Origin of the sequence: Arthrobacter sp. SAFR-044 (assembly GCF_051965175.1) — a bacterium.
Lineage (GTDB): Bacteria > Actinomycetota > Actinomycetes > Actinomycetales > Micrococcaceae > Arthrobacter.
In genome coordinates this window covers 450,128-506,211 of sequence record NZ_JBQCMK010000002.1, presented here as the reverse complement: position 1 = coordinate 506,211, position 56,084 = coordinate 450,128, and the positions used below count along the sequence as shown (strand labels likewise).

General features: G+C 66.9%; 53 protein-coding genes (1 of these 53 cut by a window edge). 32 read left to right on the top strand and 21 right to left on the bottom strand.

All coding sequences use genetic code 11. The annotated features are described in order from the left end of the window. The first annotated feature begins 699 nt into the window (after window positions 1-699). On the top strand, window positions 700-1,434 hold the full coding sequence (locus ACTHQS_RS05100; RefSeq protein ID WP_440166639.1) for a glycoside hydrolase family 16 protein: 735 nt from the start codon (window positions 700-702) through the stop codon (window positions 1,432-1,434). Window positions 1,435-1,476: 42 nt separating this feature from the next. Here ACTHQS_RS05100 and ACTHQS_RS05095 read toward each other — a convergent pair whose 3' ends face one another. Then, window positions 1,477-2,727 carry an RNA polymerase sigma factor gene (locus ACTHQS_RS05095; RefSeq protein ID WP_440166637.1) on the bottom strand — a complete coding sequence of 417 codons (1,251 nt, stop codon included), beginning with the start codon at window positions 2,725-2,727 and terminating at the stop codon, window positions 1,477-1,479. Next, entirely contained in the window at window positions 2,727-3,062 is a 336-nt protein-coding gene (locus ACTHQS_RS05090; RefSeq protein WP_440166635.1) for a YciI family protein, read from the bottom strand. Before ACTHQS_RS05090 ends, ACTHQS_RS05095 begins: the two co-directional genes overlap by 1 nt. A 195-nt stretch (window positions 3,063-3,257) precedes the next feature. Between ACTHQS_RS05090 and ACTHQS_RS05085 the strand changes: the two genes are divergently transcribed. Next, window positions 3,258-4,709, top strand: a complete 1,452-nt coding sequence (locus ACTHQS_RS05085; protein WP_440166633.1) for an FAD-dependent monooxygenase — start codon at window positions 3,258-3,260, stop codon at window positions 4,707-4,709. A gap of 330 nt (window positions 4,710-5,039) precedes the next feature. On the opposite strand, the gene ACTHQS_RS05080 is transcribed toward ACTHQS_RS05085, so the two are convergent. Then, window positions 5,040-5,777 carry a GAF and ANTAR domain-containing protein gene (locus ACTHQS_RS05080; RefSeq protein WP_440166632.1) on the bottom strand — a complete coding sequence of 246 codons (738 nt, stop codon included), beginning with the start codon at window positions 5,775-5,777 and terminating at the stop codon, window positions 5,040-5,042. A gap of 143 nt (window positions 5,778-5,920) precedes the next feature. Here ACTHQS_RS05080 and ACTHQS_RS05075 point away from each other — a divergent pair, with 143 nt between their 5' ends. Then, window positions 5,921-7,099: an acyltransferase family protein gene (locus ACTHQS_RS05075; protein ID WP_440166630.1), complete on the top strand. Its 1,179-nt coding sequence runs from the start codon at window positions 5,921-5,923 to the stop codon at window positions 7,097-7,099. A gap of 32 nt (window positions 7,100-7,131) precedes the next feature. Here ACTHQS_RS05075 and ACTHQS_RS05070 read toward each other — a convergent pair whose 3' ends face one another. The 3 genes from ACTHQS_RS05070 to ACTHQS_RS05060 form a co-directional block, all read right to left on the bottom strand. Further along, on the bottom strand, window positions 7,132-7,869 hold the full coding sequence (locus ACTHQS_RS05070; RefSeq protein ID WP_440166628.1) for a cation transporter: 738 nt from the start codon (window positions 7,867-7,869) through the stop codon (window positions 7,132-7,134). Further along, window positions 7,866-8,192, bottom strand: a complete 327-nt coding sequence (locus ACTHQS_RS05065) for an ArsR/SmtB family transcription factor (RefSeq protein WP_440166626.1) — start codon at window positions 8,190-8,192, stop codon at window positions 7,866-7,868. The genes ACTHQS_RS05070 and ACTHQS_RS05065 overlap by 4 nt, the downstream gene beginning before the upstream one ends. Before the next feature lie 116 nt (window positions 8,193-8,308). Then, window positions 8,309-9,847 carry an LCP family protein gene (locus tag ACTHQS_RS05060; RefSeq protein WP_440166624.1) on the bottom strand — a complete coding sequence of 513 codons (1,539 nt, stop codon included), beginning with the start codon at window positions 9,845-9,847 and terminating at the stop codon, window positions 8,309-8,311. Between the two features lie 201 nt (window positions 9,848-10,048). Between ACTHQS_RS05060 and ftsW the strand changes: the two genes are divergently transcribed. Both ftsW and ACTHQS_RS05050 read left to right on the top strand, forming a co-directional pair. Continuing rightward, complete coding sequence (gene ftsW, locus ACTHQS_RS05055) at window positions 10,049-11,344, top strand: putative lipid II flippase FtsW (protein WP_440166622.1); 1,296 nt, start codon at window positions 10,049-10,051, stop codon at window positions 11,342-11,344. Then, window positions 11,328-12,560, top strand: a complete 1,233-nt coding sequence (locus ACTHQS_RS05050) for an MFS transporter (RefSeq protein ID WP_440166620.1) — start codon at window positions 11,328-11,330, stop codon at window positions 12,558-12,560. The genes ftsW and ACTHQS_RS05050 overlap by 17 nt, the downstream gene beginning before the upstream one ends. 14 nt (window positions 12,561-12,574) lie before the next feature. On the opposite strand, the gene ACTHQS_RS05045 is transcribed toward ACTHQS_RS05050, so the two are convergent. Further along, the gene (locus ACTHQS_RS05045) at window positions 12,575-12,721 is read right to left on the bottom strand and encodes a hypothetical protein (protein WP_175316166.1); all 147 of its coding nucleotides are present in this window, start codon (window positions 12,719-12,721) and stop codon (window positions 12,575-12,577) included. 345 nt (window positions 12,722-13,066) lie between these two features. Further along, window positions 13,067-13,759 carry an ANTAR domain-containing protein gene (locus ACTHQS_RS05040; protein ID WP_440166618.1) on the bottom strand — a complete coding sequence of 231 codons (693 nt, stop codon included), beginning with the start codon at window positions 13,757-13,759 and terminating at the stop codon, window positions 13,067-13,069. 283 nt (window positions 13,760-14,042) lie between these two features. Here ACTHQS_RS05040 and ACTHQS_RS05035 point away from each other — a divergent pair, with 283 nt between their 5' ends. Beyond that, on the top strand, window positions 14,043-14,561 hold the full coding sequence (locus tag ACTHQS_RS05035; protein WP_440166616.1) for a MarR family winged helix-turn-helix transcriptional regulator: 519 nt from the start codon (window positions 14,043-14,045) through the stop codon (window positions 14,559-14,561). Between the two features lie 61 nt (window positions 14,562-14,622). After that, window positions 14,623-15,117, top strand: a complete 495-nt coding sequence (locus ACTHQS_RS05030; protein WP_440166614.1) for a hypothetical protein — start codon at window positions 14,623-14,625, stop codon at window positions 15,115-15,117. A gap of 160 nt (window positions 15,118-15,277) precedes the next feature. On the opposite strand, the gene ACTHQS_RS05025 is transcribed toward ACTHQS_RS05030, so the two are convergent. Beyond that, entirely contained in the window at window positions 15,278-15,601 is a 324-nt protein-coding gene (locus ACTHQS_RS05025) for a hypothetical protein (RefSeq protein WP_440166612.1), read from the bottom strand. 307 nt (window positions 15,602-15,908) lie between these two features. Between ACTHQS_RS05025 and trxB the strand changes: the two genes are divergently transcribed. After that, the gene (gene trxB, locus ACTHQS_RS05020; protein WP_440166610.1) at window positions 15,909-16,886 is read left to right on the top strand and encodes a thioredoxin-disulfide reductase; all 978 of its coding nucleotides are present in this window, start codon (window positions 15,909-15,911) and stop codon (window positions 16,884-16,886) included. A gap of 95 nt (window positions 16,887-16,981) precedes the next feature. Here the strand turns inward: trxB and ACTHQS_RS05015 are convergent, their stop codons facing one another. Continuing rightward, on the bottom strand, window positions 16,982-17,323 hold the full coding sequence (locus tag ACTHQS_RS05015) for a hypothetical protein (RefSeq protein WP_440166606.1): 342 nt from the start codon (window positions 17,321-17,323) through the stop codon (window positions 16,982-16,984). 196 nt (window positions 17,324-17,519) lie between these two features. Between ACTHQS_RS05015 and ACTHQS_RS05010 the strand changes: the two genes are divergently transcribed. Together ACTHQS_RS05010 and ACTHQS_RS05005 are read left to right on the top strand one after the other, a co-directional pair. After that, window positions 17,520-18,134: a PAS and ANTAR domain-containing protein gene (locus tag ACTHQS_RS05010; protein WP_440166604.1), complete on the top strand. Its 615-nt coding sequence runs from the start codon at window positions 17,520-17,522 to the stop codon at window positions 18,132-18,134. A 275-nt stretch (window positions 18,135-18,409) separates the two neighbouring features. Beyond that, complete coding sequence (locus ACTHQS_RS05005; protein ID WP_440166603.1) at window positions 18,410-18,841, top strand: hypothetical protein; 432 nt, start codon at window positions 18,410-18,412, stop codon at window positions 18,839-18,841. A 24-nt stretch (window positions 18,842-18,865) separates the two neighbouring features. On the opposite strand, the gene ACTHQS_RS05000 is transcribed toward ACTHQS_RS05005, so the two are convergent. Then, a complete protein-coding gene (locus ACTHQS_RS05000; RefSeq protein WP_440166601.1) occupies window positions 18,866-19,567 on the bottom strand; it encodes a GAF and ANTAR domain-containing protein in 702 nt (233 codons plus the stop codon). A gap of 161 nt (window positions 19,568-19,728) precedes the next feature. Between ACTHQS_RS05000 and ACTHQS_RS04995 the strand changes: the two genes are divergently transcribed. Further along, window positions 19,729-20,946, top strand: coding sequence for an MFS transporter (locus ACTHQS_RS04995; protein ID WP_440166599.1), 1,218 nt, complete (start codon window positions 19,729-19,731; stop codon window positions 20,944-20,946). A 57-nt stretch (window positions 20,947-21,003) separates the two neighbouring features. Beyond that, window positions 21,004-21,705, top strand: a complete 702-nt coding sequence (locus ACTHQS_RS04990) for an esterase/lipase family protein (RefSeq protein ID WP_440166597.1) — start codon at window positions 21,004-21,006, stop codon at window positions 21,703-21,705. Here ACTHQS_RS04990 and ACTHQS_RS04985 read toward each other — a convergent pair. Continuing rightward, window positions 21,674-22,807, bottom strand: a complete 1,134-nt coding sequence (locus ACTHQS_RS04985; RefSeq protein WP_440166595.1) for a flavin-containing monooxygenase — start codon at window positions 22,805-22,807, stop codon at window positions 21,674-21,676. The two genes, ACTHQS_RS04990 and ACTHQS_RS04985, sit on opposite strands and share 32 nt — an antisense overlap. A 111-nt stretch (window positions 22,808-22,918) precedes the next feature. Between ACTHQS_RS04985 and ACTHQS_RS04980 the strand changes: the two genes are divergently transcribed. Continuing rightward, window positions 22,919-23,578 (top strand): TetR/AcrR family transcriptional regulator, encoded by a 660-nt coding sequence (locus tag ACTHQS_RS04980; RefSeq protein WP_440166593.1) that lies wholly within the window; start codon window positions 22,919-22,921, stop codon window positions 23,576-23,578. A 56-nt stretch (window positions 23,579-23,634) separates the two neighbouring features. Here the strand turns inward: ACTHQS_RS04980 and ACTHQS_RS04975 are convergent, their stop codons facing one another. Continuing rightward, window positions 23,635-24,006: a cytoplasmic protein gene (locus tag ACTHQS_RS04975; protein WP_440166591.1), complete on the bottom strand. Its 372-nt coding sequence runs from the start codon at window positions 24,004-24,006 to the stop codon at window positions 23,635-23,637. Window positions 24,007-24,080: 74 nt separating this feature from the next. On the opposite strand from ACTHQS_RS04975, the gene ACTHQS_RS04970 reads away from it, so the two are divergent. The 3 genes from ACTHQS_RS04970 to ACTHQS_RS04960 all read left to right on the top strand — a co-directional run bounded on the left by ACTHQS_RS04970 (window position 24,081) and on the right by ACTHQS_RS04960 (window position 25,953). Next, on the top strand, window positions 24,081-24,686 hold the full coding sequence (locus ACTHQS_RS04970; RefSeq protein WP_440166589.1) for a TetR/AcrR family transcriptional regulator: 606 nt from the start codon (window positions 24,081-24,083) through the stop codon (window positions 24,684-24,686). 254 nt (window positions 24,687-24,940) lie between these two features. Beyond that, the gene (locus tag ACTHQS_RS04965; protein ID WP_440166587.1) at window positions 24,941-25,318 is read left to right on the top strand and encodes a VOC family protein; all 378 of its coding nucleotides are present in this window, start codon (window positions 24,941-24,943) and stop codon (window positions 25,316-25,318) included. Between the two features lie 329 nt (window positions 25,319-25,647). Further along, window positions 25,648-25,953 (top strand): hypothetical protein, encoded by a 306-nt coding sequence (locus ACTHQS_RS04960; protein ID WP_440166585.1) that lies wholly within the window; start codon window positions 25,648-25,650, stop codon window positions 25,951-25,953. A 4-nt stretch (window positions 25,954-25,957) separates the two neighbouring features. Here the strand turns inward: ACTHQS_RS04960 and ACTHQS_RS04955 are convergent, their stop codons facing one another. Next, the gene (locus ACTHQS_RS04955) at window positions 25,958-26,863 is read right to left on the bottom strand and encodes a phosphatase PAP2 family protein (protein WP_440166583.1); all 906 of its coding nucleotides are present in this window, start codon (window positions 26,861-26,863) and stop codon (window positions 25,958-25,960) included. 36 nt (window positions 26,864-26,899) lie between these two features. After that, entirely contained in the window at window positions 26,900-28,084 is a 1,185-nt protein-coding gene (locus ACTHQS_RS04950; RefSeq protein WP_440166582.1) for an MFS transporter, read from the bottom strand. Window positions 28,085-28,137: 53 nt separating this feature from the next. Here ACTHQS_RS04950 and ACTHQS_RS04945 point away from each other — a divergent pair, with 53 nt between their 5' ends. The 12 genes from ACTHQS_RS04945 to ACTHQS_RS04890 all read left to right on the top strand — a co-directional run bounded on the left by ACTHQS_RS04945 (window position 28,138) and on the right by ACTHQS_RS04890 (window position 43,637). Next, on the top strand, window positions 28,138-29,127 hold the full coding sequence (locus ACTHQS_RS04945) for an ATP-binding cassette domain-containing protein (RefSeq protein ID WP_440166581.1): 990 nt from the start codon (window positions 28,138-28,140) through the stop codon (window positions 29,125-29,127). A gap of 1 nt (window position 29,128) precedes the next feature. Next, entirely contained in the window at window positions 29,129-30,751 is a 1,623-nt protein-coding gene (locus ACTHQS_RS04940) for an ABC transporter permease (protein ID WP_440166578.1), read from the top strand. Next, window positions 30,748-31,260 carry a GbsR/MarR family transcriptional regulator gene (locus tag ACTHQS_RS04935; RefSeq protein ID WP_440166576.1) on the top strand — a complete coding sequence of 171 codons (513 nt, stop codon included), beginning with the start codon at window positions 30,748-30,750 and terminating at the stop codon, window positions 31,258-31,260. Before ACTHQS_RS04940 ends, ACTHQS_RS04935 begins: the two co-directional genes overlap by 4 nt. Beyond that, window positions 31,257-32,273, top strand: coding sequence for a magnesium/cobalt transporter CorA (gene corA / locus ACTHQS_RS04930; RefSeq protein ID WP_440166574.1), 1,017 nt, complete (start codon window positions 31,257-31,259; stop codon window positions 32,271-32,273). The genes ACTHQS_RS04935 and corA overlap by 4 nt, the downstream gene beginning before the upstream one ends. 112 nt (window positions 32,274-32,385) lie before the next feature. Beyond that, on the top strand, window positions 32,386-33,738 hold the full coding sequence (locus tag ACTHQS_RS04925; RefSeq protein WP_440166573.1) for an Nramp family divalent metal transporter: 1,353 nt from the start codon (window positions 32,386-32,388) through the stop codon (window positions 33,736-33,738). Window positions 33,739-33,830: 92 nt separating this feature from the next. Continuing rightward, the gene (locus ACTHQS_RS04920; RefSeq protein ID WP_440166571.1) at window positions 33,831-35,291 is read left to right on the top strand and encodes an aminotransferase class I/II-fold pyridoxal phosphate-dependent enzyme; all 1,461 of its coding nucleotides are present in this window, start codon (window positions 33,831-33,833) and stop codon (window positions 35,289-35,291) included. Window positions 35,292-35,327: 36 nt separating this feature from the next. Then, complete coding sequence (locus ACTHQS_RS04915; RefSeq protein WP_440166569.1) at window positions 35,328-36,368, top strand: o-succinylbenzoate synthase; 1,041 nt, start codon at window positions 35,328-35,330, stop codon at window positions 36,366-36,368. Between the two features lie 173 nt (window positions 36,369-36,541). Then, window positions 36,542-38,608 (top strand): PhoX family protein, encoded by a 2,067-nt coding sequence (locus tag ACTHQS_RS04910; protein ID WP_440166567.1) that lies wholly within the window; start codon window positions 36,542-36,544, stop codon window positions 38,606-38,608. Window positions 38,609-38,879: 271 nt separating this feature from the next. Next, window positions 38,880-40,301 (top strand): extracellular solute-binding protein, encoded by a 1,422-nt coding sequence (locus tag ACTHQS_RS04905; RefSeq protein ID WP_440166566.1) that lies wholly within the window; start codon window positions 38,880-38,882, stop codon window positions 40,299-40,301. After that, window positions 40,298-41,299 (top strand): carbohydrate ABC transporter permease, encoded by a 1,002-nt coding sequence (locus tag ACTHQS_RS04900; protein ID WP_440166565.1) that lies wholly within the window; start codon window positions 40,298-40,300, stop codon window positions 41,297-41,299. The genes ACTHQS_RS04905 and ACTHQS_RS04900 overlap by 4 nt, the downstream gene beginning before the upstream one ends. 8 nt (window positions 41,300-41,307) lie before the next feature. Beyond that, window positions 41,308-42,210, top strand: coding sequence for a carbohydrate ABC transporter permease (locus ACTHQS_RS04895; RefSeq protein ID WP_324642781.1), 903 nt, complete (start codon window positions 41,308-41,310; stop codon window positions 42,208-42,210). A 32-nt stretch (window positions 42,211-42,242) separates the two neighbouring features. Further along, complete coding sequence (locus ACTHQS_RS04890) at window positions 42,243-43,637, top strand: glycoside hydrolase family 32 protein (RefSeq protein ID WP_440166564.1); 1,395 nt, start codon at window positions 42,243-42,245, stop codon at window positions 43,635-43,637. Window positions 43,638-43,679: 42 nt separating this feature from the next. On the opposite strand, the gene ACTHQS_RS04885 is transcribed toward ACTHQS_RS04890, so the two are convergent. After that, window positions 43,680-44,768, bottom strand: coding sequence for a LacI family DNA-binding transcriptional regulator (locus ACTHQS_RS04885; RefSeq protein WP_440166562.1), 1,089 nt, complete (start codon window positions 44,766-44,768; stop codon window positions 43,680-43,682). A gap of 355 nt (window positions 44,769-45,123) precedes the next feature. On the opposite strand from ACTHQS_RS04885, the gene menD reads away from it, so the two are divergent. Further along, window positions 45,124-46,851 carry a 2-succinyl-5-enolpyruvyl-6-hydroxy-3-cyclohexene-1-carboxylic-acid synthase gene (gene menD, locus ACTHQS_RS04880; protein ID WP_440166676.1) on the top strand — a complete coding sequence of 576 codons (1,728 nt, stop codon included), beginning with the start codon at window positions 45,124-45,126 and terminating at the stop codon, window positions 46,849-46,851. Between the two features lie 99 nt (window positions 46,852-46,950). Here the strand turns inward: menD and ACTHQS_RS04875 are convergent, their stop codons facing one another. From ACTHQS_RS04875 to ACTHQS_RS04860, 4 genes are all read right to left on the bottom strand, one after another. Beyond that, window positions 46,951-47,727, bottom strand: coding sequence for an amino acid ABC transporter ATP-binding protein (locus tag ACTHQS_RS04875; protein WP_440166560.1), 777 nt, complete (start codon window positions 47,725-47,727; stop codon window positions 46,951-46,953). After that, the gene (locus ACTHQS_RS04870; protein ID WP_440166558.1) at window positions 47,724-48,683 is read right to left on the bottom strand and encodes an amino acid ABC transporter permease; all 960 of its coding nucleotides are present in this window, start codon (window positions 48,681-48,683) and stop codon (window positions 47,724-47,726) included. Before ACTHQS_RS04870 ends, ACTHQS_RS04875 begins: the two co-directional genes overlap by 4 nt. A gap of 35 nt (window positions 48,684-48,718) precedes the next feature. Continuing rightward, complete coding sequence (locus ACTHQS_RS04865) at window positions 48,719-49,672, bottom strand: ABC transporter substrate-binding protein (protein WP_440166556.1); 954 nt, start codon at window positions 49,670-49,672, stop codon at window positions 48,719-48,721. Window positions 49,673-49,860: 188 nt separating this feature from the next. Further along, window positions 49,861-51,261, bottom strand: coding sequence for an isochorismate synthase (locus tag ACTHQS_RS04860; protein ID WP_440166554.1), 1,401 nt, complete (start codon window positions 51,259-51,261; stop codon window positions 49,861-49,863). 112 nt (window positions 51,262-51,373) lie between these two features. On the opposite strand from ACTHQS_RS04860, the gene ACTHQS_RS04855 reads away from it, so the two are divergent. From ACTHQS_RS04855 to ACTHQS_RS04845, 3 genes are read left to right on the top strand one after another with little or no spacing between them, the layout of a single operon-like run. Beyond that, window positions 51,374-52,159 carry a demethylmenaquinone methyltransferase gene (locus ACTHQS_RS04855; protein ID WP_440166552.1) on the top strand — a complete coding sequence of 262 codons (786 nt, stop codon included), beginning with the start codon at window positions 51,374-51,376 and terminating at the stop codon, window positions 52,157-52,159. Window positions 52,160-52,162: 3 nt separating this feature from the next. Then, on the top strand, window positions 52,163-53,557 hold the full coding sequence (locus ACTHQS_RS04850; protein ID WP_440166550.1) for a geranylgeranyl reductase family protein: 1,395 nt from the start codon (window positions 52,163-52,165) through the stop codon (window positions 53,555-53,557). Beyond that, the gene (locus ACTHQS_RS04845) at window positions 53,554-54,654 is read left to right on the top strand and encodes a polyprenyl synthetase family protein (protein ID WP_440166548.1); all 1,101 of its coding nucleotides are present in this window, start codon (window positions 53,554-53,556) and stop codon (window positions 54,652-54,654) included. Before ACTHQS_RS04850 ends, ACTHQS_RS04845 begins: the two co-directional genes overlap by 4 nt. A 1,063-nt stretch (window positions 54,655-55,717) precedes the next feature. Here the strand turns inward: ACTHQS_RS04845 and ACTHQS_RS04840 are convergent. After that, window positions 55,718-56,084, bottom strand: partial view of a hypothetical protein gene (locus ACTHQS_RS04840; protein ID WP_440166545.1) — the 3' portion only. Its footprint extends 65 nt past the window's final position; only the last 367 of its 432 coding nucleotides appear in the window; the start codon falls outside the window, past its right edge — the gene reads right to left on this strand; it ends in the stop codon at window positions 55,718-55,720.

Sequence of the window (56,084 nt, the reverse complement as noted above, 5' to 3'; positions counted from 1 at the left end):
GGGATTGCGCATCACCGCTGACCGATACCAGAAGACAATTGACCACTACGTTGAAGGCCCCTCCTAGGAGGGGCCTTCCCTTCGCCCGGCAATCCAGAGGCAGCGCCCTGCCAATCCGGCTCCGGGGCAGGCGCCAATTGTAGCGACGCATGCGGGCTCATGAGGCAGTTGAGGCAAAGACAGGTACCCCGGGAAGCCGCCCCGAGGGATGACCAGGAAACCTGAGTACCCCATACTCATGACCTTTCGGACCAGCCGTCCGTAGGATGGACCGGACCAGAGGGACGGAGATGCTGCGCCAGGTCCGCCCCACACCGCGGGATTCAGGGGGAGAACAGCTATGCAAGCACCCGTTGCGGCTTCCGTTGCCTCTTGGTGGGCCAGCGGTAAAAACCACTAACTCTGTTTGGACGGAGGCACGCCTTGCAGACATTTGCGCACCTTGCCCGCGGTATTGTGCTGGTGCTGGTCCTGGCTCTGACGGCTGCCGCCTGCGGCGACCTCAGAGCTCCTGCAGGTTCAGAGCCCAGATCAGGTGCTGATCCGGGAAGCCAGATAACCGACACTGCAGAGCCGGCGACGGATGATCCAACTCGGGCGCAGGAGCCCTCTGCAGCCCCTGAGGTGTCGCAGGAAATAAACCCCTCCGCAGCTTCCGGTCCTTCCCGAGCCGCAGACCCCACGGCAGCCTCCGAGGCCATGCCGACCGCCGACCTGCCTGGCTGGAGGCACGTCTTCGCGGAGGATTTCACCGAGGGAAATGTCCCCCTGGGCGGGTTTCCCGGCCCCGTCTACAGCTCCAGATGGAGCGAGAACTACGCCGATGGGACGCCGGACACAGCGGCGCAACAGCAACCCAAGGGCGCCCGGACTTCCGGGTACTACCCCTCGAAGGTCCTGAGTGTCCATGACGGCGTCTTGGACATGTATCTGCACTCCGAAAACGGAGTAGCCATGGGTGCGGCGCCGTCGCCCAAACTCGACGGCGCCAGTCAGCGGCCCTACAACAGCCTGGTGTACGGCCGGTACTCGGTGCGATTCAAGGCCGATGCATTGGCGGGCTTCAAACTGGCGTGGCTGCTGTGGCCCGACAGCAAGCAGTGGCCGCAGGACGGGGAGATCGATTTTCCGGAGGGGGACCTGTCAAAAGTAATATACGCTGCCGTGCATGGCGTGGAGGCGGGTGAACACCGTAGTGACGTCTTCCGTCCTGCCCAGCCCTACGGGGACTGGCACATCGCCACCACCGAGTGGCGTGCCGATGGCATCGAATTCTTCCTCGACGGAAAATCGCTGGGCATCTCTACACGGTTCATACCGAACAAGCCGATGCACTATATCTTGCAGACCGAGTCCTGCTCACCAACATGTCCGCTGCCTGAAACCAACGGTCATGTCCTGCTGGACTGGGTAGCCATATGGGCAAGGACCTAGCGCCTTCCACACACGCTTTCCCGTTGACCCGGCACTATCTGGTCATCCAGGTTTCCCGTCCAGCCGGCTTTGAAGGAAACGGCGTTCTGCTTGGTTGTCGGTGAGGATCAAAGCTTCCCCGAACGCAACCCGGGCCTCCTCCAGGCGGCCCAGCCTGACCAAAAAGTCGCCCCGGGCGGCCGCAAGGTACGGGTAGCGCGCCAGTTGCGGTTCGATTCCGAGTGCATCCAGGTCTGCCAGCCCTTCCGCGTACCCGACGGCAAACCCGAGGGCGATGCCTCGGTTGAGCCGGACCACGGGGGAGGGCCACCGTTGCATCAGCAGGTTGTAAAGGCCCAGGATCTCGTGCCAGTCGGTAGCGGACCATGAAGGGCTCTCGTCGTGTACCGCTGCGATGGCTGCCATGAGAGCAAAGCGGCCGGGCGGCGCTGCAGCCAGTGACTCCGGCAGGAGCGCCACTCCTTCCCCGATGGCATCCCGGTCCCATTTCGACCGGTCCTGGTCCTCCAGCAGGATGAGGTCCTGGTGCCCGTCCAGCCGGGCCCCGGTCCGCGCCTCGGTGAGCAGGACCAAAGCCAGGAGCCCGGCGACATCGGGATCCCTGGGGAGCAGGACGCGGAGCATCCGTGCCAGTTCCACCCCGCGTTCGGCGAGGTCCCGGCGCATCAGGTCGGCGCCCGACGGGGCCGTGTGCCCTGTGGTGTACACCAGGTAGACAACCGCAAGCACCCCGTCCACACGCTCATGCAACCCGGATGCATCGGGTACGCGGTACGGGATGTTCGCTGCAGCAATCTTCTTTTTCGCGCGGGTGATGCGTGCCGCCATGGTGGCCTCTGGAACCAGGAACGCGCTCGCCACTTCCGACGTGGACAGCCCGCAGAGGAGCCGCAGCGTCAGGGCCACCTGGGCTTCAAGTGCAAGGGCGGGATGGCAGCAGGTGAAGATGAGCCGCAGCCGGTCATCCGGAATGTCGTGGGACTCGGGGTCCGCGTCGCCACTGCCCGGATCCCGTTCCACCAGCTTGGGCAGCGACCGTCGGGCCGTGGCCGCCCGGCGGCGCATGTCCAGGGCCTTCCGCCGGGCGGCAACTGTCAGCCATGCGCCCACATTGCTGGGAATCCCGGTCCTGTCCCAGCTGGACAACGCGCTGGCGTACGCGTCCTGGACGGCTTCCTCTGCGGTATCGATGTCGCCGGAAACAGCTACGGTGGCCGCCAGTACGAAGGCCCACTCGCGCCGGTGCGCTTCCGCGACGGCGGCAGCAACCTGGGGGCTGGCGGCGTGTGGCATCAGCTGACCACTCGGACCGGCCACACTTCAACCCCGACGCCGGTGGGAACTTCCTTGCCGATCTCCAGCGCCTCGTCGAGGTCGGCCGCGTCGATGAGATAGTAGCCGCCCAGGGTTTCCTTCGACTCGATGAACGGGCCATCAGTGACCAGGAACCCGCCGGCCCCGTCGCGCCTGATTGACGTGGCCGTCGAAGCCGGGTGCAGGGCGGCGCCGCTAAGCAGTGAGGCGCCGCGCCGCTGCATGAACTCCTGGTAGCTGGCACTGATCGATTCGCCTTCGGCCTGCCTGGCCACCGCTTCGTCCTGGTAGATCAGGATCAGGTACTTGGACATGTCGTGCTCCTTTTCGCTTGCCGTCAGAGGCTCTTGTTTGGAGCCCCTACCCAAACGACGCGGATGCATAGCGAAAATCGACAACTGCGGCAGGATCCCTTCCATTTCCAAGGTACCTCGCGCCGGGGGCCTTGCCGCAAGGCCCCCGAGGTGCCCCATACTGGCGGTCGGCAAACGACGCGAACGGGGACCGAAATGCATGACCTAGCAGTAGTGGGGAGCGGGCCCACGGGGCTGATGCTGGCGGGGGAGCTCCGGCTCGCGGGGGTTGATGCCCTTGTCCTGGAACGGCGCCCGTCCCAGGAGCTGGCCGGCTCGCGCGGCGGCGGCATTCATTCACGCACCATCGAGCTGCTGGACCAACGCGGCATCGCGGACCGGTTCCTCGCCGCGGGCAAGACCGTCCAGACCGCCACCTTCGGCGGCACCCAGCTGGACCTGGGCGGCCTGCCCACGCGCCACCCCTACACGCTGGCGCTGTTCCAGAACCACATCGAGCGGCTGCTGCTTGAGTGGGTTGAGGAGTTGGGGGTGGAAATCAGGCGTGGCGTGGAGGTCACCGGAGTGTCAGCGGACGACGGCGGCGTGGACGTCCGGCTTGCCGCCGGCGGACCGGTGCGGGCCGGCTACGTCGTGGGCGCCGACGGTGGCCGAAGCATGGTGCGGCGGTCGGCAGGCATTCCGATGGCAGGTCCGGACGCGACGCGGAGCAGCCTGATCGCGGAGGTGAAGGTGGCGGGGGAGCCCGTCCAGCAGGGGAAGGTGGACGCGCGTGGCATCCACGGGCTTTACCCGATGGGCGACGGAACGGTCCGGGTGGTGGTGACCGAGGCCTCCCTTGGCCCGGCCACCGAGCCCACCCTGGCAGACCTGCGGCAGGCGCTGACGGAGGTCTTCGGCACCGACTTCGGTGTGCACAGCCCCACCTGGCTGTCGCGCTTCACCGACGCCACCCGGCAGGCGGAGGCGTACCGGAAGGGAAGGGTGCTGCTGGCCGGGGACGCCGCCCATGTCCACTCACCGACGGGCGGGCTCGGCATCGGCCTGGGGCTGCAGGACGCCGTGAACCTCGGCTGGAAACTGGGGCAGGTGGTGCGGGGCGTCTCCGGCGAGGACCTGCTGGACACGTATCACGCGGAGCGGCACCCGGCGGGGGAGCGGGCGCTCAAATACACCATGGCGCAGTCCCTCTTCCAGAAGGCCGATCCGCGGCAGGAAGCGTTGCGCGACCTGCTTGGCGAGGTGCTCCGCGTTGATGGTGCAGGGGCACCCGTCGCGGCGCTCATCACCGGGCTCGACGTCGCTTACGACCTGGGTCCCGGCCACCCGCTTCTGGGTCGCCGGATGCCGGACCTGAACATCGGCACGGCGGATGGCCCGGCCCGGACATACCAGTTGCTGCACAGTGCGCGTCCGGTGCTGCTGGAATTTAGCGGCCCGGCGCTGGAGCCTGGCGCGTGGTCCGGCTGCATACAGCACCTCAGGGCAACGTACGACGGCGCGTGGCAGCTTCCCGTGCTGGGTGCGGTTGCTGCGCCCACGGCAGTCCTGGTCCGGCCGGACGGCTACGTGGCCTGGGTGGGCGAGGGGTCAGCGGACGGGCTCGCCGAGGCCCTCGGCATGTGGTTCGGCAAGCGGGACCGGTGAAGAAGTGACGAGCCACGGCGGCGTCACGGATGCATTACTTGGGAGAAATTGAGCGAAAAATGCGGGACCGCCCCCTATTGCCACGGGGCCGGCCTCTGTTAAGCTGAGGTCCTGGTCAGGCAGGCGGCCATTCTGTTGCCGCCAAGGAACCAGCTTTATCGCCACCCCGCCACTTCGGCCGGGCTAAATGGCCAACCACTCCTGGGCGCGCAACAGTCCGCAAAGCTGACGCGGGTGTTGCCCAGGGAAATCCTATTTTCGGGGGTGGGCCACATCCGCGTCGTTTCACTCCGGGAGCCACCAGCGTCGCTGGCTTCCGGAGCCCGGGCTTTAGTCGTCGAAGTGCGCGTTGGCATCCTGGGATGCCGAAAAGCGGGACACAAGCGCTTCGGCCAGCTCGTTGAGCTTTTGATTACGGGTATTGGAAGCGCTGCGGAGAATTTCAAACGCCCTGTCCTTGCTGCACTTGTTCTCCGCCATGATGATCCCGCAGGCCAGGTCAATCGCCGTTCTGGTGTCCATCGCGGCCTTCATGTTCTCGGCTCGCTGGTCGGCTGATGCGATCCGGACGGCGAGCCGCAGCGCCTTGCCTGCCATGTCGGCGAACCGCATCCCCTCGGCCACTCCCTGCTCGGTGAAAACTCCACTGACGGGAGCGAAGAAATCAAGGACCGCGCCGGCGTCGTCTTCCAAATTCATTGGGATGCCCATGGAGGTGGCGATACCTGCAGCTGCAAGGGCGCTGCGGTACTCAGGCCAACGCGGGTCGGAGGACACATCACCAAGTAGGACGGGAACGCCGTTTTCCAGGGCCTCGATGCAGGGCCCGTCGCCCAGGTCCTGTTCGATGCGGTCAATTACCACCGCCCTGCCGCTGCTGCCACCGATGGTGATGGTGCGTTTTCGCCGGTGCAGCGTCACTGCGCACTCGATGGGTACGCCCGTGGCGCCCGTCATGGCTGCGGCTGCCAGCCCCGTGAGCCCGTCCAGCACGGATTTGATGTCCTCCATTCCTGCGACGAGATCCACGAGCCCTTCGAGGTCATCTGCCATGTCCTGGTCAATCATGTGTTCAATTTATGAGCGTCGGGTGCCGGCCACAAGGGGCTTTCTTCAGACCTGGTTTCAGCGGGCTCCAAGCTCCCGCCCAGCGCAGTTATGGAAACGTTATATATGCTTGTTGAGTGGTTTTTCGGTCAAGCAGCGGAATTTTGTCAGCAACGGACGCCCCGGCGGCCCCCGGAACCGGGCTCATCGTTGGGCGCAAGCATGCCTTGGACGGGCTCCGGACCGTCGCCGTGGCGGGCGTGTTTTTCTTCCACACCGCCACCGGATCGATGCCCGGGGGCTCCATCGGCGTGGATGTCTTCTTCGCGCTGAGCGGCTTCGTGATCACGCTGCTGATCATGAAGGAGCGGATGGCCACCGGCCGTCTCCACCTGGGCATCTTCTACGCCAAGCGACTGGCGCGGCTGTGGCCGGCGCTGCTGGCACTGTGCGCGGTGATCGTCGGCGTCGGACTCCTTTTCCCTGCCTCCGGTTGGGGCGGCCAGGCCGGTTTCGTCCTTCCCGCCGCCGCCTACGTGATGAACCTGGCGCATTTTGGCATGTTCGGCGACTCCATTGCCGGCGAAACCCTGGGCCCCACCTGGACGCTGGCCGTGGAGGAACAGTTCTACCTGGTGTGGCCGCTGCTCCTGCTGGTGATGCTCCGGTTCTGGAAGGTCCGCACCACAGCCCTGGCCACCGTGGCCCTGGCCGGCGTTTTCGTGCTGAACCGGTTCCTGCTGGTCATTGACGGCCAGCCCTTGGACCGCATCTACAACGGACCGGACACCCGGGCCGACGAACTGTTGATCGGCTGCGCGCTGGCCCTGCTGTTCACTGGGGTGCGGCAGGGTTCCCGGCTGCACAACGCCATGGCATCGGTGGCCCGCTGGGGTGCCCCGCTTGCCGGCCTGGCCCTGGTGGCCGCGCTGTTCCTGCTGAAGGAGCCCGATACCCCCGGCCTTTGGTTCAACACGTTCTGGACCGTGGGCCCCACGGCGCTCGCGCTGCTCTCGGCCGTTCTGATTGGCTCGCTGGTCCTGCAGCCTGCCGGCTTCCTGTCGCGCATCCTCAGCCACCCCTGGCTGGCGCGACCGGGCCGCGACCTGTCCTACGCCATGTACCTCTGGCACCTGCCGGTCTACCTGCTGCTGATCCCCCTCATCCCGGCGCTGCCGCTCCGCATCGCCCTGACCGCAGCCCTCACCCTGCTGCTGGCGTACGCCTCCTTCCGCTTTGTTGAGCGGCCGCTCCGTCTCTGGGCGAACCGGAAGCTGGAGCCCGCCGTCGTGCCTGCCACGCCCAACCCCGCCAAGGCGCCCGCGGCGGCATCAGCCGGTTAGGCCGCACGCGTCCTCTGCTGGCTGCCCGGAAGTCAGCCCTTCCTGACGGTGGGCAGGCCCAGCGGCTGCGGGCCGGCTGAAGACGCAGGACTGGAGCAGCCGGGGCAGCAGCCTGCCTGTTCTTCCTCCGCTTCCGCCCGGTGCGGAACAGCGCAGCAGGCGTCCCCGCGCCAGGCGTTGATGCCTTCGCGGACCGCGATTCCGGCGATGACCAGAGCTGCGCCGGCGTCGGCCCACCACCAGCCCAGGGCGCCGTTCAGGACCAGGCCAAGCAGTAGCACCGCGGAGAGGTACGTGCACAGCAGCGTCTGCTTGGAGTCCGCTACGGCCGTCCTGGACCCGAGTTCCCGCCCGGCACGGCGCTGCGCCCAGGACAGGACGGGCATGATGACCAGGCTCAATGCCGCAATCACGATGCCCGGCACCGAGTGTTGCGCTTCCCCGGCCCCGGCCAGGGAGCGGAGCGAATCCACGGCCACGAAGGCGGCCAGGGCGAAGAAGGAAACGGCGATGATCCGCAGCGTCAGATGTTCGCGCCGCTCCGGGTCCGTGGCGGAGAACTGCCATGACACCGCCAGGGCGGAAGCCACTTCGATCACCGAATCCAGGCCGAAGCCGATCAGTGCGGATGAATCAGCCGCGCCGCCGGCCCACAGCGCCACGATGGCCTCAATGACGTTGTAGGTGATGGTGGTTGCTGCGAAGAGCCTGATCCGCCGGCTCAGTACCCGCCGGCGGTCCATGGCGGGTGCGTTCATTGCAGCGCTCATGCCAAGCACTCCCCGTCGGGCGCGCAGCAGGCCGGATCAACCGCCAGGACGACGTTCAGCAGGTCCTTGATGGCGTGTCCGATCCGCTGGTCCGCCAGTTCATACCGGCTCCGCCGTCCGTCGGGCACCGCAACCACCAGGCCGCAGCCGCGCAGGCAGGCCAGGTGGTTGGACATGCTTTGCCGGGACACCTCCAGGCTGTCCGCCAGGTCTGACGGATACGACGGCGACTCCGCAAGCGCCAGCAGCACCCGGGAGCGGGTGGGGTCCGAGACCGCATAGCCGAAGCGGGCCAGCACGGGGGCATGGGTAAGCGTCTGCATCCACCCAAAGTACAGCTGCGGCTGTACTCACGCAAAAGCGCCGCGAGATGGCATTTAAGCGCAGTTCCGGCGCCGGCGACTGCGGTTAAGTGCCATCTCGCGGGGAGGGGAGGGGGCTAGTAACCGGTGGGGTTGGCTGACTGGCAGGTCTGGTCGTTGCCGGTCTGCGCCACCACGCTGCCGGAGGAGTCGGCGGACGACGGCGGTGCAGCGGGTTTGGTGCCGGTGGCAAAGTCCGTGCCGGCGTACAGTTGCACGCCCTGGATGTTCGCCACCTGCTGGACACTGGTGGGCGGCAGCCCGAACAGCGCGGCCACATCCGCGGCGACGTCCTCAAACCCGGCGGAGTAGTACACCATGGTCTGGCTTTGCGCCTGGGCCTGCAGCTTGGTCACCTTGGTGAAGCCGGCATCCGAAAGCAGCCCGGCAATCGCGGTGCTCCGGCCCGCCACGCCGGTGCCGTTGGCGACGGAGACCGGCTGCAGCGACTTGTCGTAGGCCGGCGCCGCAGGGCTTGCAGGCGTTTCCGTGGGTGCTGCGGGGGCAGGCTGGCTAAGGTCCGGGCTGTTGCGCAGGGCCGCAAAGAAATTGGAGGCCGCCGGCTCATCCAGGGCCAGCCGGTTGGGATCCTCTGGGGACGGCACGGTGGGCGTGGTGATGAAGTTAATGCTGGCTGGGTCGATGTTCTTCAGCCGGTTGGCGATAGTGAGCAGCGACGGGATGGAGGACAGCCCCGAATCAACCGTCAGGTTCTTGGTGATGGTGTCCGCGATGGTCAGGGTCTTCTGCGGGTTCCCCAGCGTGCCCTCGGACTTGAGCTTCCGGCTGAGCGAGGCCAGGAAACCCTGCTGGGCCTGGATGCGGCCCAGGTCCCCGCCGTTGGCGAAGGCGTGCCGGGTCCGCAGGAACGCCAGCGCTTGGTCGCCTTGGACCTGCGACGTGCCGGCGGGCAGGGTCAGATGCGAATCGGGATCGTTGACGGCGTCGGTGACGCAGACTTCCACGCCGCCCACCGCGTTGGAGAGCTCCTTCACGGCGTTGAAGTCCGCCATCATGAAGTGGTCCACTTCCAGTCCCGTGAGCTTGTTCACCGTGTCCACGGCGCAGCCGATGCCGGCCTGGGCCATGGCGCTGTTGATCATGGCGTCCTGCTGGGCGGGATACTTCTGGTTGGTCTTGGAATCCGTGCACGCCGGGACGTCCACCAGCAGGTCGCGGGGGAAGCTGACGATGTTGACGTGCTTGTTGTCGGCCGAGATGTCCAGCAGCATCATCACGTCGGAGTGCCCGTAGCCTGAGGACTGGTCCGCAGTGCCGAACTGGCTGTTGTTTCCCTCCCTGGTGTCCGAGCCCAGCACCAGGATCTGCAGCCGGTCCGTGCTGTCATTTACGGCGCCTTCGGTCCGCTGGCCGCCGGCGGTCAGCTCGGAGGTGCTGATGTTGGACTGCAGGCGCCAGGCCCAGTAGCCGCCGAACGCCAGGATGCCCAGGAGCAGCACGGACACCAGGGCGGTGAGGGCCTTGGCCCAGCGCGGGGCACGGCGGAAGGGCCGACGGCGGCGCGAACTGGCGGCGTACAGCTCGCCTTGGCCGGGGTAGGCAGCGGAGCTGGAGCCTTCCTGATCCGGGCCGGGGGATTTTCTGGAACCGAACACGACAAAATAACCTTCGGGAGGGGACAGGTTTCCGCTACACTACAGGCCCAAGCTGGCAATTCCCCCGGAACCATTGCCCTGGCGGGTGTCCCGGTGCAGTCCGCCGGGTACAGGGGGCGTACTCTTTCTTCTCGGCGGTACCCGCCCGGAGATGGGCCCGGCCATGGCGAAGCCCGGGTATGCAGGCTGAGGAACGGACAGATGAATACAGGACAAAAGCAGCGCGGGGCGGGCCGTCCCGCGCGCCGCGGGCTGGGCAAACTGGCGGTGTGGCTCGAGGATGACTCCCCGGGACGCCTCCGGCCGCTGATCCTGGCGGTGGTCCTCACGCTCTCGGCGATCGGACTCGTGGAGGTGGCATCGGCGTCGTCCGTGGAATCCGTGGCGGCAGGAAACAATCCGTACGATCTTCCCCTGAAGCAGGCCATGTGGACCGTGGCCGGCGTGGTGATCATGCTGGTGCTGGCGCGCATGACAGTGCGGCGGATCCGCTGGCTGGGCTGGCCGCTGCTGATCGGCTCCCTGGTGGCCCTGGTGCTGGTGTTCACGCCGCTGGGCATGTCGGTGAACGGCAACCGCAACTGGCTGAGCGTGGGCGGTTTCACCGCGCAGCCGTCCGAGTTCGCCAAACTGGCGCTGATTGTGTGGGCCGCCGGCATCCTGGACAGGAAGCAGGCCCTGCTGGGGCAGTGGAAGCACGCGGTCATCCCCCTGGGACCCGCCGGCGGACTGATCATGGTCATTGTGGCGCTGGGGCATGACCTGGGCACCACCATGATCATCATGTTGATCCTCGCGGCCACCATGTTCTACGGCGGCGTACGGATGAAGGTGTTCTCCGTCGCTGGAATGATCTGCGTGGCAGCGGCCCTGGTGCTCGCGGCCACCAGCGGCAACAGGATGGGCCGGATCTCCTCGTGGCTGGGCATGGGTTCGGACGAGGACGCCCAGGGCATGGGCTACCAGGCGCAGCACGGAGCCTACGCCCTGGCTTCCGGCAGCTGGTTCGGCGTGGGGCTGGGTCAGAGCCGGCAGAAGTGGAACTGGATCCCGGAAGCCCACAACGACTTCATCTTCTCCATCCTCGGCGAGGAGCTGGGCCTGGCCGGTTCACTCCTGGTGCTGGGCCTGTTCGCCATCCTGGCCATTGCCGTGTTCAAGACGATTGCCCGCACCACGGACACGTTCTCCCGGATCGTTGCCTGCAGCGTGATCACCTGGATCCTGGGCCAGGCCGTGATCAACATCGCCATGGTCAGCGGGCTGCTGCCCGTGATCGGCGTGCCGCTGCCGTTCATCTCCTACGGCGGCTCCGCCATGGTCTCCTCCCTGGCCGGGATAGGGGTCATCCTCGCGGTGACCCGTCCCGAAGGAGCTGTTCCCCCTGCCCGCCGCGGCACCCGCGTGTCCCGCGGCCGGTGGCGCGGTGCCGGGCCGAAGAGTGCGGTGGTTGACCGTGCCGCGAAGCAGGCGCGGGAGCATGCCTACCAGCGGTAGCGCCGCAGGGAAGGGTCCCGCGGCGCCCATGACCGCCATCCGCTTCATCCTGGTCTTCGGGATAGTCAGCGCGCTGATGGACATGGTCTACGAGGGCGCCCGGAGCGTCACCGGCCCGTACCTCGGTGCCCTGGGCGCGTCCGCACTCCTGGTCAGCGTGGTCACCGGCGCCGGGGAGGCCGTGGCCCTGGTCCTCCGCCTGGTCTTCGGACGGCTTGCGGACAGGCCCGGGCTTCGCTGGGCACTGGCAATCAGCGGGTACGCGCTGACAGCTGTGTCCGTACCGTTGCTGGGAATCACCGACGCGCTGTGGATTGCCTCCCTCATGGTCCTGGCGGAGCGGCTGGGCAAAGCTGTGCGGAGCCCTGCCAAGGACACCATGCTGGCCGAGGCAGGATCTGCGCTGGGCCAGGGCAAGGCGTTCGCGCTGCACGAGGCGCTGGACCAGGTGGGAGCGCTGCTTGGGCCGCTGCTGGTGGGAGCGGCCCTCGCGTTGTCGGGCAGCTACGGCCCGGGATTCCTTTTGCTGGCTGTTCCGGGTCTGGCAGCCATGCTGATTCTCTTTTGGCTGCGGCGCAGGGTTCCCGATCCAGCCCTATACGAGGACGCGGCAGACCCCGTGCCTGGGGGACCTGGCCCTGTTTCCGGCAACGCTCCGATGCCGCGCCAGTACTGGCTCTACGCCGCGTTCAGCAGCCTGACCATGTTCGGATACGCAACGTTCGGGCTGCTGTCCTTCCACCTGGTGGCCACCGGGCTCCTGCCGCCGGCGGTGGTTCCGGTCCTGTACGCCGCGGCCATGGGAGTGGATGCCGTGGCCGCCCTGGCCTCCGGGTGGCTCTTTGACCGGGTGGGACTGAAAGTCCTCCTGGTCCTGCCCATCCTGGCGGCCGCGGTGCCGTGGCTGGGCTTCAGCAACAACACGGCCTTCGCGGTGACGGGAGTGCTGGTGTGGGGAGCGGCCATGGGCGTCCAGGAGAGCACGATGCGGGCCGGTGTGGCGGGGCTGGCACCGGCAGCCCGGCGGGGGAGTGCCTATGGGATGTTTACCGCGTGCTACGGCCTGGCCTGGCTGGCCGGGAGCTTCCTCATCGGCGTGCTGTACGAGTATTCAATCCCCGCCCTGGCCGTCACCGTCACCGCAGTGCAGGCAGCGGCCTTGGTGGTCTTCGCCGTCGTCCGTCCTCATGCGGTGGGCCCAGGACTGCAGCCGTGAGGGAACGTACTTTCCTAAGCGACCGCTCCGGCAATCTCGGGGCACTCAGCGCAGCGGACGTCCGCAACCAGGGAACCGGCGTCGTCCTTTTGGAAGTGGGTGACGTGATTGGTGGTCCTGCCGCAGGTGGGGCAGAAACTCTGGCTTTGTTTAGTCCACATGCATGAATAATACGGAACGCCGTGATAAAGGGAAGATTTCGGACCTGAAGTATGTGGATCCCCGCACAATCCGTGACCGGATCTTGACCAAACCTGCTGGCGATTCTTCGGGGAACGCTGCGTTTCGCGGCGTAGCTTGGGCGCACCAGGCAGTACCCAGGCAGTACGGAAGGAGCGCAGGAACAATGACCATCACCGATTACTTTGTGGCTCTCGGCGGCATGCTGGCTTCACTCGGATGTGCAGGATTCGTGGCGGCCGGCCTCATCCGGGTACGGTCGCGGCACCAGGCGTAACTGCGGGGGGACAAGCAGGACGGTTCGCTGCGGTTCCCTGGAGTTGTTCCTAGGCAATTGCCGGGGGTTCGAAACGCGTTCTGGGCGCACCGCTGGGCATCGCTTTCAGGATGCTGTCCGCCACGCTGCGGACCTTGATGTTGCGGTTCCTTGAGGTGCCGGCGAGCCTGCTGAAGGCCTCGGCGTAGGAGCAGCGGTTCTGCGCCATGAGCACGCCGCAGGCCACGTCGATGCTGGTCCTGCTCTCCAGTACCTGCTTGAGGTTGTCGCCGGCACGGATCACGCCGTGGACGTCCAGGGCCAGTTTCAGGCTGTGTGCTGCCACCTCGCCGAACCATGCCGCTTCAGGGAGGACCTTGGTGGTGAATCCATAGTTGGCCGGACCCAGGAACACGAGGGCGGCGGACGAGTCCTGCTGCACGTCCAGGGGGAGGACCAGGGCTCCGCCGAAGCCGCGTTCCAGCAACCGGCTCCGGTAGGCCTGCCAGCGCGAGCCGGCCTGGTTGATTACCGTCGGGGCGGCCGGCAGGGAGCCCAGCGCGGTTGGTCCGTCCCTGTAGTCGTCCTCCGAGGAAGCAATGGCGGCGGCGCCCGGCGTGCTTCCGGCAGTGACGGGACGGGACCGCCCGCGGTGCAGCACGGCGGCACACTCAACTGCCGCGCCTGCCGTGGTGCTCATCCAGCGGGAGGCGGCGCCGGCGAGCTTGTGCAGGGACTCTGCCTCGCCGTCGGCCCCTGTCATGAGATCCAGCAGGAAACCCTGCTGCGCGGGCCCCGTGTTGTTTGCCGGGCCAGAAACCACCCTGCACCCCCATCTGCGTTTGCCCCTTGGCCGTGCTGCCGGGGGTTGCATAAAAACCTATTGGGCTGGCCGGGCAGCGGCACGAGTAGCGGGTACTCTACTTTTCCCCGCACGCTGCGCAGGTACGCGTTTGGTCCAGAACTGATGGAGGTAGCGCGCCGGCAAGTGGGCTACCATGGGGTTTGTTAGACGGCCAAGCAAGTAGGATATCGAGGGAAATCGCATGAACCCGCATGGTGCAAGCGAAGGTTCCTGGTACCCAACCGGCGGAGCCGCGCAGCCCGGACCTGTTGATGTCATTAACGCCCTCCGGGAGTTCCGCACCTCGGAAAGCGCCATGAGGCGGCGCACCCGTTCCTCCATGGCTATGGGGGAGACGGACCTTCTGGCTCTTCGCTATCTGATCGACGCGGACGCTGCCGGCGTGGGCGTCCGTCCCACCCAGCTTGCCGCCCGCCTTGGCGTCACCTCGGCGTCGATGACCAGCCTTGTTGACCGGCTTGTGGCGGGTGGCCTCGTTACCCGCCAGCCGCACCCGTCCGACCGGCGCGCCGTCATTCTCAGGCCCACTCCGGGCGCCGGCGAGGAAGTGCGGCACAACCTGGACCAGCTGCACTCGCGAATGCTCGAGGCTGCGGGGTCGCTGTCCACTGAGGAGATCAGGGCCGTCATGCACTTCCTGGTGCGCATGCGGGAGGCCGTGGATGCAGTGGAAGCCGTTCCTGCTGCTGGTACGCGGTAGACAATCGCCTGATCCTAGTTAGACTAGCTACATTGTTGGATAACTACCGGACGGCGGGCGCATGACTGCAGTACTTGAACCACAGGCAGCAGGGCGGCATGTGCCGGTCCTGGCTCACCTTGGGATTCAGCTCCACGCGGCGCCGATGGTGCGTGATGAAGCCTCAATACCTGCGGTGGGGGACGCCCCGGCATCGGATGAGGGCCTTGATGACCCGGGCGCGCCCTTCCATTGCGGCGTGGCCATGACGGCAGGATCGGTTCCGATTGCGTCCCTGGGGTGGGCCCCCCTTGAACTCGGCTCCTCCGAATGGTCCTGCGCTTGCGGCTACACGGTGGACAGCGGTCCCGCCGGTGAGCCGCTGGAATCCGTCCGTCTGGCGTCGGCAAGGGTGGAGAGCCTTCAGTGGGAGCTCGACGCTGCGCAGGGGCAGTTTGACAACGCAGTCAGGACCGCCGCGAAGCGCGGCGCCGGGCAAGAGGCCCTGGGCAGGGCTGCCGGCCTGAGCGCGGTGGAGCTCCGGGACTTCCTGGATGGCGGCGGGCAGTTGATGTAAGTTTTGGGGCCCGCTTAAGGGCCTGGGCCCCGAACAGCCCCGAAGTGCAGCCATCCGTTTGTTCAGATGCAGCTGCACTTGGGGTTGTTTGGAGCGGTGGAGGAAACGATGGCCGGCCTGCTCTGGCCCGAAGCGTGGGCGCGGCGAGCGGCCGGGAGTCCTATGCGGCCAGGCGGGCTGGCCTGGTGCGTGGATGCCGGCGATCGGCCAGCACGCTGATGGTGCAGGGTGCCTGGTCCGGATCGATCTTTGCGGGCAGCTGCCTTGTCTGGGAAGCGGCATGGAGCATGTCCAGCGCCTCCTGATCCACCCAGGCGCTGGAGATGTCGAGCTCCAGGTCCAGACCCTCCTTGAGGGAGTTGGCACGCTTTGCCACGACATAGAGGGCGTTGACGCTGTGGATGGTGATATGCCCCTTTGCAATCACCTGGGCCTTGCTGTGGTCCAGGTCGACCCGGACCACGATATTGAGCTTGGAGTTCACGATGTAAAGCCTTCCCCGGCATTGGCTGCGACGCTGCAGCTTCTTGCATGGCCTGTTTGCTTAAGCCTCAACTAGATTAGGCAACGAATGTGATGCGCGCAACACAGTGACGTTTATTACATCGACCGCAGTTTCCTCCCAGTTTGGGAAACACCTCCGGCCACCGGGATCCTCGTCTTGGCCCTGAGCGTCCAGGCAATGGAACAATCGGACGTGGTGATCAACGCACGCACTGAACAACTGACCACCCGACTCCTGCCCGCGCAGCACGCGGACGCCCAGTAGCACCGCCACCGAAGGACAAGCAATGAGCAAAGAACAGCTGATCATCATCGGCTCCGGCCCCTCCGGCTACACCGCCGCCATCTACGCCGCCCGTGCCGGACTGAACCCTTTGGTCCTGGCCGGGTCCGTCACTGCCGGCGGCGCGCTGATGAACACCACCGAAGTGGAGAACTTTCCGGGCTTCCCCGCTGGCGTCCAGGGCCCCGAGCTGATGGACGGGCTGCAGCAGCAGGCGGAGAAGTTCGGCGCACGCATTGAGTACGACGACGCCACGTCCGTTGACCTGAAGGGTCACGTCAAGCGCGTGGTCACCGGCGGCGGGGAGACCTACGAGGCCCAGGCCGTCATCCTGGCCACCGGATCCGCCTACAAGGAACTCGGCCTGCCGGAGGAAAAGAAGTTCAGCGGCCACGGTGTCTCCTGGTGCGCCACCTGCGACGGATTCTTCTTCCGCGAGCAGGACATCATCGTGGTGGGCGGCGGCGACTCCGCCATGGAGGAAGCAACCTTCCTGACCCGCTTCGGAAAGTCCGTCACCGTCGTCGTCCGCAAGGGCGAACTGCGCGCCTCCCGCATCATGGCACAGCGCGCCAAGGACAACCCCAAGATCCGCTTCGCCTGGAACTCCGCCGTCACCGCCATCCACGGCGACGGGAAGGTCAGCGGCGTCACCCTGACGGACACCCGCACCGGTGAGGCCCGCCACCAGGACGCCACCGGCATTTTCGTGGCCATCGGGCACCTGCCGCGCACCGAGCTGGTGGCCGGCCAGGTGGACCTTGACGAAGAGGGCTACATCAAGGTGGATGCGCCCACCACCTGCACCAACCTGCCCGGCGTCTTTGCCTGCGGCGATGCCGTGGACCACCGCTACCGGCAGGCCATCACCGCCGCGGGCACCGGCTGCGCCGCGGCCCTGGACGCCGAGCGGTTCCTGGCCGCACTGGAGGATGCCGCCAGCATCGCCACGGCGCTGGTGGAGGAACCGACCCACAGCTGAGTTTGTGCTGCAGCCCCCAACTGGCTCGCAGTCCTTGTCGTTATCAGCACCCAAAACGACAAGAACTGCCGGCTGGTTGGGGGCTTCCCCCCGCTTCAGACGACTTCGGGGAGCCTTCCCGTTAATACGGACACGGGGGCCGATGACCAGCGCTCGCGTTCCGGCTCGTACGAGATCACCATGGACGCGTCGTTCTCCCGCGCCTCATCGATGGCAAGCAGCAGGGCGTCCTCCATGTGCCTGGCGTATTCCAGCCGCTCGGACAGCGAACCCTGCACCCCACCGTCGTCAATCAGCACGTGGCCCTTGCCGTCCACGATGACTTTCAGTGAATACCCGCGGTCCTCGTGAAGGGACCCCCGGGTGGATGAAATTTCCGTAACCCGGTCTGCCCGGACCAGCCCGTTGCCCAGCGTGCGGATCCACACTTCACCCATTAAATGACCTCCCCTTGGCTCTGGGCGCAGATCATCAGCGCCCCATATGGCGAACGCTACTCCTTCGCGGGCTTGTTGTGACCCCCACACTTTTGCGGAGCCCGCAGGGCAGAATATGACTTGTCCTCCAAGCCCGTTCAGCTAGGGTTGGTGCCGTTAGCCCGCCGGGGGCCGCACCTGACATTGGGAGGACTGTATGTGGTCGAAGCTTGATACGTATCTCTTTCCGCTCAAGCCCTCTGCGCACTGTCCCTCCGGAACCTTCAAGCTGCACGTTACCTCCGGAAAGATGGAGTGGTCTGAGGGCATGTTCGGCATCCACGGTTTCAAGCCGGGCGAGGTGGTGCCGACCATGGAGCTGTTCATGGCGCACAAACACCCGTTGGACCGCGAACCGGTACGCGCCCTCTGGGCAAACCTCCTTGATGGTGGCGGCCAAGGGGCGCTGCTCCACCGGGTCATGGACGTCCGCGGCAAGGAACGCCGCGTTTTCTCTGCCGTCCAGGCCGTTGCCGAGCCGTCGGGGCAGGTGGAGTATGTCCGCGGATTCATGGTGGACGTGACCCAAAGCCTGCGCATCGAGTCCCAGCACGCCGCCGAGGAAGCCATCGAGGGTGCGTTCGGGCACAAGGCCCTCATAGAGCAGGCCAAGGGCATCGTCATGGTGCTGCGGAGTGTGGACGGCCAGACGGCATTCCAGGTCCTGGCCACCAGAAGCCAGCACGCCAACACCAAGCTGCATATCGTGGCAGAGGAACTGGTGAACGCGGCGGCGGACGGCAAGGCCGCCGAGGTCCTGGCGGGCTACTGACCCGGGCAGCCCCTAAGGCGCTGGGTAACCTTCCGGTTCCAGCCAGCTCCTCGCCGTCCAACGTCCTTCCGTTCCCGGCCCGGCGCCCTGGGACCTTCGGCACTTCCCGCCGCCCCGGCCCTAACCTGATTCTGGTAGCACATGACTTAGGGCCAACGCGCCCCGTTCCCGGCGTCGATTGCTGAGTAACTGCCGTTTTGACCCCTGAAAAGGACAAGTACGGAGCAATCGATTCCAGAACGGGCGGGAGCCCACGGACCGGTGAGGAGGGTGGCATGGCGGACAGGACCACCGTGAGCCGGAGCGGAAACATTGGCTCCGCCATCGTCAACGCCCTGCTGCTGTACGGCATCAACATCTGGCCGGGCTGGCGGATAGTGCCGTTCCTGACGGCGGACATGCCCCGCGCTTTGGACCTCATTAATGCATCCCTGATTGCCGCCATCGTGGTGAACGTGGTCTGCGCGGTGATCCATGCCAGGGCACTCCTGGCGCTGGGCAACCTGGTGGTCATGGGCATCGGGCTGGCTGCCATGATGCGCCTCTGGGAGGTTTTCCCCTTCGACTTCGGCACCAGCTGGTCCGGCTGGCCCGTTCTGGTACGCGTGCTCCTGGTTCTTGGCATCATGGGTACGATCATCGGCGCCATCGTTGAGCTGGTAAATCTGTTCCGTGCCCTCGCCGGGCTCCAGCCGCGGGCCCGCTGAGGACTGACGGAGCAGCAGTGGCCCTCAGTCGAAGTGCGTGATGACGTTCGGATCCTTGCCCACGGACGCCACCAGCAGGGCCGCTACCTCCCTGAGCTTGCGGTTGCGGGTATTGGAGGCGCTCCGCAGCACCCTGATGGCTGTGTCCTGGTTGCACTGGTTCTGCGCCATGATGATTCCGGTGGCGAGGTCGATGGTGGTCCTGGACTCCAGCGCCGCAGCGAGGTTGTCCCGGTCCTCCGTCAGTTGCGCCAGCCGCACAGCCACGCGCAGTGCCTTGGAGGCCTGGGCTGCGTGCCCCTGCGCTTTGTGGATCGCCTCGTCGCTGAACGCGTGGGTTTGGGCCGCGTAAAGATTTAGTGCCGCGCTTGCTTCCCCCTCCAGCGGCAGCGGAACGGAGAGGATGGAGCGAATGCCTTCGGACCAGGCCGTGGCGCAGTAGTGTGGCCACCGGCTCTCATCATGCAACGTGGGGATGTAGACGGTTTCCAGGTCCCGAAGGGCGGCCAGGCACGGCCCGTCGCCATAGGCATACTGCAGCTCATCCATGGCTTTGACGCGGGGGTGGCTCGTGGCCACGGTGGCTGGTTTCTTCTTCCGCACCATCGTGACCCCGCAAAGCAGCCTGCTGTGCACGGACAGTGCTGCGGCAGAGAGAGTCACCAGTTCGTGGAGGAGTTCGGCCATATCCGGGCTCTTCAGGACCAGGTCCTGCAGGCGCTCCACAATTCCTTCCTCACGTGGACTTCCCTGCTGTCCCACCATCCTGGATCCCCCCAACCTACTGCGTAGGGAGATTCTAGGATGCAGGGCGGCGGTGGAAACCCCGTACCGTACCCCCTTTCCAATGCAGGGGGTCCGGATCCGGCAGCCATAGGATAAATCTGATGACTTCCCCGGATGACCCCGAGCCCTTCAGCCTGCGCAGTATTGCGGTGGCCGCTTTCGGCCCCACACTGCTTTTCGGAATCGGTCAGGGCGCCATCCTTCCGGTGGTGGCGTTGTCCGCCCGCGACCTTGGCGCCTCGGTGGCCGTGGCCGCCCTGATCGTCACCCTGATCGGGCTCGGATCGTGGTTCTTCAACCTGCCGGCGTCCCTGGTGACCCTGCGCTTCGGCGAACGCTGGTCCATCGTGGGCGCCGCCGTCGCTGCCGGCCTGGCCCTCGCGGCGGCCGCCACCTCCGCCCTGGCCCCGAACGGACTGTGGCTGCTCGCCGTGGCGATGACCGTCGTCGGGATGTCCGGGGCGGTCTTTGGCCTGGCACGGCAAAAGTACCTCACCGAGGCCGTCCCCGTGGCGTTCCGCGCCCGCGCGCTGTCCACGCTGGGCGGCGTCAACAGGATCGGCGTGTTCATCGGCCCGTTCGCGGGGGCTGCGGTGATGCAGTTCTTCGGCATTGCCGGCGCCTACTGGGTGGGGGTGGTGGCCATGGCGGCCGCCGCACTGCTGTCCCTCACCATCCCGGACCTGACGACGCCGGAGGTCCGGTTGGGCGGGGACGGCGGCCCCCAGCCCACGCTCCGTAGCGTGGCGGTGTCGCATGCGGGTGTGTTCCTTTCGCTGGGGATGGGAATCCTGCTGCTCAGCGCGCTGCGGTCCTCCCGGCAGGTGGTCATCCCGCTCTGGTCCGACCATCTGGGCATGGACGCCACCTCCGCGTCCCTGATCTACGGGCTGTCCGGCGCCATTGACATGCTGGTGTTCTATCCGGCCGGAAGACTGATGGACCGCAAGGGCCGGCAGTGGGTGGCGGTTCCGTCCACGCTGCTTATGGGGACCGCGCTGCTCCTGATCCCGATGACCGGGTCCTTCGTGGGGCTGCTGCTGGCCGCGCTGCTGATCGGGTTCGGCAACGGCATCAGCTCCGGGCTGGTGATGACCCTGGGCGCGGATTTCTCGCCGGACCGCGGCCGCGGGCAATTCCTGGGCCTCTGGCGGTTCATGGCCGACGCCGGCTCCACCGGGGGACCGGTCCTCCTCTCCGGGGTGACGGCCCTCGCGTCCCTGGGCCCGGGGATCTCAGCCACGGGCGTCCTGGGCTTCGCGGCGGCGGCCGTGTTCGCCGTCGTCATTCCCCGCCTGAAGCACCGGCGCAACTACTGAGGCGTGTTTGCGGGCCCGGTTGGTGGGTACGCCGCCGGGCAAGGTTATTCTCGATTCATGAGTGATCCCGGCGCCGCTGCCCGTATCGGTCCGCTGCAGAAGGCTGTGTGGTGGGCGCAGGACTACGTGTATGCCGCGGGCTGGCAGGTCCGTGGATTCTTCTCGCGCGTGCAGCCGGCGTCCTTCCGCAACGGAACCCGCCCGCCGGTGGTGATTATCCCCGGCGTGTACGAAAACTGGCAGTTCATGATGCCGCTCATCCAGGCCATCCACGACGCCGGGCATCCCGTGCATGTGGTCACGGTGCTCCAGCGCAACAAGCTGAAGGTGCCGGACGCCGCCAAACTGGTGGCCCAGCACCTGGAGGAAGCGGGGCTGCATGATGCCATCCTGGTGGCGCACAGCAAGGGCGGCCTGATCGGCAAGTTCACCATGCTGTCCCTGGATCCTGAGCACCGGATCGACCGGATGATCGCCGTGTGCGCGCCGTTTTCCGGCTCGCGCTACGCGCGGTACATGCTGCTGCCCAGCCTGCGGATCTTCTCGCCGCGGAACGCCCTGACCCTCCAGATGTCCCGCGAGCTGGCCATCAACAGCCGCATCACGTCCGTCTACGGGCCGTTCGATCCGCACATTCCGGAGCGGAGCGTCCTGCCCGGGGCCACCAACATTGAGCTGCCGGTCGCCGGGCATTTCCGGATCCTTGGCGACCCCGCGACCGCCCGCCTCATTGTGGAGCAGCTGAACCTTCCGGCCTGACCCTGCTGGGAGCCTGGCCCGCTGCTGTTACTGCGCGGTGCGCTTTTGCGGCCATGAGCCGGGCGATAGCGGCTGCGTCCCTGCCCACGCCGTGGACCATGGAAGAGGCCAGCGACTGCTGGAAGGTGGCGCCCAGGAAATACAGTCCCGCCTGGGCTTTGGCCACGCCCCGGTCCTGTTGCGGCTCCCCGTCCGGGCCGAACACCGGCAGGTCAATCCACGCCAGATCCGGGGTGAACCCGGTGCACCAGACGACGTTGGTGATGCCGAGCGTTCTTCCGTCCGCGAGCAGCGGCAGGCCGTCTTTAATGCCTTCCGTCCTGGCAACACGTTCGACGCCGGCACGCACCAGGTCGCGGTTCTTCACCCTGACCAGCGGCCCGCTGTGCGCAAGGATCTGCGGGCGGGCTTTCCTGCCCATGGGCGTGCCGAGGGTCAGGAGGTGCGAGAAGGCGAAGAACACGGCGAGCGTGAGCGGCCTTGCCGCCACAGCGTCGATGGGCCAGGGGATTTCCCCGGGGTGCCTGCCCGAGAGATAAGTCTTTCGGATGGCCGCGAGTTCAAGCGCGACGTCGGCTCCGGAGTTTCCGGCGCCGACCACCAGGACGGGGCCAGGGGTGAGATCCTCCGGGCTCTTGTAGCTTCCCGCCGTGAGCTGCCTGATGTCCGGATTCAACTGCTGCGCGAATGCCGGAACCTTCGGCTTACGGTCCCAGCCCGGGGCAACCACCACGTTGTCCGCGTCGATGCGGCCCTTGCCGGTTTCGATGACGAAGACGTGCCCGTTGTGGCTGAGCCGGTTGACCCGGACGTTGTTCCGTACCGGCAGTTCGAACTTCTCCGCATAGCTGCTGAGGTAGTCAGCGAACTCCTCCCGGCCCGGATATGACCACTGCGGGCCGGGGTAACGGCTGCCGGGAAGGGCGTCGTACCGGGCAGGCGTGAATAACCGGAGGGAGTCCCAGCGGTTGCGCCAGCTGTCTCCGGTCCGCGGGTTCCCGTCGAGGATAAGGAAGGGGCGCTTCAGGCGGGACAGGTGGTAGCCCATGGCCAATCCCGCCTGGCCGCCGCCTATCACCACGGTATCGAAGTGCTCTGACATGATGCCCTGCCCTTCCGCCCCCGTCCGCTGTTCCTGACTTCGCTGCGGTCCCGGGCTTCCTGCTACAATTCATCCGAAGAATACTCGGATGAATTAAGGCTAGGCCCGGCCATGAGCGAAGTCAATGCCCCGGCACGCCGCTACCATTCGCCGCGGCGCAAGGAGCAGGCGGCCGCGACCCGTGACGCCGTGCTGGCTGCTGCCCGCGAGCTGTTTGTGGGGGAGGGCTATCGTTCCACCACCGTGGCGGGCATTGCGCGGCAGGCCGGAGTCGCCGTCGATACCATCTACGCGACCATCGGACGGAAGCCGGACCTGCTGCGGGAAGTGGTGGAAACTGCCATTTCGGGGACCGGCCAGGCGGTGCCCGCAGGGGACCGCGATTACGTGATCCGCCTGCGGGAGGCGAAGGGGGCGGCCGGGAAGATCTCGATCTATGCCCACGCCCTGGCCGGCATCCAGCCCCGTCTTGCCCCGGTCTATCTGGCCCTGCGTGACGCGGCCGGAACCGATCCAGACTGTGCTGCGCTCTGGACCGGGATTTCGGACCGGCGCGCAGCGAACATGCTGAAGTTCATTGAGGACCTCGCCGCCACCGGGGAACTGCGAACGGACCGTCCGGCCACGGAACTCGCCGACGCGGTCTGGAGCATGAACGGCCCTGAGTACTGGGTGCTGCTGGTGGACCAGCGGGGGTGGACGGCCGGCCAGTTCGCCGAGTGGCTGACGGACGCCTGGTGCAGGCTGTTGCTCCGAGGGGGCGGGGCATAGGTATTGCCTTTTATCGGATACCCGCCTGCCTCCTGCGGCTGGCGGGTATCCCGTTACTAAGAAGGGACAGGGCCAAGGCGGCCGGTGTGGGTGGCCGGCAGATGCTGCTCATCCATGCCGGACGTTTCCTGGCGTGGTTCCTTCAGTTCGATGAAGAGGCAGTGTGTAGGGGTGGAGCCGGTGTTGGTGCCTGAATGTTCCTGCGCGTCAAGCCAGCGGGCCTGCCCTGCCTGCAGCTCCACGTCGACTTCCCGGCCTCCCGATCGGAGGCGGCGGGCGAAGGAACTGAGCGTGACCATCACGCTGTCCGGGTGGGAATGGGTTCCGGTGCTGTCTCCGGGGCCGTCGCTGTACTCAAGGACGCGGACCCTGTCGTTTTCGAAGACGAGCCGGTAATGCTGTGGATTCACTGCAATGGGATCGGCCACGGGAAACCCCTGGATGAGTTGTTTGTGTTTATGGGACATCAGTGCCATGACGGTACATAGGTATCATAAGTCTTGTGTCCGCCCACCACAATGAAAAATATTTGGAGACCGGCAGGGTCCGGCAAAAGTCGCGCACGCGGGAAGAGCTGGTGGCAGTCCTCCGGGAACTGTTGAAGGAGGGCCGGGACCCGTCCGTTGCCGACGTCGCCGCCATTGCCGGCATATCCCGGACCACTGCCTACCGGTATTTTCCGGACAAGAAAGCCCTCCTGCACGCTGCCCTCCCGGAGACCGGGCTGGGGTCGCTGCTCGGCGAGGACCCGCCGTCGGACGTCCGTGCCCGCCTGGTGCGCACCCTGGACGCGCACTTCGAGTTCATCCGGGCCTGGGAACCGCAGTTGCGGGCGTCATTGCGGCTGTCCCTTACGCCCGGCGCTGCCCGTCCCACCCTTCGCGGCGGCCGTGCTGTGGGCTGGTACCGCGACGCCCTGTCGCCCTTGGAAGCCGCCGGATCCGCGATCGACATCGCCGCCCTCGCCGTGCGGCTTCGCGCTGTTGCCGGGATTGAACCCTACGTCTGGCTCCGGGACGTGGCAGGCCTCCGGCCCGACCAGGCATTTGGTGCCATGCGTGCCAACGCCCTGGACATTCTTGACGCTGCCCTTCCCGGGCGAAAGTAGTTGGCGCGCTGCTGTGGGGGTGATTCGTTAAGAGAGGAGAAGCGCAGACCGCACGCCTGCTGGAGCTTCACATAACTTGAGCTTCTGTTGACGTTTTACCTCCCCGCTTCCTGAGGTTGGCCGTGCAGAATTGTCTTTAAGCCACCGCAGCCCACGTATCGGCACAAGGAGGGTCTGCCAGCTCGGCGGAAGAAGGTGCCGCTGCATCCCCCCATGCAGTGGCACCGTCTCCCGCCGAGCTGGATACTGGCACCATGTCATGCCGAATCAGCGAACTGGTCCTGAACTGCGACGACCCCGAACTGCTTGCGCGGTTCTGGAGTGACGTCCTTGGGTATGTCGAGCTGGACCGGGAGGACGGGGCGATTGAGATCGGGCCGCCCGACGCCGGGTTCGGCGGACTGCAGCCCACGATTATCCTGAGCGCCAGCAGCAACCCGCGGGTGGGAAGGCTGCCGCTGCACATCGACGTCAACCCGGTGGACCGGGACCAGGACGCAGAGCTGGAACGGCTGCTGGCCCTCGGTGCCCGGCCGGCCGATGTGGGGCAAACCGGCGACGAGCAGTGGCACGTCCTCCAGGACCCGGAAGGAAACGAGTTCTGCCTCCTGCGGAAGCGGCTCGACCCCTGACGCAGGATCGCTGCGCGCCGCAACTGAAAGGGCGGGGAGGGGGAGTGCCGGGCGGCGCCCTCTTCAAAACGCCGCCCTGGCACCTGCAACTATTCACCGCGCCGATCAAGCTGGGGGACTCCAATCCCTCAAGGTTGCCTCAAGACTTCCCGGCATAACGCCGGATGTGCTACCCGGCACCCCGTCCTCAATCCATGCCTCGAAAACCTTTCCGGCGCCATCCTTTAACTCAGGACTCATGACCCCTTACGGGGCAGGTGCGGAAGGGCTAAGTTGTAGCAACACATGCCGTTGTTTCCCATCCCAGCCCATTGCTACAGGGGGTCATCGTGGAGCTTTTCAGCGACAAACCTGCACTCGCCGCGGCTGCCCTCACGAGGCTCGTTGCAGCGGACATTGAAGCCAAGGGGCGCCCCGCCGGGAGCCTGCAGGTATTCCTCAGCGACCTTGTGGTGCGCAACGGACCAAGCATCGTGGAGGAACTGGCCATCGAGCTGGCCCGCCAGCACCTTGCCACGCTGGAGCGGCTGGCCCAGGCCACCGGGCGCCCGGCCGCCCGGTACCTCGACGAACTGGAGCTCGCGGCAGCTTTGGAGGAAAGCATGGGACGGGACTCCCGGGATACGCCCAGTTAAACCCTTACCGCCTGGGTGCGCGCCGCCGTCGTGCGGCGAAGGCGAACAGGGAGGTGGTGGCCACCGTGGCCAGGTACCCCGCGATCACGATCAGCGAGATGCCGGCCCAGAAGTAGTTGGTGGTGCTGGTTTCCTGCCAGGGGCTGGGCGCAATCCGGATGAGCGAGTACACCGCGACGCCGGCCGAAGCCAGACCAATCAGTACGGGCAACGTAAGCCAGATCCGGGCAGAGCCGATGTGGTCGCCGAACCCGTCCCACTCGCGCCAGGATCCCCGCTGGAGGATCAGCCAGCCGGCCGGAATCATGAATACGCCCACCAACAGGAACGCTGCCACCACGTCCGCGGGGCGGTGCCACTGGTTGATCAGCGTGGACACCCCGGAGGCGATGGCGAAGGAGCCGCCGATGAAGCCGGCCATGGGGCGCCAGCGCGGGGACGCCATCAGGAACACGGCCGCAGCAGCGGATGCCGCCAGCGTCGTGTGGCCGGAGGGAAGCGAGTTCAGCTCGAGGGTCAGCACACCTTTGTCCGGGCGCGGCGGCAGCAGGTCCTTCAGCACCTGCGTTGCCACGTTCGCGCCGATGCACGCGGCCACGGCCATCCCGGCCTCCGCCCAGTGCCGCCGGATCACGGTGACAAACAGGACCACGACGGCGGCCATCACCAGTGAAATCGTCGGCAGCCAGTCGAGGAACCGGGTGGCGGCCTTGCCCGCGGGCCCGTGGATCTCCACCGCTTCCACCAGCGCGGACTCGTCGATGAACTGGCCCGTGGTGGTCTGGACGAAGAAGCAATAGGTGGCAACCAGCCCGGCAATGCACGCCACCGTGGACAGCACAAACAGGAACGCCGAGCCCGGGGCAGGCCGTGCCGGAGTCCTGGTGGAAAGTTGCCGTGAAGAAGTCATCGCGGTTAAGGGTGACACAAAAAGCTGGAAGCCCGCTCAGCCCGCGGGGCTGACCGGGTCCAGCCGGGGGACGGCCGCGGCGGCCACCAGCAGCGCCAGCGCGCCCAGTCCGAACGGCAGGGCGGTTGCCGTGGCGATGGCCCCCACCAGCAGGGGTCCGCCGGCATCGCCCAGTTCGCGCCCGAGCTCTGCCGAGCCCATAGTCCGGCCCATCCGCTCCGGCGGCGTGGTGTCCGCCAAGTGCGCGAACCCAAGCGGGGTGGCCACGCCGATGCCCGACCCAATCAGTGCAGCCGCAACGAAGATGGTGACCACTCCCGGGGCGGCCGCCACCAAAGCGATGCCCGCGGCAATCAGCAGCAGGCCCGTCGTCGTGCCCTTATTGTCGCTGACGGCGTGCCGGTCCCGCAGCCTGCCGATCCACGGCTGGGTGAGCACCGAGCCCAGTGCCACCACGCTCACCGCCGCCGTGCCGGCGAAGGCGTCCAGTCCGTGCCGCGTGGCCAGCGCCGGGAGGAAGCCGACGGCGGCACCCAGCGCGCCGGTCGAGGCGGCAAGCACCAGCGTGGGGACCAGGAAACGGCGCTCTCCCACCTGCCGGGCCAGGTCCATCACGGTGTACCGCTTGCGCGGCAGCGGTGCCAGGCGCGGCACCGACACCAGCACCCACACGGCCGTGGCCGCGGCCAGCGCCGACAGGGTGCCGAACAGCAGCGGGAAGCCGCCGGCCAGGATCAGGCCCGCCCCCAGCGGCGGGCCAATGATGTAACCCAGGCTCTTCCAGGAACCGTACCGGCCAAAGTAGGTCCCAGCCTTTCCGCCGCGGGCCATCCTGGCCACCATGGCGGACGACGACGGCGAGAAGGCCGACGCTGCAGCCCCCTGTCCCAGCCGGGCCAGGGCCAGGATGAACGGGTCGGCAGCGCCGAGGCCAATCAGCGACAGTGCCGCGAAGGCGAGCAGCCCGCCGACGATGACCGGTTTGGCGCCAATGCGGTCGCTGAGGGCGCCGAAGACGGGCTTGAGGAACACCTCGGCCCCGTCGTAGAGGGCCAGCAAGATGCCGAGGTTCAGGAGGGTCAGGCCGATGTTTTCGCTCTGCGAGCCCAGCCCGGCCGCGATGCTGTGGGCGCCGAAAGCGGTGACAAACCCCGCCGCATACAGCGGTGCCGTTGACGATCGGGTGGCCTGCGCGCCTGGCACGGATCTGTCGGGGGTCATAGCTGGGACTTTAGTACCTTCACAAAGTTGTGAAAACTTTAAAGACTTGGACCATGAACACCGTTGTCCAGACAGTGGGGTTGCACAAACACTTCGGCCACGTCAGGGCCCTTGACGGGTTGGACCTGGAAGTCCAGCGCGGGGAGATCCACGGATTCCTCGGCCCGAACGGCGCGGGAAAGTCCACCACCCTGCGCGTCCTTCTGGGCCTGGCCCGGGCAACCTCCGGCTCCGCAACGGTCCTGGGGTATGAGCCATGGACCCAGGCGGTGGAACTGCACCGCCGCCTGGCCTACGTCCCCGGCGATGTCCGGCTCTGGCCGAACCTGTCCGGCGGCGAAACCATCGACCTGCTGTCCCGGCTGCGCGGCGGCACGGCTGACGGTGCCGCGTACCGCCGCCGCAAGGACCACCTGTGCCAGGTCTTCGACTTCGATCCGGCGAAGAAGGGACGCGCCTATTCCAAGGGCAACCGGCAGAAGGTTGCGCTCATCGCCGCGCTGGCCACCGAAGCGGAGCTCTACCTGCTGGACGAGCCCACCAGCGGCCTTGACCCGCTCATGGAGGAGGTGTTCCGGGGTGAGCTGCTCGCCGCCGTCGACCGCGGGGCCAGCGTGCTCCTTTCCAGCCACATCCTCTCGGAGGTGGAGGTGCTGTGCCACCGCGTGAGCATCATCCGCGCCGGCAGGATCGTCGACGGCGGCACCCTGGACTCCCTGCGGCACCTCACCAGGTCCGAAGTTTCCTTCGCGGCGGACGGCTTGGATGCGGAGGCCCTGGCCCGGCTGGGTGCGGTGCATGACCTGACGGTCGACGCCGGGCGCGTCCGGTTCAGGGCCGACGCGGACCGGATCGCCGAGGTGCTTCCAGTCCTGGGTGCCCTGGGCGTGCAGGGCCTGACGATCGTCCCGCCGTCCCTCGAGGAGCTGTTCCTGCGGCATTACGGTGACACCTCCCTTGGCGCTGAGACCCCGGATCAGCATCTGGCCGAAGGGAACCACGGTTCCCGGCGGCACCTGCTCGGTGCCAGGGGGCGGAGCTGACATGGGCGTCCTCCTGGTCCTCTGGGGCCAGCGGGTGCGCCGGGACCGCTGGCAGCTCCTGAGCTGGGTGGTGGCCATCGGTGCGTTTGCCCTGTTCGCGGCCGCCGCCGTCACCCAGACCTACGGCAACGTGGCCAGCCGCACCGAGATCCTGCAGGTGGCCATCGCCACCCCCGCCATCCTGATGCTCCGCGGCCTGCCCCGCGGCGCAGACCAAGGGGCCTTCACGTTTTTCCTGATCTACGCGTTCCTTGCCCTGCTGGCAGGCCTGATGAGCACATTCCTGGCGGTCCGCCACTCCAGGGCCGACGAGGAATCCGGCGGCGCGGAACTGGTGGCCGCCACGCCCGCGGGACGCCTGATGCCCACCACGGCAACCCTGCTGCACGGAATCACGGCGAACATCCTCGTGTCGCTCGCGGTGTACTTCGGCTTCCTGTCGCAGGGCCTGGACCCCCAAGGTTCCCTGGCTGCTGGAGCCGCAACGGGCGCCGTCGGACTCTCGTTCCTGGGCGTGGGGCTGCTGGTGGCCCAGTTCATGGGCACATCACGGGGTGCCAACGGTGTGTCCGCTGCACTGGTTGCCCTGGCCTACGTCCTGCGCGGGATCGGGGATGCCACCGGTACGCCCGGCACCGACGGGACCACCATGACCGAAGGGGCCGCCAGCTGGTTCTCGCCCATCGGCTGGGGCCAGCAGACATACGCTTACTCAGGGAACCGCGGCTGGCCGCTGCTGCTGCCGGTGGGGCTCGCCGTCGGCTGCCTCGCAGCTGCCTGGCTCATCCTCCGCACGCGCGACAACGGGGCCAGCGTCTGGGAAGCGCGGCCCGGACGTGCCGCCGCCCGGGGCGGCCTTCGCAGTCCCGTGGCCCTCGCCTTGCGGCTGCAGGCCGGATCGATTTTCGGGTGGGGCCTGGGCGGCCTGGCCCTGGGCCTGCTGGCGGGGTCGCTCGGAACGGCGATTGCCGCCGTCGACACCCCGGACACCAACATCACCGCCGTGATGCGGGCCATGCTCCAGTCGCAGGGAACCTCGCTCACCCAGCTCATGGTGTCGGTGCTGTTTTCCATGGCAGGGGTCCTGGCTGCGGCGTGTGCCCTGCAGGCGGTGGCGAGGCTGCGGCAGGAGGAAGCGGCAGGAACCGCCGAACTCCTGCTGTCCGCCCCGGTGGGACGCGTCCGGTGGCTGGCCGGTTACCTGCTGCTCGGCGCGGCCGCCGTGGTGCTGGTGGTGGGACTCACGGGGGTGGGCGCGTGGGCCACCCTCACCGGCTCCGGCGATGAATCCATGCCCGCCGATGCCCTTTGGCAAACCGCCCTGGCCCAGCTGCCGGCGGCACTGATCTACCTGGCCGTTCCGGCCCTGGTGTTCGTCCTGTGGCCCGCCGCCACCATCGGGGCCAGCTGGGGACTGCTGGCCCTGGGGGTGCTGCTGGGCATTTTCGGCGGGATGCTGGGCATTGACCAAAGCCTGCGCGACCTGTCGCCGTTCACCCACACGCCGGTGCCGCATGGGGACGCCACGGACTGGAGCGGCGCCTGGTGGATGCTGCTGGTTGCCGCGGTTGCCGCCGCGCTGGCTGTGGCGGCGATGCGGCGGAGGGAGGTTGGCGCGGCATGAGCGCAGACGCCGACGTGGTTGGCTCCCGGGCCCCGGAACTCACCGCCGCCGCTGGTGCCACGGCGGCCGCTGCCGAACGGACTGCGGCCGCCTTCGCGGCGGCCGGGTTTCCAAAGATGCCCGCGCGGACACTGCTGGCGCTGGTGTCCTCGGAGCAGGGGAGCCTCACCGCTGCAGAGCTTTCCGAGCAGCTGGGGGCAAGCGCCGCTGCCGTCTCCGGCGCCGTGCGGTACCTGCAGGCCGTGGGCTTCGTGCACCGGGTCTCACAGCCCGGAAGCCGCCGCGACCTCTACGCCCTGCACCAGGACGAATGGTACGTGGCGTCCATGCGCAACAGCCCCGTCTACGAAAAGCTTGCGGCCCTGACCGACGCGACGGCCGAAACACTCCCTGAAGGATCGGCGGCGCGGGCCCGGGTGGCGGAGATGGCCCGGTTCTACCGCTTCCTCAATTCCCGGATGCCGGCCCTGCTGGACGACTGGGAGCAAGAGCGGGAGGCGGAGCCGTGACCATCATCGATAACGCGGTGTACGTGAACGGGCTCCGCACCGAGGACCCGGAAGACCTTGACGAGACCTACTTCCTGCTCCGCCAGCGCGAGGGGATGGCGTGGATCGGCCTCTACCGGCCGGACCCGGAGGAACTGCACTCCGTGGGCGAGGAATTCGACCTCAACGCCCTGGCCATCGAGGACGCGCTCGCCGGCCACCAGCGGGCCAAGCTGGAGCATTACGGCGAGTGCCTGTTCCTGGTGCTCCGGCCCGCCAGGTACCGCGACGATGAAGAGAAGGTGGACTTCGGGGAGATCCATGTTTTTGTCGGCGACGAGTACGTGGTCACCGTCCGGCACGCCGAATCCCCCGACCTGGCCAAGGTCCGGCGCCGGATGGAGGCCATGCCCGAATTCCTGGCCCTGGGACCTGACGCGGTGCTGTACGGGATCCTGGACCAGGTGGTGGACGAATACGAACCGGTGGTGGCCGGCCTGGAGAACGACATCGACGAAATCGAGGACGACCTCTTTGGCGCGGACCCCGACGTGTCCCGCAGGATCTATGAGTTGTCCCGCCAGGTCATCACCTTCCAACGCGCCACCAGCCCGCTCGCGGGAATCCTGCAGGCCCTGATGGCCGGAACACCGGACCGCGAACAGGCGACAGAACTCCGGGACCACTACCGGGACGTCCTGGACCACGTCATCCGGCTCAACGAGCGCGTGGCGTCCTTCCGTGCTTTGCTCCAGAACGCGCTCGCCGTCAATGCCGCCCTAGTGGCCCAGCGGCAAAACGATGAGATGCAGCGCATGACCGAGTCCAGCTTCGAACAGAACGAGCAGGTCAAGCGCATCTCCTCATGGGCTGCCATCCTGTTCGCGCCCACCCTGGTGGCGTCCATCTACGGCATGAATTTCGCCAACATGCCCGAGCTCGCCTGGACCTACGGCTATCCGTATGCGCTGGGGCTGATGGTGGCCATGGGCCTGGTCCTCTACCTTGCGTTCAAGCACAACAAGTGGATCTGATCCGCCGCTGCGGAACTTTTCTTCCAGATTCATGGTCTACCATGGGCTACTAATCCTAAGCATGCTTAGCAGTTGGGCGGCTTAGCGGTCGATGGTGAGCGGAGAAAACTGAATGAGCAAGGCCGAAATTACCGGACGGCCCCAAGTCGATCACCCGGCAGCGAGGGTTGGACGGAAGTCGCTCCTGCGCCGTTTCGGTTCGATGCTCGGGCCCGGCCTAGTGACCGGCGCGGCGGACGATGATCCGTCGGGGATCGCCACCTACGCCAAGGCCGGGGCGGTCTTTTCCAACGGCATGCTGTGGACCGCGCCGGTGACATTGCCCATGATGATGGCCGTCCAGGAGATCTGCGACCGCACGGCGCTGGCCACCGGCGAAAGCCTGGGCAGGCTGGCCAGGCGCAAGTTCTCCCGCCGCCCGCGGGTGGTGATTGCGGTGTTGATCACCGCACTCTTAGTGGGCAATATCCTGAACGCCGCCGCGGACCTGATGGCGATCGGGCAGGGCATGCAGATGCTTGGCGCCGGCCCCGACCACGTGTGGAGCGTGCTTGCGGGTATTGGCATCGCCGCGGCGCTCCTGAGCGGGTCGTTTGCCGTCATTGCGAAGGTGTTCAAATGGCTCTGCGTCACGCTGCTGGCGTATGTGGCCGTCCTGTTCGTCGCCAATGTGGACTGGGCCGACGTCCTGGAAGGCATGCTGGGAATGAAGTTCAGCTTCGCCCCGGAGTACCTTGGCCTGATTGTGGCCGTGCTTGGCACCACCATTTCGCCCTACCTGTTCTTTTGGCAGAGCGCCCACCGGGTGCAGGAGCTGCGCGCCGAGGACCACGGCGGGGACGAGGCAGTGGGACTGAAGGACCGCCCCGATGCTGCCGTCGCCGCCCACACCCTCCGAAAGGCCCGGGCCGACGTGTTCATCGGGATGGTCTTCTCCGTCCTGGTGATGTTCTCGATCATGGCAGCCACGGCAGCAACCCTGGGCAGGGAGGGTACCGAAGTGAATACGGCTGCCGACGTGGCCAAGGCGCTGGACCCTGTGGTGGGACCGGCCGCCACGGTCCTGTTCGCCGCCGGGTTCATCGGCACCGGCATCCTCGGCGTCCCGGTACTCGCGGCGTCCGGGGCAGCGGGGCTGGCCGGCCTGCTCGGCAGGGACTGGGGCCTGGACCTCAGCCCGCGGCGCGCCCCCTTGTTTTACACGTTGCTGGGGATCGGCATGGTGGCTGGTGTCCTCATCAGCTTCTTCTCCTCCGACCCCATCGGCCTCCTGGTCTTCAGTGCCACCGTCAACGGCATTGCAGCGGCCCCGTTCCTGGTGGTCACCATGCTGATCTCGCGGGACAAGGCCATCATGGGCGAGTACCGCAACGGCCGGCTCGCCGCCACGCTCGGCTGGTTCACGGCGGCAGTCATGGTGGTGGCAGGCGGCATTGGCGTCTGGACGACCATCGCCGGAGCCTAGCCCGGCCGCCGGCCGGTGCTGCCGCCGTCGTCCGCGCCGCTTTGAACGCCGCACAAGGCCTTACTGACCGATCCAACGAAAGGAACAACAACATGGACCATAACGAAGCGCCGTTGCTGGACGCATTGGACAGCTATCACAAGTTGGACCGTTACGGCTTCACCCCGCCCGGCCACCGGCAGGGCCGCGGCGCCGATCCCCGCGTCCGGGACATCCTTGGGGCGGAGACATTCCGCGCGGACGTCCTCGCCTCGGCAGGCCTGGACGACCGCTCCTCCTCCGGCGGATACCTGAAGAAGGCAGAGCAGCTGATGGCTGATGCCGTGGGTGCCGACCAGGCCTTCTTCTCCACCTGCGGCAGCTCGTTGTCCGTAAAGGCTGCCGTCATCGCCGTTGCCGCCGGCAAAGGTGATTTGCTGGTCAGCCGCGATGCCCACAAATCCATCACGGCCGGACTGGTGTTCTCCGGCATCCAGCCGCGCTGGATCCGGCCGCGCTGGGACCCCAACCTGCATATTGCCCACCCGCCGTCACCCGCAGATGTGGAGGAGATGTGGGAGCGCCATCCGGATGCGGCCGGCGCCCTGATCGTCAGCCCCACGCCCTACGGCACCTGCGCAGACATCGCCGCCATCGCGAAGATCTGCCACGACCGCGGGAAGCCCCTGATCGTGGACGAGGCCTGGGGTGCGCACCTGCCCTTCCATGAGGGCCTGCCCACCTGGGCGATGAGCGCCGGCGCCGACGTCTGTGTGGTGTCTGTGCACAAGATGGGTGCCGGATTCGAGCAGGGTTCCGTCTACCACCTCCAGGGGGACCTGGTGGACGCCGCGCACCTGTCCCAGTGTGCTGACCTGCTGATGACCACCAGCCCGAATGCCATTTTGTACTCGGCCATTGATGGCTGGCGCCGCCAGATGGTCCAGCACGGGGGCGAGCTCCTTGGCAATGCGCTGGGGCTGGCCCGGAGGCTGCGCCGGGACATCGATGCGCTCCCCGGGATCCATGTGCTGGAGGACGAGCTCCTCGCCGCCGAATCCTCGCACGACCTGGACCGGCTGCAGATCCTCATGGACCTTTCTGGGCTGGGGATCAGCGGCTACCAGGCGGCGGACTGGCTGCGGGAGAACTGCCGCATTGACATGGGGCTCAGTGACCACCGCCGCATCATGGCAACCATGTCGATGGCCGATGACGACGCCTCCGCGGAGCGGCTGCTGGCGGCGTTGCGTGCCCTTATTGACGCAGCCCCTTCGCTTCCGTCCCCTCCGGAGGTTTCCCTGCCTTCGCCGTGGGACCTGGAACTGGAGACGGTTGCCCTTCCCCGCGACGCCTTCTTCGGTCCCCGTGAAGATGTGCCCGCGCGGGAAGCTGTGGGACGGGTCGCTGCCGAGCAGATCACGCCCTACCCGCCCGGCATTCCCGTGGTTGTTCCCGGCGAGAGGATCAACGAAGCGGTCATTGAGTACCTGGAATCGGGGTTGAAGGCCGGGATGGTCCTGCCCGATCCGGCCGACCCGTCGCTGGGCACCATCCGGGTGGTGCGGGAGTAACTGGGCGCTCCGGACCAGCGGCGTACAGTAAACGGCATGCCCAACCCCGGTCTCCCGACTGCCCCTGGTACCCCGCCCCAACCAGTTCCCCCGCTCGCGGAACTGCTGGCCAGCGCCCACGTGGTCAGCCTGCCCATGCGGGTGAAGTTCCGCGGGATCACGCAGCGGGAGTCCCTCCTGCTCCGCGGCCCCGCGGGCTGGGGCGAGTTTGGCCCGTTCCCGGAGTACGGCGACGCCGAGGCCGCGCGGTGGCTGGCCGCGGCCATCGAGGCTGGGTGGCATGGCTTTCCCGCGCCGCTGCGGACATCGGTTCCCGTCAACGCTACGGTGCCGGCGGTTTCCGCTGACCGGGTGCCGGACGTGCTGGCCCGGTTCGGCCGGGTGGACGCCGTTAAGGTCAAGGTGGCGGAGCAGGGGCAGTCACTGGACGACGACGTTGCGCGGCTTTCTGCCGTCCGCGCCGCTTTACCGGACGCGGCCGTGCGCGTGGATGCCAACGGCGGGTGGGACGTACCGGCCGCCGTGGAGGCACTGACCCGGCTGGCGCCGGTGGGGCTGGAGTACGCAGAGCAGCCGGTGCGGTCCACTGAGGGGCTGGCCGAGGTCCGGTCCCGGCTGCGGGACGCCGGGACTCCGGTGCTGATCGCGGCGGACGAGAGTGTCCGCAAGGAAACTGATCCCCTCCGCGTTGCCCGGGCCGGCGCGGCGGACCTGATCGTGGTCAAGGTGGCGCCGCTTGGGGGAGTGCGGCGCGCCCTGGACATCGTGGCACAGGCCGGACTTCCCGCCGTCGTGAGCTCCGCCTTGGACACCTCCGTGGGCATCCGGGCCGGGCTGGCGCTGGCCGCCGCCCTGCCGGAGCTGCCCTACGCCTGCGGCCTGGGCACGGTGTCCCTGTTTGAATCCGACGTCACCCTGGACCCCTTGGTGGCCGACGACGGCGCCATCCGCCTCCGCGACGTGGCCGCCGACGTCGGGCTGCTGGAGCGGTTTGCCGCGCCCGCGGAACGTCGGGACTGGTGGCTTGACCGGCTCCGCCGCGTCCACGCCCTCCTCACCCCATCGATTGCTCCGTAATTGTCGTTTTGAGGCCTCAAAACGGCAGGTACGGAGCAACCGATGAGGGAATAGGCAGCGTTCCTGCAGGTCACAGGGGGTTCACCCTAAGTTCATCCATTTGATGGGCAGCCGTAGGAAGAGGCTGGAAGGGTGATCGGGCATCCCCAGTGAGATTCCTTGGAAGGTTCCCCATGTCTGAAACTGCCCGCAAGTTCACCCTGCTGCCCATGCTCGGCCATACCAAGGGCAAGCGCAGCCCCGTCACCTGTGCGCTCAAGTGCGACAACGCCTGCGCCGGTGACGTCTGCAACACCAGCTCCAACAGCTACTTCCGCGACATCGCCTCGGCCACCATGTCCCGCCGTGCCGCCCTGGGCCTTGGCGCCGCCGGTGCCCTCGCCGTCGCCCTCGGTTCAGCCGTGAGCTCCGCTGAACCTGCCTCCGCCGCGGGCCTGTCCAAGGCCGCCAAGGAAGGTTTCGGTAACTCCAAGCTGCAGTTCACCGCCATCAAGCCGGTGGACAAGGCTGTTGACGCGTTCACCGTTCCGGAGGGCTTCACCTGGCAGCCCATCATCCGCTGGGGTGACCCGCTGTTCAGCGATTCCCCGGAGTTCGACCTGGACAACCAGACCGCGGCAGCCCAGGCCCGCCAGTTTGGCTACAACAACGACTACACGGACATCGTGGAGATTCCGGGCAGCAAGGGCCGCCGCGCGGTGCTGTTCACCAACCACGAGTACACCAACGAAAGCATCATGGTTCCCGCCGGCTGCGACCCCGTGGAAACCCGCGCCATCGGCCGCGCCGCCCATGGCCTGGCCGTGGTGGAATTGGAGCGCAAGAACACCACCAAGCCGTGGAGCTACGTGAAGGGCGCGCCGCTTAACCGCCGCTACCTCTCCGACACCACCTACGAACTCACCGGCCCGGTTGCCGGCTCGGCGCTGGTGAAGACCGTGGCCGACCCGTCCGGCCGCGCCATCAAGGGCACGTTCGGCAACTGCTCCGGCGGCACCACCCCCTGGGGCACCATCCTCTCCGGCGAGGAAAACTTCAACGGCTACTTCGTGGCCGGCGGCACGTCAGCCGGCGACAAGCGCTACGGTCTCACCGCCAAGCCCACCGCACGCAAGTGGGAACTCGATGACCCCCGCTTCGACACCCGCAACGCCGGCTACGAGAACGAGGCCAATCGCTTCGGCTGGATCGTCGAAGTCGACCCGTTCGATCCCACCTCCACCCCCAAGAAGCGCTCCGCCATGGGCCGCTTCAAGCACGAGGGCGCCAACGTGATCGTGGCCGCATCCGGCCACGTGGTGGCCTACATGGGCGACGACGAGAAGTTCGACTACCTCTACAAGTTCGTCTCGGCGGACACATACCGTGAGGGCGACCGCAGGCACAACATGAACCTGCTGTCCGAGGGCGACCTCTACGTTGCCAAGTTCACCGGCAACTCACCCGCTGCGGAAATCACCGGAACCGGGGCACTTCCTTCCGACGGCGCCTTCGACGGCACCGGCGAATGGCTGCCCCTGATGGTTGCCGGCAAGTCCGCCGTCCCGGGCATGTCGGTCGAGGAGGTCCTGGTGTACACCCGGCTCGCAGCGGACAAGGTTGGGCCCACCAAGATGGACCGCTGCGAGGACGTCCAGCCCAGCCTGCACACCGGCAAGGTCTACGTGGTCTGCACCAACAACTCCGACCGCGGCACCGGCACCAAGGAAGGCGCAACCGAGGTCAACCCGCGCACCCAGAACCGCGACGGCCACATCGTGGAAATCACCGAAACCGGGGACCAGACCTCCACCAAGTTCAACTGGACCCTCCTGATGGTCTGCGGCGATCCGGCGCAGGGTGACGTCACCTACTTCTCCGGCTACCCGGTGGACAAGGTTTCGCCCATCTCCTGCCCGGACAACGTGGCCTTCGATTCCGTGGGCAACCTCTGGATCTCCACCGACGGCGCCCCTTCCGGCATCGGCTACAACGACGGCCTCTTCAAGGTCACCCTGCACGGCGTCGAGCGGGGCAAGGTGGAGCAGTTCCTTTCCGTTCCCCGCGACGCCGAAACCTGCGGCCCGGTCATCCACGACGACGAGCGCACGGTGTTCGTCTCCGTGCAGCACCCGGGCGAGGACGGCACCTTCGAGGCGCCCAACTCGTTTTTCCCGGACTACGTCCCTGCAGGTGCGACGCCGGCCCCCGGCCAGGTGCGCGCGCCCCGTCCTTCAGTGGTCCAGGTCTTCCGCGGCTAACCCGGCCCACCCGGACGCGCCATCACTTTTGGCCCCCGTTCCGGGGACGCCCCATCACCTTTGGCGACGTTTCCGTCAACGCCCCATCACCTTTGGCGACTTTTCCGTCAACGCCCGCTCACCTTCCGCCCTTTCCGGCGGAATGGTGGGCGGGCGTTTCGGGCTTAAACGCGCGTCTCTCCCAGCTGCCGTGGAGGCGCTCCATGTGATGCTTGACACGTGTTAGGTTCGTAATCTACAGTTCCTAACACGTGTTAGGAAGGAAAACGACATGACCGGAGCCATAAACGGGCACCTGCGGGACATCACCCGCCGTACCGCCCTGGGTGCCCTCGGCGCGGGAATCATCGGAGCAACCGTGGCGTCGTGGCCGCGGCTCTCCGGAACGGACATCCCGGGCCGCGGGGACAACAGCCTCAGCATCGCCATCATGGGCACCGCCGCGGACGCCGCCGCCCGCCAACGTGCCATCGACGCATTCACCCGCCTCCATCCGGAGATCCGGGTCAAGGTCCAAGCCATCCAGGCCGTGGACTGGAAAGACTTCTTCACCAAGATCCTCACCATGGTGGCCGCGGGAACCCCGCCGGACGTGGTGTACGTGGCGACCGAGGGCGCCCAGCTGTTCGCCGAAAAGCTGGCCCACCCGCTGGACGAGTACATCCGCCGCGATGCTGCGGACATGCGCGAATTCTTCGACGACGTCCACCCCAGCCTGGTGGAAGCCTTCATGTACAAGGGCAGCCTGTACCAGCTCCCCATGGACTGGAACGCGGCCAACATGTACTACAACACGGCCGCGTTCGCGCAGGCAGGCCTGGACCAGCCGGCCGACGACTGGACCCACATCGATTTCCGCAACAGCCTCGCCGCGATGCGCAAGGCCCGGACCTCCGACTTCACGCCCTACTACTGGACCAACCGGCTCTTCGGCGGTGTGGTGCCGTGGCTCTACGCCAACGACACCAGCTTCCTCAAAGAGACCCGGTCCGCGGGCGGCGACTGGCTCTGGGACGGCTTCTACGCCAACGACCCCTCCCGCAGCCTCCGCTCCGGCGGCTACCAGTGGCTGGAACCGAACGCGAACGACGACCGGGTGTTCGAGTCCTTCGACTACCTCCGCGGCCTGGTCAAGGACGGACTGGGCGTCCGGCCGGAAGAAGGCGGGGGCAGTTCCCTGGTGGGCCTGTTCGCCTCCAACCGGATCGGAACCACGCCCGCCGGCGGCTACTGGGTGCAGGGCCTGCATGAGGCCGGCATGGGTGCCAACGACTTCGACGTCCAGTTCTTCCCGCGCTGGAAGACCCAGCGCCACCAGTTCGGCACCGCCGGCTACGCGATCATGAAGACCGCCAAGGACAAGGATGCCGCCTGGGAATGGATCAAGTTCAGCTCCAGCCGCGAGGCGATGGAGCTGATCTTCCCTAGCCCGATCACCACGCCGGCGCGCCGCTCCATGGTCAACGAACAGCTGTATGCCGGCAAGGGTCCCGCCCACTGGAAGGTCTTCTACGACACCTTGGACCGGTTCCCCACCACTGGCCCCATCCCGGCACCACCCCAGCAGGCCGCCGTCGAAACGGCCCTGATGAAGAACGTATCCCTTGCCGTCAGCGGGGACGAGCAGCAGCTCAAGCAGGCCCTCGCATCCATGCAGCGCGACCTTGAACTGGCCCTGAGGAGGCAGTCATGAGCACCACCACCCCGCCCCGGGAACGGCCCAAGCGGGCTGCCGGCCGGGCACGTACGACGACGGCCCGCACCAGCGGCGCCAACATCTCCGGCGGTGCCGCGAGCGCCGGGAGCCGCAGCGGAGCCGGGCACAACCAGCGCTGGCTGGCCTGGATCTTCCTGGCGCCCACCATCCTGGGCATGGGCCTGTTCACCCTGGTTCCCATCGTGGCCTCGGTTGTCCTTGCCTTCTTCCGCTGGGACATCATCTCGGCACCAACCTTCGTGGGCTTCGATAACTTCTCGGAAGTGGTCCAGGACCCCACCGTGCGGGTGTCCTTCCTGAACACCATCGTGTTCGTGGTGGTGGCGGTGGCACTCCAGCTGGGACTCGCCCTGGCATTGGCGGTCATGGTGCAGGAGAAGATGCCGGCGTGGCTGCGGGTGTTCTTCCGGTCCGCGTTCTTCTTCCCGCTGATCCTGTCCGCCGCCTCGGTGTCCATCTTCATGCGGTACCTCTTCAACGAACAGTTCGGCGTGGTCAACTGGTTCCTGTCCCTGGTGGGCATCCCCGCCGTGCCGTGGCTGACCACACCGGGCGGATCGGCCGCCGTCGTGATCCTGGTGTACGTCTGGCAGAACTTCGGCTTCTCCTTCCTCCTGTTCATCGGGGGCCTTGCCTCCATTCCCGTCGAGACATACGAGGCAGCCGCGATTGACGGCGCCACCGGCTGGCGCAAACACCTCCACGTGACGTTGCCGCTGCTGAGCCCCACCACGCTCGTCGCCTCGGTCATGGCCATCATCAGCGCACTGCAGGTCTTCGACCAGCCCTACGTCCTGACCCGCGGCGGCCCCGGCGACTCCACCCGCACCGCCGTCATGGTCATCTTCGAATCGGCGTTCCAGCGGCTCGAATTCGGCCAGGCGTCCGCCATCGGCGTGCTGCTCACGCTGATCATCATGGCCATCACGGCCGCACAGTTCCGGCTCAGCAAACGATTCGTCTTCTACCAGTAAGGCCAGCCATGACAACCACAACTGACCACGGCCTGGCCGGACATTCCCCCCGGCTCTCCCAAGGCCTCCCCATCACCACGCCCAACCGGAAGAAGTTCAACTGGAATTTCGCCGTCCGGACCCTCCTGCTGCTGCTCGCGGCCGCCCTCACGCTCGGACCTGTGCTCTGGACCCTGTCCACGTCGCTGCGGTCGCCGTCGGAATCGTTCAAGCTGCCGCCGTCTTTCATTCCCTGGAACCCGGACTTCACCTCCTACGGCGAAGTATTCAAGCAGCTGAATATCTTCCTGCTGGTCCTCAACAGCGCCCTGGTCACCGGCGTAATCGCAGTGGGCCAGATGGTCTCCGCAGCCCTGGCCGGTTACGCGTTCGCGCACCTGAAATTCCGTGGTCGAGGGGCGCTGTTCTCGATCGTGCTGGCCACCATGATGGTGCCCGTGCAGGTGACGATCGTCCCCGTCTTCATGCTGATCCGCGGCATGGGCCTGTCCGACACCCTGCTCGCGCTGATCCTGCCGGCCATCCCGACGGCGTTCGGCACGTTCCTGATGCGGCAGTACTTCATGGGGCTGCCGGCAGAACTCGCCGAAGCCGCGTCGATCGACGGCGCCAGCCCTTGGCGGACATTCCGTTCCGTGTACGCGCCGCTGGCGATGCCCGGCATGGCGATCGTGGGAATCCTCGCGTTCAACTTCCACTGGAACGAGTTCTTCCGCCCGCTGATCCTCACCATTTCCGAACAGAACTTCACGCTCCCGCTGGGCCTTGTCTCACTGCAGGGCAACCTGGGCACTGGCAGCATCTCGGTGGTCCTGGCGGGCGTAGTCCTGTCCATGATCCCCGCGCTGGTGGTCTTCATCTTCGGCCAACGCGCCCTGCAGGACGGCCTCACAGCCGGAACCGGCAAGTAAACCTCCCTCCCTCAAGCCCGAAAGGCCGTTCCATGACCTCCCCGGACCTCGCCGCCGTCCATCCCGGCACCGTCACCTTCGACGACGTTGCCGCCGCCCACCCCGACCCCGCCTTCCCCCGCTTCCACCCGCGCCCGGCACAGGGCTGGATCAACGACCCCAACGGCATCAGCTTCATCAACGGCCGGTACCACGTGTTTTTCCAGTACAACCCGGACTCGGCCCGGCACCACAGGATCGCCTGGGGACACGTGAGCTCGGCGGACCTGGTCCGCTGGGAGGAGCACCCCGTGGCGCTTCGCCCGCAGGATGGCGGCCCCGACGAGTACGGCTGCTGGACAGGGGTGGTGACGGACGACGACGGTGTTCCCACCGCTGCCTACTCCGGCGTCCGCGGCGACGGGGGCCACTCACAGGTGGTCATCGCCCGCGGCTCGGAGGACCTTGTCCACTGGGAGCAGGCAGGCCACGTTTCCGCCACCATGCCCGCCGACGGACTGGTGACCGCAGTGCGGGACCCGTTCATTTTCCGCTTCAACGGCAAGCGGTACGCCATGCAGGGCGCCGGACTGGCCAACGGGCACGCCGCCCTGCTGCTCTACACCGTGGACGATCTGACCGACTGGAAGTACCAGGGCATCTGGCTGACCTCGGAGAACCCTGTTGCCGCCACGTTCACCCCAGCGGAGATCTGGGAGTGCCCGCAGCTGGTGCAGGTGCCCGACAACGATGCCCCTGCCGGGGGCACCTGGCTGATGATGTTCTCGCTCTGGCTCGCCGGCGACTCACACGAACACGCCAACGGCGTGGGCCACCTGATCGGATCGCTTGCCGAAGACCCCGCCACAGGGCTGCCCGTCTTCACGCCGCGGACCGGCGGAAAGTCCGATCTGGGCCGCGACTTCTACGCCCCGCAGGTGGTGTCCCTGGAGAACCGGGCCCTGCTGTGGGGCTGGGCCAACGAAGGCCCCGGGCGGGACGGGCGCCGCGGCCGCAGCCAGGCAGAGATCGACGCCGCCGGGTGGGCCGGAGTCCTGACCTTCCCGCGCGAGCTTTCGATAATCGACGGTTCCCTTGCGGTCAGCCCTGCCCCGGAAGTCGATGCCTACCGCGGGGACCTGCTCGCCGGCCAGGCATCCGGAATGGTGCCGTTGCCTGCCTTCGCCGAGGCCGTGGTCACCGCAGCAAAGGGCGGTGCGGTGGAATTGCTCCTGGTGGGGAACGGAAGCCGGCAGGTGGTCTTCAGCGGCAGCGTCGACGCGGGGGAGGAGCTGCGGGTGTTCGTGGATGCCTCCCTGGTGGAGGTGTACCATTCCGGGTCGGTGGCAACCACGCTGCGTGCTTACCCGGCTGCGGGGGAGGAGTGGCACCTGAGCCTTCCCGCAGGGGCAACGGCAGACGTCTGGAGCCTGGCCAGGCCCGCGTAACCCGCTCCAAACCCGTCCGGTAGGTCCCGGCCGGCGGCGCGGTCAGCGTCCGGCCGGGACCGGGCCGGTGGATTCCCTGACCACCAGCCGGCAGGGAACCATCGTTTCCCTCGCGGTGCCGGAGACGACGGCGGCAGCCGGGCCGCCGTCGTCGGACGTTCCCTCCGGTGCAGACCCCACCTCGGCGAGCAGTGACGCCATGGCCGTCGCCCCCATCTCCCGGAGCGGCAGGGCCATGGTGCTCAGCGCCGGGACCATGGCCTTCGCGATGCGGAATTCGTCGTCGTACCCCATGACGGACACATCCTGCGGGACGCTCAGGCCCAGTCGGTAGCAGGCCAGCACTACACCGATGGACAGACGGTCGTTGGCGCACAGGATGGCAGTGGGCCGGGCGGCCGGTTCCACGCCTTCGAGGAGTTTCATGGCACCGTGGAAGCCGGCGTCGATGTCCCAGCCCACCTGGATGACGCGGTCCTCGTTGACGGGCATCCCCGCGCCGCTGAAGGCCGCACGGTAGCCCTCGATCCGGCGGGGCGCCGCGGGGGTCAGGGAGTCGCCGGCGAGGAATGCGATGTCCCGGTGGCCCAGGGACATCACGTGCTCTGCGGCTTCCCGGCCACCGCGCACTTCGTCAGGAATCACGGCCGGAAGCCCTGCCTCCGGACGGTCATCGAAGCAGTTGGCCAGGATCGACGGTACACGCGCCATGTTTGCGGGCACGTGCAGCGGCCGCAGGCCCACGGTCACGTACATCAGGCCGTCCACCTGGCGGTCCAGCAGGGTTTCCACGGCGCTCTCATCGCGGGACTCATCCAGCTCGGTGTCCATCACCACGGTCACAAAGCCGTGTTCGCGGGCCACCGCATCGGCGCCGGCAATGATGTTGCCGTCGAACGGGCTGGTGACCACCTGGTCGGACACGATTCCAATGACCCGCGACTGCTGGTTGCGCAGGCTCAGGGCGATCTTGTTGGGGGAGTAGTTGAGCGCTGCCGCTGCCTCCCGGATCCGCTGCTGGCTTTCGAGTGCCACGTTGCCGTCGCCGCGGCCGTTCAGCACCAGCGACACCGCACTGCGCGACACGCCTGCCAGCTTGGCGACGTCGAGGGCGGTGGCCTTGCGCTTCATGGGTGGTCCTTCGGGTGCTGGGATCTCTTGCTTGGGTGAAGTTTACCTAACTCGTGTGAGCTTGCGCTCTCTCCCGACGCCCCATCACGTTCCGCCCGCTATCCGGCGACGCCCCATCACCTTTAGCCCCCTTCTCGGGAACGCCCCATCACTTCCCGGGGCCGCCGGGGCAGGAGGTGATGGGGCGTGTGGTGGGTTGGGGCGGGAGGTGATGGGGCGTGTGGTGGATTGGGGCGGGAGGTGATGGGGCGTCGGAGGGTGGCAAACTGGGTTGGTGACTTCGCTGAACGAACCGACTCCGGACACCCCCGCTGCCGACACCCCCGAGGCCGAACCGGAGACGCATACTCCTGAACTGGACACCCCTGAATCGGAGACGCCTGCTCCTGAGTTAAGCGCCCTCGCTGCCGCCCGAATCGCCGTCGAGGTCCTGCTCGACGGCGGCGTGCGGCACGTGGTGGTATCGCCGGGTTCGCGGTCGGCCCCCATGGCATACGCCCTCGCCGAGGCCTCGGCGGCAGGCCGGGTGGACCTGCTGGTCCGGATCGATGAGCGCGCGGCAGGCTTCACCGCGCTGGGCCTTGCCCTGTCCAGCGGCTCGCCCGCAGCCGTCCTCACCACGTCCGGGACCGCTGTCGGAAACCTGATGCCCGCGGTGATGGAAGCCAACCATGCCGCCGTCCCGCTGATCGTCCTGTCCGCGGACCGGCCCGAAGAGCTGCGCGGGACTGGTGCGAACCAGACCACGGTGCAGCCGGACCTCTTTGGCGAGCACGTCCGGTTCGCCGCCGATGTTCCCGCCGGCACCAACCCCGAGCGGGCCCTCCGGACCGGACTCTCCGCAGCCACCGGCGCGTTCCCGGACCTTCCGCCGGGCCCGGTCCAGCTCAACCTCGCGTTCCGCGACCCGCTGGTGCCCGCTCCTGAGGATCGACTGCCCGACGCCGTGGAGCGGCAGCGCTACCGGGTGGGAGCCGAGCCGCTGGTCATGAACCTGCCGCCGGCCCCGGAGACCCTGCCGGAGCGGCGCACGGTGGTGTTGGCAGGGCACGACGCCGGTCCGGTGGCCGAAGCATTCGCCCGCGCCCACAACCTGCCGCTGCTCGCTGAACCATCCTCCAACTCCCGCTTCGGCCCCAACGCCGTGGGCCCCTACCGGCTGCTGCTGGAGCACTTCAGGACCGGTTCGGCGCAGCCTATCGAGCGCGTAGTGCTGTTCGGCCGGCCCACGCTGTCCCGTCCGGTGGCCGCGCTGCTGGCAAGCGCCGACGTGGAATCCGCCCTGTACCAGCCCGTCCCGGTGGCCTGGTACGAACCCGGACGCCGCACCGAGCTGCCGCTGGAAAACCTGGCGGACCTCGCCGGGTTCGCCGGCCGCGGCAGCTCCACCTGGTTGGACTCGTGGCTGCTCGCCGGGTCCGCGGCACAGCATGCGCTGGACCAGGTGCTGTCCACAGAGCCGCCCGCCACGGGTCCTTCGGTTGCTTCCCAGGTCTGGAAGCACTCGCGCGGCCAGCTGCTGCTCGGCTCCTCCAACGGCATCCGCGACGTTGACCTCGCTGGACTTCCCGCCCACGATCCAGCCGCCATCGTCTACGCCAACCGGGGCCTGGCCGGCATCGACGGCACCATTTCCACCGCCACCGGCATCGCCTTGGGCGGCCGGCAGCAGACCACCGTCCTGCTGGGCGACGTGACCTTCCTGCACGACGCGGGCGGCCTCCTCCTCGGCGCCGGCGAAGAACAACCGGACCTGCGGATTGTGGTCCTGAATGACGCCGGCGGTGCCATCTTCAGCCTGCTCGAGCACGGGGGTGTGGAGGAATGCGGCCGCTACGGAGGCGCCGTCGAACGCCTCTTTGGCACCCCGCACTCCGTGGACATTGCGGCACTCGCCGCAGCGTACGGCGTCGGACATTCCCTGGTCAGTACGACGGCGGGACTCGCCGAAGCGCTAAGCCAGCCTGTGCAGGGGCGCAGCATCGTGGAGGTCCGGACGGACCGCCGGTCGCTGCGGCAGCTCCACACCCGGATCAAGGAAGCAGTGTCTGCCGCGGTCGAGGGCGTCCTCTCCGGCCAGTAGCATCGACGCACAGAATCCCCCCGGGACGCGGAAATGCCCTGCCGCTACCGATATACCGGTAGCGACAGGGCATTTGCGTGTCGAAAGTGTGGAACCGCGTCAGAGCACGCGGCCCAGGAACTCCTTGGTGCGCGCATGCTGCGGGTTGGCGATGATCTCGCGCGGGTCGCCCGATTCCACCACCACGCCGCCGTCCATGAAGGTCAGCGTGTCACCCACTTCGCGGGCGAAGCCGATCTCGTGGGTCACCACGATCATGGTCATGCCCGACTTGGCCAGGTCCTTCATCACGTTCAGGACATCGCCCACCAGCTCCGGGTCCAGGGCTGAGGTGGGCTCGTCGAAGAGCATGAGCTCCGGGTCCATGGCCAGGGCCCGCGCGATGGCAACGCGCTGCTGCTGGCCGCCGGACAGCTGGGAGGGGTAGTGGCCGGCGCGGTCGCCGAGCCCCACCCGGTCCAGCAGCTCCAGCGCCCGCTTCTGGGCGGCAGCCTTGGACTGGCCCTTCACATGCACCGGCGCTTCCATGACGTTCTGGAGCGCGGTCTTGTGCGGGAACAGGTTGAACCGCTGGAACACCATGCCGATCTCGCGGCGCTGGGCGGCGATCTCTTTGGTCTTGAGGTCATGGAGCCTGCCGTTGACCTCGCGGTAGCCAATCAGCTGGCCGCCCACGGAGATCCGGCCGGCGCTGATGCTCTCAAGGAGGTTGACGCAGCGCAGCATGGTGGACTTGCCGGACCCGGAAGGCCCGATCACCACTGACACCTCGCCCTGGTTCACGGTCATGTCGATGCCCCGCAGGACATGGTGCTGACCGTAGTACTTGTGGAGGCCCTCGATCTTGACCAGCGGCTTCTCTGCTGTGACGGTCATCGTGCACTCTCCTCGGGGAAGTCCGTCTTCATTGACCGCTGGGCATCAGCGCCGGCACCGGCCGCTTTGGCGGCAGCCGGGTTGACGGCTGCCGGGGCGAGGTTGTCCACGCCCTTGCCGTAGTAGGCCTCGATGAAGTGCTGGCCAACCATGAGGATGCTGGTGATCACCAGGTACCAGATTGCGGCCACAATCAGCAGCGGAACCGGCAGGTAGGTCCGGTTGGCCAGGGCGTTCGTGGCGAACGTGAGATCCAGCGTGAACGGAACGGCGAGGACCAGCGAGGTGGTCTTCAGCATGCCGATCGTTTCGTTGCCGGTGGGCGGAACGATCACGCGCATGGCCTGCGGCAGGATGATGCGCCACATGATCTTGCCCTTGGACATGCCCAGCGCTTCGGCAGCTTCCTGCTGGCCCCGGTCCACGGACTTGAGGCCGGCCCGGAAGATCTCCGCCAGGTAGGCGGACTCGTTCAGGCCCAGGCCGAGGATCGCGGCAACGGTCGCATTGACCACGCTCGCCGTATCCAGGCTGAAGAGTTCGGGCCCAAACGGAACACCGGCGCTGATCTTGGGGTACAGAACTGCGATCAGGCCCCAAAACACCAGCTGGGTGTAGACAGGGGTGCCGCGGAAGAACCACACCCAGACCCAGCTGGACCACCGGAAGATCGGGTTGTCGGACTGCCGCATGAACGCCAGCAGAATGGCCAGGACGATCGCCAGCACCATTGACGCAACCGTCAGCAGGAGGGTCCAGCCCACGCCCTGGACCACTTTCACGTCCAGGATGTAGGTGCCGACAATGTCCCACCGGAAGTTGGGGTTGGTAACCAGGCTCTGCAGGAACACCGCAACGAACGCGAGAATGATGACGGCGCTGATCCACCGGCCGGGGTGGCGCACCGGCACTGACTTGTTCAGTACCGGTGCGTCCCGGTGTTGATGGTGTTCCATGTGCACGCCTGACTTGTCGTCGGTAACGCGAAAACTCAAGACTTGACCGCCGGGTTGACCTCGGACTTGGTGATGGCGCCCTCAGAGTTGCCCCAGCCGTCCAGGATCTTCTTGTAGGAGCCGTCTGCCATCAGCTTGGTGACGGTCTTCTGGATGACCTCTGCCCAGGCGGTGTCGGCCTTGGCCACAGCGATGCCCTGCGGAGCGGAATCGTAGACGTCGCCCAGCTTCTCCAGCTGGCCGTTGGTCTGGGTCAGGGCGTAGCCGATGATGGGGGAGTCGGCGGCCATGGCGTCGATGCTGCCGTTCACCAGGCGGGTGGTGACATCCGTCTGGTTCTTCAGGGTGACGATATCGATGGGCTTCTTGCCGTCAGCAACACACTTCTTGTTGCGGTCGGCCAGGTCCGGGTCCTCCTGGACGGTGCCGGTCTGCACGCCGATGGACTTGCCGCACACGTCGTCCAGGGAGAACTTGTTGGGGTTGCCCTTCTTCACGGCCCAGGCGGTGCCTGCGTTGAAGTAGCTGACCATGTTCACTGCGCCCAGTCGTTCCGGGTTGATGGTGAACGAGGAGATGCCCAGGTCGTACTTGGGGCCGAGGGCCGGGAGGATGCCGGTGAACTCTGCGGTCTGGACCTGGACCTTGAGGCCCAGGGTGGCGCCGATGGCCTTGGCAATGTCCACGTCGTAGCCGACAGGTGTCTGGCCGTCGGCACCGAGGAATTCGGCCGGCGCGTAGCTGGTGTCGGAGCCAACCGTGATGGTGCCCTTGGACTTGATGGCGTCCGGGACCATGGCGGCCAGGGCGTCGTCCTTCTTAACGGTGGTGGGATCAAAGCTGGCGCTGGCGCTGCCCGAGGAGGTGGCCGCGCTGGAGGGACCCGTTTCCGAGGCGTTGGTGCATGCTGAGAGGGCCAGGGCGCTGATGGCGATCATGGTGGCAGCGGTCAGCTTGGAAGTGCCCAGGAGGGTACGGGGAGTCTGCATTTCTTACCTTTTGTTGCAGGGGCTATGAGGTACTAACGCGGCTTATAGTGTAACGCTCAACAAGAGAGGTACGTCACACGCAACTAAGTTTCACTATTGGATAACTGTATGGGTGACAAAATCAAGCCTTCCAGAGCAGCACTCGTCTGTCATCCCAGACTCCTTACCCACGTGGGGCGGGAAGAACGTCAGCTGCTGATGCCCAGGGACTCCAGCATCGGCCGGAACTTGGCCCAGGTTTCGGCGAGTTCAGCCTCTGGCTGCGAACCGTCAACGATGCCGCAGCCGGCATACAGCCGCACGGTTTCGGGGGACTCGATGACGGCGCCGCGCAGGGCGATGCCCCACTCGCCGTTTCCGGCTGCGTCCAGCCAACCAACTGGACCCGCGTACGGCCCGCGGTCCAGGTGTTCCAGTTTGCGGATCAGTTCACCGGCCACAAGGGTTGGTGTTCCGCAGACGGCGGCGGTGGGGTGCAGCGCGTTGATCAGGGCCAGGCAGGTGGGCACGTGGCCTTCCACCTCGGTGAGCTCGGCCTTGACATCGGAGGCCAGGTGCCAGACGTTGGGCAGCTCCAGGATGAAGGGTTCGTCATGGGCATTCATCGCCTCGGAGAACGGCGCCAGCTGTGTGGTCAGCGACTGGATAGCGATCTCATGCTCATGCCGTTGCTTTTCCGAGCCAGCCAGGACGCGTGTGGCGTAGTCCATCGGCGGCCCGTCCTCGCCGTGCGCGTCGCGGCGGTCCAGGGTGCCGGCCAGCACGCGGGCCTGGGCAGTGCGTCCCTCCACCTGGATCAGCATCTCGGGCGTGGCGCCCACCAGCCCGTCCACGCCGTAGGTCCAGCATTCCCGGTACCGCGCGGCGAGCTCCCGCAACACGTCCGCGGCATGTACGCCGGAAGGAATAGTTGCCACTACATCCCTTGCCAGCACGAGCTTTTCCAGGGCGCCGGTGCGGATTTCGGCAACGCCGGCGGCGACGGCGTCCATCCAGGCTTCCTCGCTGAGGGAGCCGGTGTGCAGCGTTGCGCCGGCTGCCAGGGGGAGGGGGCGGACGACGGCGCCGCCTCCTGTGCCGGGTACGGCACGTACGGAATCGTCCCCGGCGGAGTCCGCTGCCGCCGTCGTGCTTTCCACGGCGGGGGCACCGGCGGAACCGCGGTCCAGCCAGCGGTCCAGCGCCGCGAGGGCCGTCTCTTCGGTGAGTGGGCCCCCGTCGAACGTCAACTGGGTGAGCCAGGCCTGGTTGTCCCGCACGCCCACCACGATCTCGGGCACGATCAGCCGTGACTCGTGGATCGACGTCTTGGAGAAAGCAAAGGAGCCGAAGGCCACGGGGCCGGTGCCGGGCAGTTCCACGGAGTCGGTGACCTCGGCCTCCAGGACCAAGTGCCGCCACCAGATATCGGCCTCAAGGAACCGGTCCGGCCCCGTGGAGGTGAAGCGCGCGATCTCGCCGAAACCGGCCAGTCCGGCCTCCCGGCGGGTCCAGCAGAGGACATCGTCCCGGACCAGAAACGCAGGAAGCCCCCCGGTGAATTCTTTTCCATCCAGGGGGACCGTCAGGGTGCGGAACGTGCTCGTCATGATGAGACAACACTACTCCCGCGTACGCCGGCGGCTTTTCGGGGCCCGCCCCCTCCGGAGGAGCCCGGCATGGCTGGTCAGGACCGTCAGGAACATTTGAGACAATGTCATGGTGAACCGAGCATCCTTGGATAAGCGTCCGGACGAAGTAGCCACGATGTTTGACGACGTCGCACCGAAATACGACGTCGTCAACGATGTCCTGTCCATGGGGCAGACCCGCCGGTGGCGGAAGATCGTGGTGGACGCCATGGAAGTCTCCAAGGGCCAGCGGGTCCTGGATCTCGCGGCCGGAACGGGTACCTCCAGCGAACCGTATGCCGATGCCGGCATAGATGTGGTGGCCTGCGATTTCTCCCTGGGCATGCTCAAGGTGGGCAAGCGCCGCCGCCCGGACATTAACTTCGTCGCCGGGGACGCCACCAACCTGCCGTTCGCGGACAACACTTTTGATGCCACCACCATCTCCTTCGGCCTGCGCAACGTGAACGAGCCCAAGAAGGCGCTGCAGGAGATGCTCCGCGTCACCAAGCCCGGCGGCCGCCTGGTCATCGCCGAGTTCTCGCAGCCGGTGGTTCCGCTGTGGCGCACCATGTACACGGAATACCTGATGCGCGCCCTGCCGGCCATCGCCGTCAAGGTCGCCTCCAACCCGGATGCCTACGTCTACCTCGCCGAATCCATCCGTGCCTGGCCGGACCAGGACCACCTGGCCGCATGGCTGCAGGAGAGCGGCTGGGAGAAGGTCACCTACCGCAACCTCACCGGCGGCATCGTGGCAGTACACCGCGCCTTCAAGGCGGCCGATTCCTCGGCTGGCCGTCTGGATGGAACTGCTGCCGCCATCGCCGCGCACAAGGGCCCGGTGGCCAAGCTGCGCCGCAACACCGTCCGCTGACCTGTGAAGGTACTGATTGTCGGCGCGGGTCCGGCCGGATCCACCGCCGCGTACTACCTCGCCAAGGCCGGGATCGACGTCACGGTCCTGGAGAAGACGTCCTTTCCGCGCGAAAAGGTCTGCGGCGACGGCCTGACCCCGCGCGCCGTCCGGGAAATCCAGAAGCTCGGCCTGCCGCATCCTGAGAACGACGGCTGGCGGCGGAACAAGGGCCTGCGCCTGATCGCCGGCGGCCGCACCATCGAGCTGCCCTGGCCCGAGGTGTCCGACTTCCCGCAATACGGGCTGATCCGCACGCGCCTGGGCTTCGACGAGGAGCTGGCCCGGCACGCCCAGTCGGCAGGTGCAACCATACTTGAGCGGCACAGCGTGACGGATGCCATCCGCAACGACGCCGGCCGGGTCACGGGAGTCCGCGCAGCGCTCCTTGACGAGTCCGGACGTAAGACGGGGGAGACTCGCGAGTTTAGTGCCGACGTCGTCCTCGCTGCTGACGGCAACTCCACCCGCACCGCCGTGTCCCTCGGGATCCAGAAGCGTGACGACCGTCCGCTCGGCGTCGCCGTCCGGACCTATTTCACCTCCCCGCGCACCGACGATGACTGGATGGAAGGCTGGCTGGAGCTCCGTTCGCCGGCTCCCCACGCCTCGCAAGCTCGGCGCGGGACCCGCGCCGGCTCTCTGGGCCGCGACGACAAGCTGCTGCCGGGCTACGGCTGGGTGTTCGGCGTGGGCGACGGTACCTCCAACGTGGGCCTGGGCATCCTGAACTCCTCCAAGGAATTCGGCAAGCTCGACTACAAGCAGGTCCTGCGCGAATGGACCGCCGGCATGCCCGCAGACTGGGGCTTCACGCCGGAGAACCAGGTGGGGGAGATCCGCGGCGCCGCGCTGCCCATGGGCTTCAACCGCACCCCGCACTACTCGCCCGGCCTGCTGCTCCTGGGCGACGCCGGCGGCACGGTCTCGCCCTTCAACGGCGAGGGCATCTCCTACGCCATGGAGTCGGCACGGTTCGCGGCTGAGTTCATCATCGACGCCTCCTCGCGCTCTTTGGCGGCAGGGGGAACGTACGACGCCGACGCGCACCTTTCGCGGTACGCGGACTATGTGCGGAACCAGTGGGGATCACACTTCACGCTTGGGCGGGCATTTGCCGCGCTGATCGGGAAGCCGGCCGTCATGAAGCTCGCACTGCGCACCGGAATGCCCATCCCGTTGCTGATGCGGTTCGTGGTCCGGCTCCTTGCCAACCTCACCGACCCCGCCGCGAAGGGCTTCGAGGACCGGGTGATCCGCGTCCTGGAATCACTGGTTCCGGCCACGAGTAATACATCCACCGTCCCGCCAGCTTCGAACCAGCGGTATCCGCAACAAAAAGTTAGGGTTAACCCGTGACCAACTCCGCAGACCACAGCTGGACGCATGCCGGGCACGGCCTGCCGGACTCCGAACCCAGCCTCAACACCACCGCCATCGCCACGGGCCTCCAGTTGCCTGCGGGCTTCGCGGCCATCGCGGGGGATGCCGAGCTGGGCCCGGCCATCACCAACAACCTGGCCAAGGTGGAGAAGAAGCTCCGCGAAGCCATTGCCAACTCGGATCCCCTGGCTGACGCAACGTCGCGCCACCTGGTGGAAGCCGGCGGCAAGCGGATCCGCCCGCTGCTGACCCTGCTCTGTGCCCACCTCGGTGACGCGTCCCTGCCCGCTGTGGTGCAGGCCGCCGTCGTGGTTGAACTGACGCACCTGGCAACCCTGTACCACGATGACGTCATGGACTCCGCGCCCTTCCGCCGCGGCGCCCCCACGGCCCACGAGGTGTGGGGCAACTCCGTGGCTGTCCTGACCGGCGACCTGATCTTTGCCCGCGCCTCCATCCTGGTGTCGGAGCTGGGCGGCCGCGCGCTGGGCATCCAGGCCCGTACCTTTGAACGGCTGTGCCTGGGCCAACTGCACGAGACCGTGGGACCGAGGCCGGATGAGGACCCTATCGAGCACTACCTGTCCGTCATTGCGGACAAGACCGGCTCCCTTGTTGCTGCCTCCGGCCAGTTCGGTGCCATCTTCTCCGGGGCTGATGAGGCGTACGAAGACGTCCTGGTGGAATACGGCGAGAAGGTGGGTGTGGCCTTCCAGCTGGCCGACGACGTCATCGATGTCACCGGGGTCAAGGTCAAGTCCGGCAAGTCCCCGGGAACCGACCTGCGCGAAGGGGTACCCACCCTGCCGGTGCTGCTCCTGCGCAAGGCTGCTGCTGGTGGCGACCAGTCCGCCGTCGACCTCCTGAAACTGATTGACGGCGACCTGTCCTCCGACGAAGCGTTGGCGGCCGCCGTTGCAGGACTGCGCGAGCACCCCGTCACCGCCGAATCCTGGGTGGTTGCGCGCCAGTGGGCCAAGGAAGCCATTGACGCCCTCGCTCCGCTGCCCGAGGGCGTGGTCAAGGAATCGCTGTCCAACTTCGCGCTGGCCGTGGTGGACCGCGCCAGCTGACCACACGTTTCTTAGGAGCCCGGTTCCCCTGGTTGTCCAGGTGGGGCCGGGCTTCTTCTTTCCATCGATTGCTCCGTACTTGTCGTTTTGACGCGCTAAAACGACAAGTACGGAGCAATCGATGGATGGGGCGTTAACGGGACAGCCCCGGTCCGCATCAGCCGAAGCTGCTGTGAACCGGGGCTGTCTCTCCGTTCGCATCAGACCCGCCGGAGGCGTTTAGCGGATCCGTGAATAGCTTATGACAGGTTTGTCACAGTGCGCAAGTCCTCTGTAACTGCATGTGTCAAAGAATTTTCTGCGAGCTCCGACGGCCTGCGTGGAACCGTCCTCGCTCAATTGCGCGATTTACAGCTGGACAGGTAGGTCCGAACCCCTTCGGTACGCGGGGCCGGGACTCTGCCCAGCCTAAAAATCACGCAATGGTGCTCTGACGGCCGGCGGGCGGCTCACGTGTTTGTCCGCCGCGCCCATCTACCAGCTGTGGACTCTCAACGACCCAATTGGCCTGCACTTAAGCCGGAGCCACCCCACCCGTACGCCCGGAGTCGTCGACCACGGCCGGCCCAAGTACCCGAGGCATCCCTGGCTGCCCGTGCTGGGGCTCGCTGACGTGCTTATTCATGCGTTGCACTGTCTGCCGGAGCTGGAGGCGCTGGTGATGGTGCAGTCGGCTGTGGGCGCCGGTGACATCTCTCTCTCGATTTCCTCTACGCGCGCTGCCATGGGCGCCGCAATGGGCGTGTCAGGTCGGTTCTGGACCTGGTGATTCCGCGCGCGGACTCAGTGCTGGAGGTACTCGCAAATGTCCATTTTGCGCGGGCCGGATTACGGGTTCGGCGGCATGTCTACATTTGCCGGAGTTGGAGAGGTGGGCCCGAGGCCATGGTCGCGGAGGTCCAGGCGGTGCTGCGGGTGTGGCGGAGGCCAACGAACAGCGGGCCTGGCGACCTGTTTGCGTGATTTATGGTGTGTTAACCGACGAGTGCCCCTGCAAACGCAGGGGCACTCGCCAAAATCCGGTCCATAAGTGACGCATTCACGTCAACGGAGAAGGGAGCCCTTACTCTTCCTCTTCGTCGTCCTCGAAGGCCCACTCGAACATGTCGAAGACGAACTCGGAGAAGGTGCCTTCCTCGGACTTCCACTGGCCGCGGGCATTATTGCGGCGGTATACGATAGGGTCCGGAACGCTGAGGTCGCCTACGCGAAAGCCCCAGGTGAACGCTTCCTCTTCGTCCTCGAGGAACATGAGGAAGCCTTCGTCATCGACCTCAAGCTCCTCGGGGTCCCAGAAGTAGTGGTAGGCCTCCATCAAATCTTCGCAGCCACCCAGTGCAAGGTAGAACTCGCGCAGGACCAGGGGGATCTCGAACTGGTGCTCCGCGAGGGCTTTGTCCAGTTCCTCGGGGGTCAGGCCGTCTGCTTCC

Coding starts and splice junctions, on each gene's coding strand:
- ACTHQS_RS05100 (WP_440166639.1), top strand. CDS start 700: ATGCCGACCGCCGACCTGCCTGGCTGGAGGCACGTCTTCGCGGAGGAT.
- ACTHQS_RS05095 (WP_440166637.1), bottom strand. CDS start 2,727: ATGCCACACGCCGCCAGCCCCCAGGTTGCTGCCGCCGTCGCGGAAGCG.
- ACTHQS_RS05090 (WP_440166635.1), bottom strand. CDS start 3,062: ATGTCCAAGTACCTGATCCTGATCTACCAGGACGAAGCGGTGGCCAGG.
- ACTHQS_RS05085 (WP_440166633.1), top strand. CDS start 3,258: ATGCATGACCTAGCAGTAGTGGGGAGCGGGCCCACGGGGCTGATGCTG.
- ACTHQS_RS05080 (WP_440166632.1), bottom strand. CDS start 5,777: ATGATTGACCAGGACATGGCAGATGACCTCGAAGGGCTCGTGGATCTC.
- ACTHQS_RS05070 (WP_440166628.1), bottom strand. CDS start 7,869: ATGAGCGCTGCAATGAACGCACCCGCCATGGACCGCCGGCGGGTACTG.
- ACTHQS_RS05065 (WP_440166626.1), bottom strand. CDS start 8,192: ATGCAGACGCTTACCCATGCCCCCGTGCTGGCCCGCTTCGGCTATGCG.
- ftsW (WP_440166622.1), top strand. CDS start 10,049: ATGAATACAGGACAAAAGCAGCGCGGGGCGGGCCGTCCCGCGCGCCGC.
- ACTHQS_RS05050 (WP_440166620.1), top strand. CDS start 11,328: ATGCCTACCAGCGGTAGCGCCGCAGGGAAGGGTCCCGCGGCGCCCATG.
- ACTHQS_RS05045 (WP_175316166.1), bottom strand. CDS start 12,721: ATGTGGACTAAACAAAGCCAGAGTTTCTGCCCCACCTGCGGCAGGACC.
- ACTHQS_RS05040 (WP_440166618.1), bottom strand. CDS start 13,759: ATGACAGGGGCCGACGGCGAGGCAGAGTCCCTGCACAAGCTCGCCGGC.
- ACTHQS_RS05035 (WP_440166616.1), top strand. CDS start 14,043: ATGAACCCGCATGGTGCAAGCGAAGGTTCCTGGTACCCAACCGGCGGA.
- ACTHQS_RS05030 (WP_440166614.1), top strand. CDS start 14,623: ATGACTGCAGTACTTGAACCACAGGCAGCAGGGCGGCATGTGCCGGTC.
- trxB (WP_440166610.1), top strand. CDS start 15,909: ATGAGCAAAGAACAGCTGATCATCATCGGCTCCGGCCCCTCCGGCTAC.
- ACTHQS_RS05015 (WP_440166606.1), bottom strand. CDS start 17,323: ATGGGTGAAGTGTGGATCCGCACGCTGGGCAACGGGCTGGTCCGGGCA.
- ACTHQS_RS05010 (WP_440166604.1), top strand. CDS start 17,520: ATGTGGTCGAAGCTTGATACGTATCTCTTTCCGCTCAAGCCCTCTGCG.
- ACTHQS_RS05005 (WP_440166603.1), top strand. CDS start 18,410: ATGGCGGACAGGACCACCGTGAGCCGGAGCGGAAACATTGGCTCCGCC.
- ACTHQS_RS04995 (WP_440166599.1), top strand. CDS start 19,729: ATGACTTCCCCGGATGACCCCGAGCCCTTCAGCCTGCGCAGTATTGCG.
- ACTHQS_RS04990 (WP_440166597.1), top strand. CDS start 21,004: ATGAGTGATCCCGGCGCCGCTGCCCGTATCGGTCCGCTGCAGAAGGCT.
- ACTHQS_RS04985 (WP_440166595.1), bottom strand. CDS start 22,807: ATGTCAGAGCACTTCGATACCGTGGTGATAGGCGGCGGCCAGGCGGGA.
- ACTHQS_RS04980 (WP_440166593.1), top strand. CDS start 22,919: ATGAGCGAAGTCAATGCCCCGGCACGCCGCTACCATTCGCCGCGGCGC.
- ACTHQS_RS04965 (WP_440166587.1), top strand. CDS start 24,941: ATGTCATGCCGAATCAGCGAACTGGTCCTGAACTGCGACGACCCCGAA.
- ACTHQS_RS04955 (WP_440166583.1), bottom strand. CDS start 26,863: ATGACTTCTTCACGGCAACTTTCCACCAGGACTCCGGCACGGCCTGCC.
- ACTHQS_RS04950 (WP_440166582.1), bottom strand. CDS start 28,084: ATGACCCCCGACAGATCCGTGCCAGGCGCGCAGGCCACCCGATCGTCA.
- ACTHQS_RS04945 (WP_440166581.1), top strand. CDS start 28,138: ATGAACACCGTTGTCCAGACAGTGGGGTTGCACAAACACTTCGGCCAC.
- ACTHQS_RS04940 (WP_440166578.1), top strand. CDS start 29,129: ATGGGCGTCCTCCTGGTCCTCTGGGGCCAGCGGGTGCGCCGGGACCGC.
- ACTHQS_RS04935 (WP_440166576.1), top strand. CDS start 30,748: ATGAGCGCAGACGCCGACGTGGTTGGCTCCCGGGCCCCGGAACTCACC.
- ACTHQS_RS04925 (WP_440166573.1), top strand. CDS start 32,386: ATGAGCAAGGCCGAAATTACCGGACGGCCCCAAGTCGATCACCCGGCA.
- ACTHQS_RS04920 (WP_440166571.1), top strand. CDS start 33,831: ATGGACCATAACGAAGCGCCGTTGCTGGACGCATTGGACAGCTATCAC.
- ACTHQS_RS04915 (WP_440166569.1), top strand. CDS start 35,328: ATGCCCAACCCCGGTCTCCCGACTGCCCCTGGTACCCCGCCCCAACCA.
- ACTHQS_RS04910 (WP_440166567.1), top strand. CDS start 36,542: ATGTCTGAAACTGCCCGCAAGTTCACCCTGCTGCCCATGCTCGGCCAT.
- ACTHQS_RS04905 (WP_440166566.1), top strand. CDS start 38,880: ATGACCGGAGCCATAAACGGGCACCTGCGGGACATCACCCGCCGTACC.
- ACTHQS_RS04900 (WP_440166565.1), top strand. CDS start 40,298: ATGAGCACCACCACCCCGCCCCGGGAACGGCCCAAGCGGGCTGCCGGC.
- ACTHQS_RS04895 (WP_324642781.1), top strand. CDS start 41,308: ATGACAACCACAACTGACCACGGCCTGGCCGGACATTCCCCCCGGCTC.
- ACTHQS_RS04890 (WP_440166564.1), top strand. CDS start 42,243: ATGACCTCCCCGGACCTCGCCGCCGTCCATCCCGGCACCGTCACCTTC.
- ACTHQS_RS04885 (WP_440166562.1), bottom strand. CDS start 44,768: ATGAAGCGCAAGGCCACCGCCCTCGACGTCGCCAAGCTGGCAGGCGTG.
- ACTHQS_RS04875 (WP_440166560.1), bottom strand. CDS start 47,727: ATGACCGTCACAGCAGAGAAGCCGCTGGTCAAGATCGAGGGCCTCCAC.
- ACTHQS_RS04870 (WP_440166558.1), bottom strand. CDS start 48,683: ATGGAACACCATCAACACCGGGACGCACCGGTACTGAACAAGTCAGTG.
- ACTHQS_RS04865 (WP_440166556.1), bottom strand. CDS start 49,672: ATGCAGACTCCCCGTACCCTCCTGGGCACTTCCAAGCTGACCGCTGCC.
- ACTHQS_RS04860 (WP_440166554.1), bottom strand. CDS start 51,261: ATGACGAGCACGTTCCGCACCCTGACGGTCCCCCTGGATGGAAAAGAA.